The organism is Chloroflexota bacterium, from assembly GCA_020850535.1.
GTDB lineage: Bacteria > Chloroflexota > UBA6077 > UBA6077 > JACCZL01 > JADZEM01.
On record JADZEM010000029.1, the window covers coordinates 1 to 57671 of the forward strand.

Annotated in this window: 52 protein-coding genes and 1 tRNA gene; 27 read left to right on the forward strand and 26 right to left on the reverse strand. The window is 67.8% G+C overall.

What is annotated here, in order from left to right; translation table 11 throughout:
• Both IT306_05105 and IT306_05110 read right to left on the reverse strand, forming a co-directional pair.
• Positions 1 to 166: hypothetical protein (locus IT306_05105; GenBank protein ID MCC7367776.1), on the reverse strand; the 166-nt coding region annotated here is incomplete at its 3' end.
• A 114-nt stretch (positions 167 to 280) separates the two neighbouring features.
• A complete protein-coding gene (locus IT306_05110; GenBank protein MCC7367777.1) occupies positions 281 to 1174 on the reverse strand; it encodes a serine hydrolase in 894 nt (297 codons plus the stop codon).
• Positions 1175 to 1365: 191 nt separating this feature from the next.
• On the opposite strand from IT306_05110, the gene IT306_05115 reads away from it, so the two are divergent.
• Positions 1366 to 2313, forward strand: a complete 948-nt coding sequence (locus IT306_05115) for a phosphotriesterase-related protein (protein MCC7367778.1) — start codon at positions 1366 to 1368, stop codon at positions 2311 to 2313.
• A gap of 81 nt (positions 2314 to 2394) precedes the next feature.
• Here the strand turns inward: IT306_05115 and IT306_05120 are convergent, their stop codons facing one another.
• The 3 genes from IT306_05120 to IT306_05130 all read right to left on the reverse strand — a co-directional run bounded on the left by IT306_05120 (position 2395) and on the right by IT306_05130 (position 5025).
• Positions 2395 to 2793, reverse strand: coding sequence for a nucleotidyltransferase domain-containing protein (locus IT306_05120; protein MCC7367779.1), 399 nt, complete (start codon positions 2791 to 2793; stop codon positions 2395 to 2397).
• Positions 2772 to 3149 carry a HEPN domain-containing protein gene (locus tag IT306_05125; GenBank protein MCC7367780.1) on the reverse strand — a complete coding sequence of 126 codons (378 nt, stop codon included), beginning with the start codon at positions 3147 to 3149 and terminating at the stop codon, positions 2772 to 2774. Before IT306_05125 ends, IT306_05120 begins: the two co-directional genes overlap by 22 nt.
• Positions 3150 to 3312: 163 nt before the next feature.
• Positions 3313 to 5025: a ribonuclease J gene (locus IT306_05130; protein ID MCC7367781.1), complete on the reverse strand. Its 1713-nt coding sequence runs from the start codon at positions 5023 to 5025 to the stop codon at positions 3313 to 3315.
• Between the two features lie 71 nt (positions 5026 to 5096).
• Here IT306_05130 and nrdR point away from each other — a divergent pair, with 71 nt between their 5' ends.
• From nrdR to IT306_05145, 3 genes are read left to right on the forward strand one after another with little or no spacing between them, the layout of a single operon-like run.
• Positions 5097 to 5549, forward strand: a complete 453-nt coding sequence (gene nrdR / locus IT306_05135; protein ID MCC7367782.1) for a transcriptional repressor NrdR — start codon at positions 5097 to 5099, stop codon at positions 5547 to 5549.
• 18 nt (positions 5550 to 5567) lie between these two features.
• Positions 5568 to 6605 carry a CPBP family intramembrane metalloprotease gene (locus tag IT306_05140; protein MCC7367783.1) on the forward strand — a complete coding sequence of 346 codons (1038 nt, stop codon included), beginning with the start codon at positions 5568 to 5570 and terminating at the stop codon, positions 6603 to 6605.
• Between the two features lie 59 nt (positions 6606 to 6664).
• Positions 6665 to 7954, forward strand: a complete 1290-nt coding sequence (locus IT306_05145) for a DUF2088 domain-containing protein (protein ID MCC7367784.1) — start codon at positions 6665 to 6667, stop codon at positions 7952 to 7954.
• A 6-nt stretch (positions 7955 to 7960) separates the two neighbouring features.
• On the opposite strand, the gene IT306_05150 is transcribed toward IT306_05145, so the two are convergent.
• A complete protein-coding gene (locus tag IT306_05150) occupies positions 7961 to 9172 on the reverse strand; it encodes an SH3 domain-containing protein (protein ID MCC7367785.1) in 1212 nt (403 codons plus the stop codon).
• A gap of 276 nt (positions 9173 to 9448) precedes the next feature.
• Here IT306_05150 and IT306_05155 point away from each other — a divergent pair, with 276 nt between their 5' ends.
• Positions 9449 to 10822 carry a cellulase family glycosylhydrolase gene (locus tag IT306_05155; protein ID MCC7367786.1) on the forward strand — a complete coding sequence of 458 codons (1374 nt, stop codon included), beginning with the start codon at positions 9449 to 9451 and terminating at the stop codon, positions 10820 to 10822.
• On the opposite strand, the gene IT306_05160 is transcribed toward IT306_05155, so the two are convergent.
• From IT306_05160 to IT306_05205, 10 genes are all read right to left on the reverse strand, one after another.
• Positions 10784 to 11632, reverse strand: a complete 849-nt coding sequence (locus IT306_05160; GenBank protein MCC7367787.1) for an HAD family hydrolase — start codon at positions 11630 to 11632, stop codon at positions 10784 to 10786. The two genes, IT306_05155 and IT306_05160, sit on opposite strands and share 39 nt — an antisense overlap.
• Entirely contained in the window at positions 11629 to 12357 is a 729-nt protein-coding gene (locus IT306_05165) for a TIGR01906 family membrane protein (protein ID MCC7367788.1), read from the reverse strand. The genes IT306_05160 and IT306_05165 overlap by 4 nt, the downstream gene beginning before the upstream one ends.
• A complete protein-coding gene (locus IT306_05170) occupies positions 12354 to 12968 on the reverse strand; it encodes a DUF2085 domain-containing protein (GenBank protein MCC7367789.1) in 615 nt (204 codons plus the stop codon). Before IT306_05170 ends, IT306_05165 begins: the two co-directional genes overlap by 4 nt.
• Entirely contained in the window at positions 12965 to 13228 is a 264-nt protein-coding gene (locus IT306_05175) for a glutaredoxin family protein (GenBank protein ID MCC7367790.1), read from the reverse strand. Before IT306_05175 ends, IT306_05170 begins: the two co-directional genes overlap by 4 nt.
• A 19-nt stretch (positions 13229 to 13247) precedes the next feature.
• Positions 13248 to 13559 carry a zf-HC2 domain-containing protein gene (locus IT306_05180; GenBank protein MCC7367791.1) on the reverse strand — a complete coding sequence of 104 codons (312 nt, stop codon included), beginning with the start codon at positions 13557 to 13559 and terminating at the stop codon, positions 13248 to 13250.
• Positions 13560 to 13743: 184 nt separating this feature from the next.
• Positions 13744 to 15147, reverse strand: a complete 1404-nt coding sequence (locus IT306_05185) for a SpoVR family protein (protein ID MCC7367792.1) — start codon at positions 15145 to 15147, stop codon at positions 13744 to 13746.
• Positions 15144 to 16322: a sporulation protein YhbH gene (gene yhbH, locus IT306_05190; protein ID MCC7367793.1), complete on the reverse strand. Its 1179-nt coding sequence runs from the start codon at positions 16320 to 16322 to the stop codon at positions 15144 to 15146. The genes IT306_05185 and yhbH overlap by 4 nt, the downstream gene beginning before the upstream one ends.
• Positions 16323 to 16332: 10 nt before the next feature.
• Positions 16333 to 18228 carry a protein prkA gene (locus tag IT306_05195; protein ID MCC7367794.1) on the reverse strand — a complete coding sequence of 632 codons (1896 nt, stop codon included), beginning with the start codon at positions 18226 to 18228 and terminating at the stop codon, positions 16333 to 16335.
• Positions 18229 to 18346: 118 nt separating this feature from the next.
• Entirely contained in the window at positions 18347 to 18886 is a 540-nt protein-coding gene (locus IT306_05200) for a sigma-70 family RNA polymerase sigma factor (protein ID MCC7367795.1), read from the reverse strand.
• Positions 18887 to 18996: 110 nt separating this feature from the next.
• Positions 18997 to 19365 carry a DUF503 domain-containing protein gene (locus tag IT306_05205; protein MCC7367796.1) on the reverse strand — a complete coding sequence of 123 codons (369 nt, stop codon included), beginning with the start codon at positions 19363 to 19365 and terminating at the stop codon, positions 18997 to 18999.
• Positions 19366 to 19453: 88 nt separating this feature from the next.
• On the opposite strand from IT306_05205, the gene IT306_05210 reads away from it, so the two are divergent.
• Positions 19454 to 19551 (forward strand) — tRNA-Sec (locus IT306_05210).
• A gap of 8 nt (positions 19552 to 19559) precedes the next feature.
• Here the strand turns inward: IT306_05210 and IT306_05215 are convergent.
• Positions 19560 to 19928 (reverse strand): response regulator, encoded by a 369-nt coding sequence (locus tag IT306_05215; GenBank protein ID MCC7367797.1) that lies wholly within the window; start codon positions 19926 to 19928, stop codon positions 19560 to 19562.
• A 304-nt stretch (positions 19929 to 20232) separates the two neighbouring features.
• On the opposite strand from IT306_05215, the gene IT306_05220 reads away from it, so the two are divergent.
• The 6 genes from IT306_05220 to IT306_05245 all read left to right on the forward strand — a co-directional run bounded on the left by IT306_05220 (position 20233) and on the right by IT306_05245 (position 27076).
• Positions 20233 to 21273, forward strand: a complete 1041-nt coding sequence (locus IT306_05220; GenBank protein ID MCC7367798.1) for a general stress protein — start codon at positions 20233 to 20235, stop codon at positions 21271 to 21273.
• Between the two features lie 132 nt (positions 21274 to 21405).
• Positions 21406 to 22794 carry an insulinase family protein gene (locus tag IT306_05225; protein ID MCC7367799.1) on the forward strand — a complete coding sequence of 463 codons (1389 nt, stop codon included), beginning with the start codon at positions 21406 to 21408 and terminating at the stop codon, positions 22792 to 22794.
• Complete coding sequence (locus IT306_05230) at positions 22791 to 24137, forward strand: insulinase family protein (protein ID MCC7367800.1); 1347 nt, start codon at positions 22791 to 22793, stop codon at positions 24135 to 24137. The genes IT306_05225 and IT306_05230 overlap by 4 nt, the downstream gene beginning before the upstream one ends.
• A gap of 121 nt (positions 24138 to 24258) precedes the next feature.
• Positions 24259 to 24426, forward strand: a complete 168-nt coding sequence (locus IT306_05235; GenBank protein MCC7367801.1) for a hypothetical protein — start codon at positions 24259 to 24261, stop codon at positions 24424 to 24426.
• A gap of 95 nt (positions 24427 to 24521) precedes the next feature.
• A complete protein-coding gene (locus tag IT306_05240) occupies positions 24522 to 26318 on the forward strand; it encodes a carbamoyltransferase (GenBank protein MCC7367802.1) in 1797 nt (598 codons plus the stop codon).
• Positions 26318 to 27076, forward strand: a complete 759-nt coding sequence (locus IT306_05245) for an SDR family oxidoreductase (protein ID MCC7367803.1) — start codon at positions 26318 to 26320, stop codon at positions 27074 to 27076. Before IT306_05240 ends, IT306_05245 begins: the two co-directional genes overlap by 1 nt.
• A 43-nt stretch (positions 27077 to 27119) precedes the next feature.
• Here IT306_05245 and IT306_05250 read toward each other — a convergent pair whose 3' ends face one another.
• Complete coding sequence (locus IT306_05250; protein MCC7367804.1) at positions 27120 to 27413, reverse strand: Dabb family protein; 294 nt, start codon at positions 27411 to 27413, stop codon at positions 27120 to 27122.
• A gap of 65 nt (positions 27414 to 27478) precedes the next feature.
• Here IT306_05250 and mmsB point away from each other — a divergent pair, with 65 nt between their 5' ends.
• From mmsB to IT306_05265, 3 genes are all read left to right on the forward strand, one after another.
• Positions 27479 to 28450 carry a 3-hydroxyisobutyrate dehydrogenase gene (gene mmsB, locus IT306_05255; protein MCC7367805.1) on the forward strand — a complete coding sequence of 324 codons (972 nt, stop codon included), beginning with the start codon at positions 27479 to 27481 and terminating at the stop codon, positions 28448 to 28450.
• Between the two features lie 75 nt (positions 28451 to 28525).
• A complete protein-coding gene (locus tag IT306_05260) occupies positions 28526 to 29110 on the forward strand; it encodes a hypothetical protein (protein ID MCC7367806.1) in 585 nt (194 codons plus the stop codon).
• Complete coding sequence (locus tag IT306_05265) at positions 29107 to 30291, forward strand: phospholipase (GenBank protein ID MCC7367807.1); 1185 nt, start codon at positions 29107 to 29109, stop codon at positions 30289 to 30291. Before IT306_05260 ends, IT306_05265 begins: the two co-directional genes overlap by 4 nt.
• A gap of 48 nt (positions 30292 to 30339) precedes the next feature.
• On the opposite strand, the gene IT306_05270 is transcribed toward IT306_05265, so the two are convergent.
• The 3 genes from IT306_05270 to IT306_05280 all read right to left on the reverse strand — a co-directional run bounded on the left by IT306_05270 (position 30340) and on the right by IT306_05280 (position 36523).
• Complete coding sequence (locus IT306_05270; protein MCC7367808.1) at positions 30340 to 33162, reverse strand: PAS domain S-box protein; 2823 nt, start codon at positions 33160 to 33162, stop codon at positions 30340 to 30342.
• A 561-nt stretch (positions 33163 to 33723) separates the two neighbouring features.
• Positions 33724 to 35952, reverse strand: coding sequence for a catalase/peroxidase HPI (gene katG / locus IT306_05275; GenBank protein ID MCC7367809.1), 2229 nt, complete (start codon positions 35950 to 35952; stop codon positions 33724 to 33726).
• A gap of 115 nt (positions 35953 to 36067) precedes the next feature.
• Entirely contained in the window at positions 36068 to 36523 is a 456-nt protein-coding gene (locus tag IT306_05280; protein MCC7367810.1) for a transcriptional repressor, read from the reverse strand.
• Between the two features lie 376 nt (positions 36524 to 36899).
• Here IT306_05280 and IT306_05285 point away from each other — a divergent pair, with 376 nt between their 5' ends.
• From IT306_05285 to IT306_05310, 6 genes are all read left to right on the forward strand, one after another.
• Positions 36900 to 38348 (forward strand): extracellular solute-binding protein, encoded by a 1449-nt coding sequence (locus IT306_05285; protein ID MCC7367811.1) that lies wholly within the window; start codon positions 36900 to 36902, stop codon positions 38346 to 38348.
• 293 nt (positions 38349 to 38641) lie between these two features.
• Complete coding sequence (locus IT306_05290; GenBank protein MCC7367812.1) at positions 38642 to 39598, forward strand: sugar ABC transporter permease; 957 nt, start codon at positions 38642 to 38644, stop codon at positions 39596 to 39598.
• Positions 39588 to 40484, forward strand: coding sequence for a carbohydrate ABC transporter permease (locus tag IT306_05295; GenBank protein MCC7367813.1), 897 nt, complete (start codon positions 39588 to 39590; stop codon positions 40482 to 40484). Before IT306_05290 ends, IT306_05295 begins: the two co-directional genes overlap by 11 nt.
• 80 nt (positions 40485 to 40564) lie before the next feature.
• The gene (locus IT306_05300; GenBank protein ID MCC7367814.1) at positions 40565 to 41692 is read left to right on the forward strand and encodes a mandelate racemase/muconate lactonizing enzyme family protein; all 1128 of its coding nucleotides are present in this window, start codon (positions 40565 to 40567) and stop codon (positions 41690 to 41692) included.
• A gap of 760 nt (positions 41693 to 42452) precedes the next feature.
• The gene (locus IT306_05305; protein ID MCC7367815.1) at positions 42453 to 42722 is read left to right on the forward strand and encodes a hypothetical protein; all 270 of its coding nucleotides are present in this window, start codon (positions 42453 to 42455) and stop codon (positions 42720 to 42722) included.
• Between the two features lie 17 nt (positions 42723 to 42739).
• Positions 42740 to 43297 (forward strand): hypothetical protein, encoded by a 558-nt coding sequence (locus tag IT306_05310; protein MCC7367816.1) that lies wholly within the window; start codon positions 42740 to 42742, stop codon positions 43295 to 43297.
• A 179-nt stretch (positions 43298 to 43476) separates the two neighbouring features.
• Here the strand turns inward: IT306_05310 and IT306_05315 are convergent, their stop codons facing one another.
• Together IT306_05315 and IT306_05320 are read right to left on the reverse strand one after the other, a co-directional pair.
• Positions 43477 to 44436, reverse strand: a complete 960-nt coding sequence (locus IT306_05315; GenBank protein ID MCC7367817.1) for a hypothetical protein — start codon at positions 44434 to 44436, stop codon at positions 43477 to 43479.
• A gap of 425 nt (positions 44437 to 44861) precedes the next feature.
• Positions 44862 to 45935, reverse strand: a complete 1074-nt coding sequence (locus tag IT306_05320; GenBank protein MCC7367818.1) for an AsnC family transcriptional regulator — start codon at positions 45933 to 45935, stop codon at positions 44862 to 44864.
• A gap of 127 nt (positions 45936 to 46062) precedes the next feature.
• Here IT306_05320 and IT306_05325 point away from each other — a divergent pair, with 127 nt between their 5' ends.
• Positions 46063 to 48000 carry a protoheme IX farnesyltransferase gene (locus IT306_05325; GenBank protein MCC7367819.1) on the forward strand — a complete coding sequence of 646 codons (1938 nt, stop codon included), beginning with the start codon at positions 46063 to 46065 and terminating at the stop codon, positions 47998 to 48000.
• A gap of 40 nt (positions 48001 to 48040) precedes the next feature.
• A complete protein-coding gene (locus tag IT306_05330; GenBank protein MCC7367820.1) occupies positions 48041 to 48724 on the forward strand; it encodes an SCO family protein in 684 nt (227 codons plus the stop codon).
• A gap of 54 nt (positions 48725 to 48778) precedes the next feature.
• On the opposite strand, the gene IT306_05335 is transcribed toward IT306_05330, so the two are convergent.
• From IT306_05335 to IT306_05345, 3 genes are all read right to left on the reverse strand, one after another.
• The gene (locus IT306_05335) at positions 48779 to 49954 is read right to left on the reverse strand and encodes an acyl-CoA dehydrogenase family protein (protein MCC7367821.1); all 1176 of its coding nucleotides are present in this window, start codon (positions 49952 to 49954) and stop codon (positions 48779 to 48781) included.
• A 521-nt stretch (positions 49955 to 50475) separates the two neighbouring features.
• Complete coding sequence (locus IT306_05340; protein MCC7367822.1) at positions 50476 to 52383, reverse strand: hypothetical protein; 1908 nt, start codon at positions 52381 to 52383, stop codon at positions 50476 to 50478.
• Positions 52384 to 52650: 267 nt separating this feature from the next.
• Positions 52651 to 53094 carry a DUF420 domain-containing protein gene (locus IT306_05345; GenBank protein MCC7367823.1) on the reverse strand — a complete coding sequence of 148 codons (444 nt, stop codon included), beginning with the start codon at positions 53092 to 53094 and terminating at the stop codon, positions 52651 to 52653.
• A gap of 149 nt (positions 53095 to 53243) precedes the next feature.
• Between IT306_05345 and IT306_05350 the strand changes: the two genes are divergently transcribed.
• The 4 genes from IT306_05350 to IT306_05365 all read left to right on the forward strand — a co-directional run bounded on the left by IT306_05350 (position 53244) and on the right by IT306_05365 (position 57541).
• Positions 53244 to 54206, forward strand: a complete 963-nt coding sequence (locus IT306_05350) for an ABC transporter ATP-binding protein (GenBank protein MCC7367824.1) — start codon at positions 53244 to 53246, stop codon at positions 54204 to 54206.
• A gap of 79 nt (positions 54207 to 54285) precedes the next feature.
• A complete protein-coding gene (locus IT306_05355; protein MCC7367825.1) occupies positions 54286 to 55005 on the forward strand; it encodes an ABC transporter permease in 720 nt (239 codons plus the stop codon).
• Positions 55006 to 55102: 97 nt separating this feature from the next.
• Complete coding sequence (locus tag IT306_05360) at positions 55103 to 56179, forward strand: SH3 domain-containing protein (GenBank protein MCC7367826.1); 1077 nt, start codon at positions 55103 to 55105, stop codon at positions 56177 to 56179.
• 135 nt (positions 56180 to 56314) lie between these two features.
• On the forward strand, positions 56315 to 57541 hold the full coding sequence (locus tag IT306_05365) for an AAA family ATPase (GenBank protein MCC7367827.1): 1227 nt from the start codon (positions 56315 to 56317) through the stop codon (positions 57539 to 57541).
• The last annotated feature ends 130 nt before the right edge of the window (positions 57542 to 57671 follow it).

Genomic DNA, 57671 nt, shown 5'->3' on the forward strand with positions numbered 1-57671 from the left:
GAATCGCGAACAGCGACAGCAGCAGCGTCGGCCAGGCGTCGGCGAACAGCGGCTGCACGTCGCGCAGCGCGAAGTCGAAGCCGTTCTTGGGCGTGTTCAGGTGAGCGTAGACGGTGTTCAGCAGGTACGCGCCGCCGCTCGCCACCTCCAGCACGCCGACGAGCACGGCTCAGATCGCCCCGAACCGCAGCGCCGACCGCCAGCGGCCGGTCAACGCCAGCCAGATGGCGGCGGCGGCCGCCCAGGCGACCCGCTGCCGTCATCTGGCTGGCGTCGGCGATCAGGAGGTCGAGACAGCGGCTGGAATCGCCCGTCCCTCAGTCTTCGCGGGGTCGGAGAGGGCGTCGTAGCAGAGCTTCGCCATCCGCGCGATCTGGTGGCCGGCCCAGTGGTAGCCCGACGTGCCGTCCGGCATGTTGACGGGCAGGTGCTCGGTGTAGACCGTCAGGACGAACAGCGGCGTGTCGCCCTGGAAGATGATGCCGGCGTCGTTGTTGTTGCGCCCGAGCACGCCGGTCCCCGTCTTGTGGGCCACCTGGGCCTCGCTGGGCAGCAGGTTCGGCAGGCGGCTGCTCATCCGCTGCCAGAGCAGGATGTCGAGCGCCAGCCTGCAGAGGTCGGTCGTCACGCCGAGCTTCGCGGCCACGTCGGCGTCAGTCGTCCCCTGGAGGATCAGCTCCAGCAGCCGGCCCACGTCGGCGGGCGTCGTCGTGTTCGCCTCTTCGAGGGTGTGATCGCGGCCGGTCTTCGGCGGGATGTTGAAGCGGTGGGTGCTGTTGAGCATGCCCACGCGGCGGGTGTAGGCGTTGATGGCGTCCAGCCCGAGGATGTCCACCACCTTGCCGGTGGAGGTGTTATCAGAAACGATGATCATCATCGTGATCGCATCACGGAAGGTGATGGTGAAGCCGGGCGTCAGGAACTGGAACGTCCCCGAGTTGTTGTCTTGATACGCCTTGTCGATGCTGAACGGGTCGTCCAGGCGCAGCGTGCCGGCGTTGACGGCCGCCAGCGCCGCCATCATGATCGAGATCTTGCGGGTGCTGGCCGACGGGAAGACCACGTCGCCGTTGCGGTCGGCCACGTCGCCCGACTGCAGATCCTTCAGGTACCAGCCGGTCACGAACGGCTGCTCATCGCAGAGGGCGTTCAGCTCGTCGACGATCTGCTGCATGGCTGCAGGCCTCCTCAGACTGACGGGCACGACTCGGCGCAACTGATGCCCGAACGGGTCTGAGGATGATACCTGGGGTGCTCGCCCGAAGAGACGCTGCCGACGACAGCCTCGGTTGATCTCGCCCATTTGACCCGGGCTACACTGCCGTGCCCGGCCTCACGACCGGCCCGGGCTGCCTGGGAGGGCAGATGGCGACCATCAACTCGGTGCTCGGGCCGCTCGACACGGCGGACCTCGGGTTCACGCTCACCCACGAGCATGTCTTCACCGCCTCGGCGGGCATTCAGCAGACGTTCCCCGAGCTGTTCGGCGACTTCGACCGCCTGACTGCCCAGGCCGAGCTGACGCTCAACGAGGCCCGCGCTGGCGGCGTCAAGACCATCGTCGACCTCTCGACGCTCGACCTCGGCCGCGACATCCGCTTCCTGGCCGAGATGTCACGGCGCACGGGCGTCCAGATCATCGCGGCGACGGGCATCTGGCGCGACATCCCGCGCGCGCTCTGGTTCCGCACTCCCGACGAGATCGCCGCCCTGTTCGTCCGCGAGATCGAAGTCGGCATCGAGGGGACCGGCATCAAGGCCGGCATCATCAAGGTCGCCAACGACGCCGAGGGCGTCACCAAGGAAGGCGAGATCATCCTGCGGGCGGCCGTGCGCGCCGCGCAGCAGACCGGCGTCCGCATCTCGACCCACAGCTTTGCGCCGGGCCGCGTCGGCGAGCAGCAGGTGGCCGTCTTCGAGGACGAGGGCTTTGACCTGAACCGCGTCTACATCGGCCACAGCAACGACACCACGGATGTGGAGTACCTGCTCGGGCTGGTGAAGAAGGGCGTCTGGCTCGGGCTGGACCGTCACCAGACCAGCGCACCCATCGGTCCCGACTGGGAGGGCCGCACCCAGACGCTGGCCGCGCTGATCCAGGCCGGCGTGGGCGACCGCCTGATGGTCTCGCACGACTGGTCCGTGCTGGGCGTCAGCCGGACATCCGACCCGACCCTGAGCCGCACCTACAACCCGGACGGCTGGCTGTTCGCCAAACGGCGCGTCTTCCCACGGCTGCTGGAGCTGGGCATCACCCAGGCGCAGATCAACGCGCTGAACAATGAGAACCCGCGCCGGTTCCTGGGCGGCTGACGCATCCCCGGGGCCGGATTGTGGCTGACGCGGGCCTGGAGTCTGCGCCCGACTGTCCAGCGGCGCGGCGGCCGGCGCGGACTACGCGCCGGGCGTGCTCGCCGCGCCTGACGGCGCCGACTCCGCAGGCGTCTCTTCCTCCGCCAGCAGGTCGATGGCCTGTGGCAGCACCGACGACACCAGCGTGACGTGCGCCTTCGCCCACGCGAACTCGTCCGGTGTCAGCAGCACGAGGTCGAGCGGCGCGTTGCCGCCGACCTCGTAGAACTTACGTCGAAGCCCGTAGCCTCGGCGAGTTCGTGGTACATCAGCGAACGAATCGGCCACGACGACGAGGTCGTAGTCGCTGTCAGCGCGGGCATGGCCGGTTGCCTGAGAGCCGAACAGCAACACCTGCGTCGCCCCGACCTCGTCCTTCAGACGATGAGCGAATCGACGTATGGCATCGGGTCCGCGAGCTAGAGCAGCGGCAGAACCCACCCGAGTACCCTCCGACATGCTTCAATGTGCATGGTCGCTTCAGTTGACGAGACGGCGTCGACTGGCGGCACGCCGTAGTTGTCAGGATACCTCGACTCGTCGAATGTCGGATTGAGGATCTGGAGATCAGCATCGACCGATGCGGGCGCGCCGACCAGCGTCCCCAAGTACTCCAGATCGTGTGTGCGAGGAGCGAGGTCGGTGGTACGTTCGATGAACAGCGCCTTGAGCGCCTTCTCCGTGGCCTGCTGGGCGAACCAGGACGCGGCATACCACTGGCCGTTCGCCAGCATGATGTCGCCGCTGTGGAGGTCGGCTTCGGCCTGCCGCCACCATGCAAGAGTGTCCGGTCTCATGGCTCTCTAGACAGTATAGCGATGACCGGACACGGGATGGTCATTGGCCGCCACCGACACGCTGTCAGCACAGCATCCGCCGAGTGAAGCGCCCCGCGCCAGCACGGGGCGCTCGTCGGACTCGGGGGCTGGTGGCGGCGACGCACCGCCAGCCCTGCCCTGGTTAGACCTCCGTCACCACCGAGAGGATCATCGGGCGGCGGCGGATGCGCTCGTAGATGAACCCGCTGAGCACCTCGCGGATCTTGCCGACCAGGAAGCCGTAGCTCGGCAGGTTGCCGGACGACTCGTCGTCGCGGTCGTCTCCCGGGACGCGGCGTGGCCGCAGCACCTTGTGCAGCGCGTCCGTCAGGACGTCCCGCGCCTCGTCCAGGATCGCGTCCTGGCGCGGGTCCACGATGCCGCGCGAGATCAGATCCGGACCGCCGATCAACTCGCCGGTCTCACGGTCGATCACGATCGACGCGATCAGGACGCCATCGCCGGCCAGCCGCTTGCGGTCGCGCAGCACGACGCTGGTGACCTCGCCCACCGTCACGCCGTCAACCAGCACCGAGCCGGAGGGCACCGTCCCGTTCAGCTCGATGCGGTCCTCTTCGATGTCGATGACTTCGCCGATGTCGGCGATCAGGATGTTCCCGGAGGGCATGCCCGACCGGACGGCCAGCTCTTTGTAGAGCACCAGCATGCGGTACTCGCCGTGGATCGGCACGCAGTACTTCGGGCGCAACAGGCCGAGCATGTGGGTCAGCTCGTCCTGGCTGGAGTGCCCGGACACGTGTACGCCCTCGTTGATCGCCCGGTAGATCACCTTCGCGCCGCGCCGGTAGAGGTTGTCGATGGCCCGCGCCACCGTCTCCTCGTTGCCGGGGATCGGGCCGGCGCTGAAGATGACCGTGTCCTCCTCGATGATCTTGATGTTCGGGTGGTCGCCCATGGCCATGCGGCTCAGGACGGAGGTCGGCTCACCCTGGCTGCCCGTCGCCAGCACCACCAGCTTGTTCGGCGGGATGGTGTTGCTCTCGCGCAGGTCGATCAGCGTCCCTGGAGGCGCGCCCAGATAGCCGATCTCGCCGGCCACCTTCAGGTTCTGGTCCATGCTGCGCCCGGCCACCGCCACCCGCCGCCCGAGCTTGTGGGCGATGTGGACGACCTGCCGCAGGCGCGCCAGGTTCGAGGCGAACGTGGTCACGATGACACGCCCGTGCGCCTCGCCGATCAGCTTTTCAAGGTTCTCGCTGACCATCGACTCGGAGCCGGTCCAGCCCGGGTTCTCGACGCGCACGCAGTCCGAGAACAGGGCCAGCATGCCCTCGTCACCCAGGCGGCGCAGCGCGTCCTCGTCGGTGCTGCGCCCATCGACGGGGTTCTTGTCAAACTTGTAGTCGCCGGTGTGGAAGACCGTGCCGGCCGGCGTCTTGATGGCGAACCCGACAGAGCCCGGCACGCTGTGGTTGACGAAGACCGGCTCGATGGTGAACGGGTCGAGGTCGAGGATCTCGCCCGGCTCGAACTCGACCAGCTTGACCTTGTCGAGGACGCGGTGCTCCTTGAGCTTGGTCGCGATCAACCCGAGCGTCATCTTGGTGCCGTAGATCGGGACCGGCTCGGCGCGCTCAAGCTGCATCACCAGGAACGGCAGCGCGCCGATGTGATCCTCGTGGCCGTGGGTGATGATGATGGCGCGAAGGTCGTCCGCCGCCTCGGTCACGTACTCGAAGTTTGGAATGACGAGATCGACGCCGAGCAGCTCGGCCTCGGGGAACTTCACCCCGGCGTCGACCATCAACATCTGGTCGTCGTACTCAAAAACCGTCGAGTTCTTGCCGACCTCTCCGACGCCGCCGAGGAGGATCGCGCGTAGCGCTTGATCCACTGTGCCTCCTTGTCTTCTTGAGGGATTGAACCACGCCGCCAGAAGTCAGACAAGGCGTGGTAGACTGTCGTATGCGCTGTCCATTCTGCTCGTCGCGCGATACGCGCGTGCTCGATAAGCGAGACGCCGACGATGTCTCCATGACGAGGCGCCGGCGCGAGTGCCAGCAGTGCAACGGTCGATTCACGACCTACGAGCGGCCGGAGATCTCCACACTCATCATTGTGAAGAAAGACGGCCGCCGGCAGCCTTTCAATCGTGAGAAACTGCGGTCCAGTATTCAGACCGCGTGCACCAAGCGGCCCGTCAGCGCCGAGATCATCGAGCGCATGGTCGATCAGATTGAGAGCGCCCTCCGCAAGCGAGATGGCCTTGAGGTGCCGAGCAGCGTGGTCGGCGATCTGGTGATCGAGGGCTTGCGCGGCCTCGACCAGGTCGCCTACATCCGTTTTGCATCAGTGTACCGTGCCTTTGCCGACGTATCGTCATTTGAGGACGAGCTGCGGAAGCTCCTCAAGAACTAAGGCGGTCGTCAGAGGCGCATGCACGGTCACGACTCTGAGGATCGCACGCCGGCTGCCGGGACTGGCGGTGGCGTCGGCACGCCCGATCTGACCACGCCCTCATCAAGCGATGTGCGGCTCCCACGGGTGGGCCAGACCTGGGTTGGCGGCCGGATCGCGGTGATCGTCGCCGTACTGGGACTGGTCGGGGCGGCGCTCGGGGGCGGGGTCGTGGCCGTCGTGGCGCAGTCCGGGCCGTCGATGGATGCCATCCTGACGGCGGGCATCACCCTGGTGGCCATCGCCCTGCTGGTCGGCGGGCTGCTGCTCACGGCGGGCGGCCTGGGCTACTACGTCCTTGCCCCCGGCTTTATGGGCCGCGCGATGGCTGCGCGCGGCTTCGGATCGCACCGGCTGGTCATCGCCTGCACGCTGCTCATCGCGCTGCTCGCGAACGGCCCGCCGCTGCTCTGGGCGGCCTGGGCCGGGCGCGCCGGCATCTGCACGCCGGCCGGCCTCGTGACGGCGGCGCTCTCGGTGGACGCTGCGCTGCTCGGCGTGACGTACCTGCGGTTCATCCGCCCGGGCGTCCTGACGCTCGCCGACCTCGGGCTTGACCGCACGGCGACCGTCCGCCACGTCGGGCTGGGCCTGCTGGTCGGCGTCTCGGTGCTGGTCATCAGCGCGATGATCCAGGCGGCCATGTCGGCGTTGGGCATCCGCCAGACCCAGCTTGCGGATCTCTCGTGCATCCGGCAGTTTCCGCTGCTCGGCTTCTTCGGCGTGGTCTTCGCCGGGGCGATACTCGCGCCCATCGCCGAGGAGATCTACTTTCGCGGGTACGTGTTCGGCAGCTACCTACGGACGCAGCGGCCCGTGGTAGCTTATGCCGCGACGGGCCTCATCTTTGCCGCGCTGCACGGTAACCTGCCCGCGCTCCTGCCGATTCTCGCGCTCAGCGTCGTGTTCTGCTACGCCTACCAGCGGACGGGCAGTCTCGTGCCGAGCATGGTGGGGCATGCGCTGAACAACACGGCGGCGTTCTGTATCCTGTACTTCACCAACGCCCAGGTCTGAGCCTGTGCAACCTCGCCCGCCGGTCCTGGCCGACCGGTCCGGGCGCCAGGAGGACGACGATGGATCTGCCCCGCGCTCCACTGCCTCGGATGGTGCGTGTCCGCCAGGAGCTGCCGGACCAGCACCTGGCCGATGTGGCTCAGGCCGTTCGTGATGCCCTGGCCGCCGGCGGCCTGAAGGAGCGGGTGCGGCCAGGGCAGCGCATCGCCATCACGGCCGGCAGCCGGGGCATCTCGAACATCGCGCTGGTCATCAAGACCTGTGTCGAAGAGCTGCGGGCAGCCGGAGCCGAGCCGTTCGTGGTGCCGGCGATGGGCAGCCACGGCGGCGCGACCCCGGAGGGCCAGCGGGCCGTCCTGGCCGAGTACGGCATCACCGAGGCCGAGGTCGGCGCGCCGGTCCTGGCGACGATGGACACCCACATCGTCGGTCACCTGGACGATGGCTCATCCTGCTACATGGACTTGAACGCCTGGAACGGCGACGGCGTCCTGGTGGTCGGGCGGGTCAAGGCGCACACGGCCTTCCGCGCGGACATCGAGAGCGGCCTCTGCAAGATGCTGGCGATTGGCCTCGGCAAGCAGCGGGGCGCGGAGACCAATCACGCGCGCGGCCTCGCCCGGACCATCCCGGAAGTGGCCTCCGTGCTGCTGGCCAGCGGCAAGGTCACCATGGGCCTGGGCCTGGTGGAGAACGCCTACCACAAGCTGCACACGGTCCGCGCCACCGGCCCCGAGGGATTCCACGAGACGGACCGCTCGCTGCTGATGCTGGCCAACGAGCTGCTGCCGCGCGTGCCGTTCCAGGAGCTCGATCTGCTGATCGTGGATCAGATCGGCAAGAACGTCTCCGGCAGCGGCATGGACTACAACATCGTCGGGATGTGGCGGCGCATCGGCGGGCCGCGGACGCCGAACTACACCCGCATCGCCGTGCTCGGGATCACCCCGCAATCCGAGGGGAACGGCATGGGCATGGGCATCGCGAACTTCACGACCCAGCGCCTGTTCGATCAGCTCGACCTGCAGATGACCTACATGAACGGGCTGACGGCGAACGCCTACGACGCCATCAAGATCCCGATCATCCTGCCGAGCGACCGGGAAGCCTGCGAGGCCGCCCTCAAGGCGGCCCTGACCACCGCGCCGCCGCGCGTGGTGTGGATCAGGAACACGCTGGAGCTGGACGAGATGCTGGTCTCCGAGGCGCTGCTCCCCGAGGTGTCGGAGATCGCGGCGCTCCGGGCGCAGGGCAACCCGGCCGACTTCGCCGTGACTGCCGATGGCAGCTTCGTCCGCGACGGCGGCCGGGTGCTCCTGGCAACGGAGCGGGCGGCCGTCTCAGTCTGACCGGGTCTACGGGCGCGGCGTCGCCGTGGGGGCGGCTCCCCCGCCGGATGGGCGCGGCGTGGCCGGCTGGATGATGACCGGCAGGTTGGGGTTCGGCGTGGACGGGGCCGTCGTCGGCTTGGGAGCGGCTGGCGCGGACGTCGGCGGCGCGCCGCTGGTGCCGGTCGTCGGCTTCGGGGCGGCCGGGGCCTGCGTCGCGCCGGCCGGCTGCGGGGTGGTGGCGGCCCGTGTGGCGGCGGGTGCGACGGGCGTCGGCACACTGCCGGCCGGCGCGACCGCCCCGCGAATGATCCAGCCGGTGACGCCGGCGCTGTCGCGGACCTGCCGCCAGATCTGCCCGTCAACCTCGCGCTCCGGGCCGAGCACCTCGATGTTCGAGCCTTCGGTCAGGGTCTTGAGGATTCGGCCGCCACTGCCCGGCTCAGAGCGGATGTTGGCGCCCTGGCCGTTGGTGTTGCCGATCTGTCCCCGACCGGCCCCGGCCGCCGCCACGCCCGGCGACGTCGGCTTCGGGACTGGCGTCGCGGCGGGCGCGGCGGCGCTGGTGCTGCTGACGGACGGCTGCTGTTCGGAGCCAGGGACCGCCGCCACCGAGGAGACCGTGCCCTCGGCGGCCAGGAAGTTGGCAGCGATCCAACCCTGGTCGCCCTGGGTGTCGCGGACGTTCCGCCAGATGGTGCCGTCGATGGTCTGTTCCGGGCCGATCACGTCCACGACGGTGCCTTCACGAACGGTCTTGATCCGCTCGCCGTTCTGACCAGGGTCACGGCGGAGGTTGACGCCGTCATTGCCGGTATTGGCAACCTGGAGCCGCTGCCCGATGGCGGGCGCGCGTGGGACGGTCGGACTGACGACGGGCGTCGGCGTGAGCGTTGCGAAGATCTCGGCCAGCGACGAGTTGTTCGGCGTGGGGGAGACGATGGCCACCGGGAGCGCCGTCGGCGTGGGCGCCGGCCGGCTGGACGGCTGGATGACGGACATGATCACGAAGACCAGCCCGGCCGTCAGTGCGACGGCCAGCGCAGCGGCGAGGCCCAACCCGATCCACTGTGCGCGGGCCATCGGGCGGGCTGGCTCGGAGGCGTCGTAGCTGCGGACGCCTGGCGTCAGCGGCTGAGCCTGCGTGCGCCCGCGCCGCTTTGCAGCGCTGCCGGGGCCGGCCGCTCCGGCGTTTCCGCCGGAGCCGAACTGGTCGCGAAGCCGGTCGAGCAGACTCATCCCTCTCCCCTCGGCAGCAGCGTCGTCGCCAGGCCGCCGGCCGGGGACGGCTGCTCCCGGCGCAGCCAATCCGCGTTAGCATTCATTGTATCAGGGGGCGCTGACGGCTCGATCATGACTCTCCGAGAAAAGGAACGGTCGAAAGCGGTAACCGTCGCACATGCTCATCCGTTCTACAGAAGACGCGACGGATGTCACAGGAGGGTCACAGGCGAGGTCTTCTCGCCCCCTCCTCGGTGGACGCCGGCCGCGTGCTGGATGTTCCTTGGAGGCCCCGTGCGCCGACTCGCGACCCTGCTTCTGTCTGGCCTGCTCTCGTTGACCGTCGTGCTTCAACCCGGTGGCACATCTGCCGCCCGCGCCCAGTCCGACGAGATGGTGCACGGCGTCATCGTGGACACCACCGACCCCCGCAGCATGAAGGCGGCCCGTGAGGCCGGCTTCACCCACGCCAAGATGGTCCTGTACTGGCCGCGCATCGAGCCGAACCCGGGCCAGTTCCGCTGGCAGGAGTCGGACCAGAACGACCTCGACAACGTGATCCGCGCGGCCCAGGCCGAGGGCATCCCGCTGGTCCTGCGGGTAGACGAGGTGCCGGGCTGGGCGGGCGGCTCGCCGGGCAACGCTGACCTGGGCGCGGTCGAGGCGTTCTACGCAGCGATGGCCGCCCACGGGAAGGGGAAGGTCGTCGCCTACGAGATCCTGAACGAGCCGAACCTGCCGTTCGAGTGGGGTGGCCCGCCGGACCCGGCCGGCTACACGCGGTTCCTCCAGGCAGCCTATCGTGGGGTGAAGTCGCAGGATCCGGACGCGATGATTATCGGCGGCGGCCCCTCCCCGAACACCGGCGGCTACGGCGGGACCATTGAGGACTTCGACTTCTTGAACGGCATGTACAAGGCCGGCGCGAAGGGGTACATGGACGCGCTCGGGGTGCACAACTACGGCGGCAACACGGAACCAGAGCGCGACCCGGGCGATTGCGGCATCTGCTTCCGGCGCGCCGAGCTGTACCGGCAACTGATGGTTCGCAACGGCGACGCCAACACCCCGATCTGGGCCACCGAGTTCGGCTGGCTGATGGACCCCGGGCGCGGCCTGGGCCAGTACGACTGGATGAAGGTCAGCCCGGAGCAGCAGGCCGACTACGTCGTGCGCTCCTACCGCTACGCCCAGAAGAACTGGCCGTGGATGGGTGGGATGTTGCTCTCCAACCTGGACGCCAGCACGTCGCCGTACCACCAGGGGCCGGAGGACGGCCTGCCCTGGTTCGCGATCCTCAACGACGACTACTCGCCGCGCCCGGCCTGGACGGCGTTCCGCGACATGCGCTCCGAGGCGCGCAACCGGAGCGCGGCTGCCCCCGCACGCACGGCGGCGAAGCCATCGGCCAGCGAGGCGGCGGCCCAGGAGGCGGCAGCCGCGCAAGCGTCCGGCCCGACGGTCCGCGTGGCCGGCACGGACGGCCAGGGCGTGACCCTGCGGGAGAAGCCCGGCGTGGCCGGCCGGCGTCTGTCGGTGGTGCCCGAGGGCGCACGCCTCACGGTCATCGGCGAGGACGTTCAGGCGGACGGCCGCACCTGGCGAAACGTCAAGACGGCGTCCGGGGCGTCAGGCTGGGTCGCCGCGGAGTACGTCCGCACCGAGTGAGCGTTGACCGGCCGCGTCGATGGCCGTCTGGAGCGCCGGCAAGTCCTCAAAGATGCGCTCGGGCTGCACGTCCACGGCGGCGGCCTCCTCGCGGGTCGAGACGCCCGTCAGCACCAGGAACGTCTGCACGCCGGCGCGGTAGCCGCCCACGATGTCCGTGTCGAGGCGGTCTCCGATGATCGCCGTCTCGGCGGGCGTGGTCCCGAGCCGCTCGCAGCCGATCAGCAGCATCGTCGGCTCCGGCTTCCCGATGATCGTCGGGCGGATGCCGCCGCTGGCCGCGGCGATCAGTGCGTGAAACGAGCCTGCCCCCGGGATGATGCCGTCGTCCGTTGGCAGGGTCGTGTCGGGATTCGGGCCGACGAACCGCGCGCCGGCCCGCACCAGCCGGACGGCCGTTGTCAGCTTGGCGAACGTCAGCTCGCGGTCCAGGCCGACCACCACGAAGTCGGCATCCGAGTCGGCCAGCGTGAAGCCGGCCGCCTCAACCGCCCCCTTCAGCCCCGACTCGCCGATGACGTAGACGCGGCCGCCGTTCGGCGCTTCGTGCTGCAGGAAGCTGGCCGTGGCGTCGGCGCTCGCCAGCACCTCGTGCTCGCCAACCTGGATGTCCATCCGCGCCAGCTTCTCGACGTACTGCGGCGGCCCGAGCGTCGAGTTGTTGGTGGTCAGCAGGAACGGGATGCCGCGCGCCCGCAAGAACCGAAAGAACCCGGGCGCGGCCGGGATGACGCGGTCGCCGTGGTACACCACGCCGTCCAGGTCCACCAGGAAGCCACGCGGCGTCACGAACGGCCGCTCTCCACTCATCGTCGTGCTCCGAAGTACATGATCCCGACCCCGATGCCGCCCAGCACGACGGCTTCCAGTGCGCTCTGCATCGCGATCTTCATGACCGCGTCGAACCAGAAGCCTTCAGGGTAGAGCATGATCAGGTAGTCGGTGCGGGGGTCCAGCATCCAGTCGTCGTTGCTGAACGCGACATGGTGGAACTGCGTCCACGCCTCGGTGAAATCGACCAGCGAGAGCAGCCCCGCCAGCCCTAGCAACACGACCGTCGCCACGCCGCCCGCCACCAGCAGCATCCCGAGCCGCGGCAGGAACGCCGGTCCGCCCCCCAGCCCGATCCCCAGCAGGGGGATCAGCAGCAAGATCGCGCCCGCCACCAGCCGAGCCTGCCCGGCCAGGTGAAACAGCTTCTGGACGTCCACCATGTGGCTGATCTCTTTGGCGTTGAACAAGGGGCGCCGGGCGCCGTTCACGGTGATCTCGACGTCCAGCGTGGCGCTCGGCTCGCGCAGGTAGCGGATGAAACGGTCGGCGACGGCCATCAGTTGGGCGTCGTCCAGGCCCGTGACCTCGCGGATGCGGTACTTCTGAAACTCGGACTCGTAAAAGGCGCGGTCGCTCGCCACATCCAGGATGTTTCCGAGGATCAGGAACAGCGGCAGCGCGACGACGAACAGGATGGCCGCCAGCCAGCGCACGGCGACGGGCACGCTTGAGAGGCCCTCGGCGGCCACGGCGTCGCTCACGCGGGGCGCACGCCGGTGTCGAGCGTGCCGACCGCCGGCCGGGCCGGCCCGAGGTCGCGCTCGAGAATGGCGTCGATCCGTGGATAGATCAGCCAGACGCTGGCCGCCCCGAAGAGGCCGCCCGTGAGCGTCCGCAGGAGCACGTCGCTCTCGCGCCAACCGAACAGCTGGGAGAAGCCGTCGAGGGCCATCGGCAAGATCAGCAGCGCGTAGGCCCGCATGCTGAGACCCGCCACGTTGCCCGGCGAGGGGCCGCGCCGCACGGCGTAGGCCAGCCCGGTCAGGAGGACTGACAGGTAGATCGCGACGTCGCGCTCGCAGAAGGCGACCTTGTACCCGAGGTCCGCCGACCCCACGAACCGGTACGGGCCGCTCTCGCCGATCAGGCCCGCCAGCGTGCCCTGTGGATACGTCCACTCCGGCCCGAACAGGAAGTACGACCGGAACGCCCACTGGTGGCAGACGGCGCTGTAGGCCCAGTAGATCAGGTTGGCCGGTCGGTCCAATCCGGCTGCCAGCAGGAGCGGCGCCAGCAACGGCAGCGCGATGAAGACGGCGGCCGCCGCGTTTGCGAGGAGCAGCCAGCGCCGCAGCGCGCCCTCGATGGTCACGGCGCGCTCGACGCCGCGACGACGGCCTTGCGGAGCCGCTCGGCAGTCGTCGGCCAGTCCAGCGTCTGCCCGCCCGCCACCGCGATGACCGGGATACGGTAGCGGTACTCTGCGAACAGCTCCGGCGAGGACTCGATGTTCACGTGCTCAACGGTCAGCGGCTGGCTGCGGGCCACGGCAGCGATCAGCGCTTCAGCCAGTTCGCAGAGATGGCAGCCGGGCTTGCTGTAGAGTGTGACGCGCGGCCCGCTCGCTGCCACCAGACACGTCGCTCCGGGCTCAGGCCTGCTCGCGGCGGGCCTGTTCGAGGATGCGGGCGCGCGCTCCCGCCGGGGCCTTGGGGGCCGGCAGCTGGCTGACGGCTCTGACCGTCGCCCTGAACGACTCCAGGTAGGCGGCGCAGGGCTGGCACGTCGCAAGATGACGGTCGATCCTGTGGCGGACTGTCTCGCTCAGGCTGTCGTCCAGGTACTCTGACAGCTGACCTCTGACGAGATCGTGGGTGAGATCGGCGACCCCAACGCTGGCCTGGGTCGATGGCTGCGTGGCGCCTCGCGACACCGGCGCGACCCCCTCGTCGGCCCTGGTCACTACGCTCCTCCCGGACGCTCCGCTCATATCGGGGCTCAAAGATGACGATCCGCGCCCGCTCTCAGCGCACCCGGCGGCGGCATACGACGTGACGTGGCTGTCCATTATAGCCCCATCCTGTTGGGCGGCATTCGGCGCACCGCCCCGCATTGAATTCCAGGCGCAGCTCGGGCTGCTGGCGCACTCACTTGACGCCAGCGATTGCCCGTCCGTGCTGCCCCTCATACTTGAGAACGGTGTGTTTGCCCTCGACGAGCGTCTCAAGATGCACCGGCCGCGACCACAGCTGATGCACGTACTTCAACGTCTTGTCCGCGTACTCAAGGTCGAGATCGTCACCCTCGTGGCAGTGTTTCAGATACAGCTCGCGGCCGCGGCGATAGTCGCCGTCTTCAACCACTATGTAGGGTTGCCCGAAGTTGGTCATGCCGGCAAGGATTGTGTCGCGGACGGCCTCCCAGTCCTTCTCCGCGATGACCCACTGGTCCCCTTCCAGCTTGTACAGGTAGAGGTCAAGCTCCTCCACCAGATCCTTCGTCAGGTAGTTGCGGAGGAACGAGGCGTCGTTGTCCACCTCGCGCACCTCGAAGACCTTGGCCAGCCCCTGCCCGGCCGTACGCCCGAGCTTCTCCCGCTCCTCTGGGCTCGGCTCGTTCCAGCGTCGTTCGATGTCCTCGAAGATCTTCATGCCCAGGTAGTACGGGTTGACGCTCCGCTTGGAGGGTGAGAGCACGCTGCTGTGCAGCCGCGCGAACTCGACGTACTCCTCGCTGCTCAGGTCAAGCTCGCGCAGGATGCGGGCGTGCCAGAAGCTGGCCCAGCCCTCGTTCATGATCTTCGTCTGCATCTGGGGCAGGAAGTACAACTGCTCCGCGCGGACGATGTGGATCACGTCGCGCTGCCACGGCTCGAGGTCCGGGGCGTGGTCGGCCAGAAAGAGCAGCAGATCCTTCTCTGGCTGCGGCGGCAGCTTGCGCGGCATCGGCGGCGGTGGGTCTTCCTTCGCCTCGCCCAGCGCGAAGATGTCGTCGTAGGGGCGGGGCGTGGCTGACCGCCGCTTCGGCGGCTCGGGCGGCGTCACCCGCAGGCGGGGGTTGGCGTCGATGTGCTCCTGGATCGAGAGCACGGCGTCCAGCAGCTGCTCGACCGCCTTCTGCCCGTGCTCGAACTCGTAGCGGCGCAGGCGCTCGGCGTTGATGCTGACCGTCTCCAGCATCGAGCGGTTGGTGTGCGCGAAGTAGGCGTTATTCTTGAAGAAGTCGACGTGCGCCAGGACGTGCGCCGCCACCAGCTTGTTCTGAAGGACCGAGTTGTTCTCCAGCAGGAAGGCGTAGGCAGGGTTCGTGTTGATGACCAGCTCGTAGATCTTGCTCAGGCCGTAGTCGTACTGGGTCTTGATCTGCTGGTATGCTCGCCCGTGAGTCCAGTGCGAGAACCGTCCCGGCAGCCCGTAGGCCCCGAACTCGTACATGATCGAGGCCGGCACCAGCTCGAAGTGGACCGGGTACGGCTCCAGCCCGACCCGCCCGGCGATCTCCCAGATCTCCCCGATGGCGCGCTCCAGCTCGCGGATCTCTTCGGGGGTCATCGGGCCACCGCCGCGAGGCCGGACTCGTCACGCGTCGAGAAGAACTGTTTGAGGGCCGGGTAGACGTCTTCCTTCTTGGTGATGGTGACGCCGATGAATTGCGGATCGCGGATCTGGCCGAACGCCGACATCAGTGTGGAGGGGGAGCGCCGGCCGCCCTCCTGAATCTCACCGTAGCCGAACGCATTGGAGCGGGCCAGCAGGGCCTTCACCAGATCGAGGCAGCGCTGGTTGTCCACCTCGCCCCAGTTGTCGCCGTCCGAGAAGTGGAACGGGTAGGTGTTCCACTCCGAGGCGGGGTAGCGCTCGTTGGCGATCTCCAGCGCCAACTGGTACGCCGACGACACCTTGGTGCCGCCGCTCTCGCCCAGGTTGAAGAAGGTGTCCTCGTCCACCTCCTTTGCCTCGGTGTGGTGGGTGATGAAGACGATCTGCACCTGGGTGTAGCGCGTGCGGAGGAAGCGCACCATCCAGAAGTAGAAGCTGCGCGTGATGTACTTCTCGAACTCGCCCATCGAGCCCGACACGTCGCGCATGGCGATGACGACGGCGTTCGACTCCTCCTTGACGCGCCGCTCCCAGGTCTTGAAGCGGAGATCGTCGTTCTGGAGACCGCCGAAGCCGGAGCGCCCGGCCCGAGCGTTTCGCATCAGGTTCTGACGGATGGTGCGGCGCTTGTCGAGGTTACTGAGCGGGCCGGTCTTGCGGACCTCGTCGAAGCGGACCTCCTCCGACTCCACCAGGGCCCGACCCTTCGGCTTGAGGAACGGCAGCCCGAGATCCTCGAACATCAGGGCTGCCAGCTCGTCTACCGTGATCTCGGCCTCGTAGTAGTCGATGCCCGGCATCTCGCCGGCCTGCTTCCCCTTGCCCGGCCCCCGCGGTTGTCCTCCCGCCTCCTGCCCGATCACGTCGCCGACCTTCGAGCCGCCCTGGCCCTGGCCGGCGTGCTTCTTCCGGCCTCGGTCGAAGCGGAAACGCGGCAGCTCCAGCGACCGAATCGGGATCTTGACGATCTTCTTGCCGTCCGAGGTGATGATCGACTCCTGGCTGACGATATCCCCCAGGCTGTCCTTGATGGCCTCTTTCACACGCTCGTTGTGGCGCGCCTGGTCAATCGGCCCCTTGCGGTGCAGCGACCAGTCGCTCTTGGAGAGCGAGACGGTTGGCAGCATCGTGGGCCTCCTAGCGCGACAGCAGCGCGCCGACGTACTTGACCAGCTCGTTGGCACAGGTGGGGCAGTAGCCCTGCTCCGCGATCAGCCGGTCCGCCACCTCGTTGATGCGCCGCAGCTGCTCGGCATCCGGGGTCTTGGTGCTGGTCGTGATCTTGACCACGTCCTTGAGGTCGGCGAACAGCTTCTTCTCGATGGCCTCGCGCAGCCGCTCGTGCGACTGGTACGTGAACGACTGATTGCGCCGGGCCATCGCCGAGAGCCGAATCAGGATCTCCTCGCGGAACGCCTTCTTGGCGTTCTCGGAGATGCCGATCTGCTCCTCGACGGACCGCATCAGCTGCTCGTCCGGCTCGACCTCGTCCTCGGTGATCGGGTCGCGCAGCTTGGTCTTGTTGCAGAACGCCTCGACGTTGTCCAGGTAGTTGTCGAGCAGGGTCTTGGCGGATTGCTCGAAGGAGTAGACGAAGGCGCGCTGCACTTCCTTCTTCGCCAGCTCGTCGTACTCGCGGCGTGTCTCGGCGATCAGGTTCAGCAGCTCGTCCTTGCGCTCGCGGGTCAGGCCCGGGCTGTGCTCCATACCGTCGCGCAGGGCGCGCAGGGCGTCGATCGGGTTGATGCAGGTGGTGTCGCCGCGCACCAGGGCCGTCGAGAGGGCGTTGATGACGTAGCGGGGGGAGATGCCGTCCATCCCCTCACGGGTGGCCTCGTCCTGAAGCTCCCGCACGTCCTTCTGGCTGAAGTCGTCCACGTCCTCGCCGTCGTACAGCTTGAGCTTCTTCATCAGGCTCATGCCGGCCTTCTTGGACGCTTCGAGCCGGGAGAGGATCGCGAACATGCTGGCGACGCGCAAGGTGTTCGGCGCGACGTGCACGCCCTGCAGGTTGCTGTTTCCGATCAGCTTCTCGTAGATCTTGACCTCTTCGGTCACCTTCAGGTTGTACGGAACCTTGATCAGGATGATGCGGTCGTGGAGCGCCTCGGACTTCTTGTTGCCGATGAACGAGGTGTACTCGTGCTCGTTGGTGTGTGAGACGATCACTTCGTCGGCGTAGATCATCGCGAAGCGGCCGGTCTTGATGTTCTGCTCCTGCGACAACGTCAGCAGGTTGTAGAGGAACTTCTCGTCGCACTTGAGCATTTCTACGAATTCCATGAGGCCGCGATTCGCAACGTTGAGTTCGCCGTCGAATCGGTAGGCTCGTGGATCGCTCTCGACGCCGTAGTCGCCGATGGTGGCAAGGTCGATGGACCCGGTCAGCTCGCTGATATCCTGCGACTTCGGGTCGGACGGCGCGAACGTGCCGATGCCGACCCGCTTCTTCTCTGAGAAGGCGACTCGACAGACCTCGACATCCTCGATCCGGCCGCCGTACTGCTCGTCCACGGCCACCCGGCAGCGCGGGCAGAGATCGCCCTCGATGTAGATGCCGTACTCGTCCCAGATTTCCTTGCGGATGCTGTCCGGCAGCAGGTGCAACGGCTCCTCATGCATCGGGCAGCCGGCGATGGCGTAGACAGCGCCCTCCTGGCGGGTGTACTCCTCAAGCCCCCGCTTGAGCATCGTGACGATGGTGGACTTGCCACCGCCGACTGGTCCCATCAGGAGGAGGATGCGCTTGCGGACCTCCAGGCGGCGCGCCGCCGACGCGAAGTAGTCCACAAGGTGCTGCAACGGCCGCTCGATGCCGTACAGCTCGTCGGCGAAGAAGGCGTGCTGCTTCTCACCGTTTGGCAGCGTCGCGACGCCCCTGGACATGAGCATGTCGTAGAGGCGGGCGTGTGAGAGCCGGGCGATCTTCGGGTCGGCAACGACAAGGTCGAAGTACTCCTTGAAGCTGCCGCGCCAGGCAAGTTGCTGCTCTTCCGCTCTGAATGCTTCCAGCCGTGAAACGAGGTTGAGCATCTGAACCCTCTCCTGCCGCACTCGCGAGGTGCCCGCGTTTGGAGAGTTAGATGCAGGCTGGCCGAAAAGGATTCAGGCAGGCCGCGCCCGTTCGGCCGCCAGACGAGCGATTCTGCCGTCAGCGGTCGCTGGCGAGCAGTCCGCCGAGGTAGGCCCGGAGGATCGTGCGGGCGCGGTGGAGACGGGATTTGACGGCTGCTTCGGTGATGTCCAGCGTCGCGGCGGTCTCGGCCGTCGAAAGGCTCTCGATGTCGCGGAGGATCAGCACCACCCGCATCTCGTCGGGCAGCCGGGCGATGCCCGCGCCGATCTGCTCGTTCAACTCGCCGCGCAGAACCGCCTGCAGGGCATCCGCCGACCACTCAACGATCTCGTCGGTCTCGAGCACGTCGTCGAGCGGCTCAACAGGGCGGCGCGAGCGGACCCGCATCAGCGCGGCGTTCACGGCGATGCGGTAGAGCCATGTCGTCGGGGAAGACTCGCCTCGAAAGGAGGGCCAGCTTCGGAACGCCTGCAGGAAGGCGTCCTGCATGGCATCCTCGGCGTCGGCGGGCGAGCCGGTGATACGGAGCGCGATCCCGTAGACGCGGTCCCCGTACTCCTCGACCAGCTGCTCGAAGGCCGCCGAATCCGACGTCCCTTCCGAAGAGAGGCTCATGGCCGTGGTTCCCAGGCTGCGGGGGCGGACACCCCCATATGCCATTGTCACAGTCTTCTGTTCGGCGCAGCAATATCGCTCTGCTGCGCCGATATCACAGGCGTATCACGTCACAGCGACATCACGTCGATCTGCCGGTCGACCAGCTCGGCGTCGAGACGGGTCTCTTCGATGGCCTCCAGGATGCGCTCCACCTGTCGAGAGGCATGGCCAGCTTCGTTGCTGATGACGGCGAGGCCCAGTACGGCGGTCTGCCAGGCATCCTGCTCCTCGACCTCGGCGACGGCCACGTTGAACTGCCGACGCAGGCGGTCGGACAGCGAGCGCACCACCTGCCGCTTGTCCTTGAGTGAGTGGCTGGCGGGCAGGTGGAGGGTCAGGATACAGGCTCCGACGTAGACAGACAGGGCTGGTTCCTCCTCGGCGATGCACCGGGGTGCTTTGCAGAAGATACGTTCGGCACAGGCCGCCGGTTGCACAGTCCGGACCAGCGCGCCGGCGGCGGGGAGGCCGGCCGGTGTTTACGGTATGCTGTGCGCGGCGGCTGGCCGTCGGTCGGCTCGCTCTGGGGGTGGAAGGGTCCCGGTGGGTCTCGCCGTCTTCAAAACGGTTGCCTGGCCGCCAGCGCGGTCAGGGGTGGGTTCGACTCCCATGCACCTCCGCCAGCCTCTCGCTACCCTGGCAACGCCTGATAGGCGTCGGCGACAAGCGCCAGCAGCGTACCCAGGTCGTACGGCTTGATCAGGAACCGCTCGACGGCAAGCTCGGCGGCCCGCTCCGCAATCCGCGTCGCGCCGCTCAGGATCACCAGCGACGCTGACGAGTCGGGCAGCGCGCGGTACGCCTGCACGAACTCGCTGCCGCTCTCGCCGTTCAAGCCCAGGTCGAACACGACCACGCGGGGCGGGCGCTCGACCGCCAGCGTCAGCGCCTCATCCATCGTCGGAACCGCCTCGACAGCGTAGCCCGCACTCGTCAGCGTGATGGTGAGCAGGTCTCGAACGATCTCGTCGTCGTCAAGCACGAGGATGTACCCAGACATCGGCGCACGCATCTCCCAATGGGATGATGCACGGGCCGGCGCGCGGAGTCCAGCGTTCCCAGCCCCACGCCACCCCTGATCGATCCCTGAATCTCAAACTCGCCCGCCGTATCGGCGCCGCCGGACCCACCGGACGCTGTGTTACAGCGTCGATCAGTCTCCGAACAGCTTTGCGACAATTCGGCATCCTGGCTCGCATCGCGCGTTCGTTGGCCCTGTTCCTGCCTACCCGCTTCGACGGCGGACACGCGCCAGCGGTGCTGCTCGCCAGCTTCGGCTGAGGCAATCCGTGGGAGGAACGACAATGCAGACACGCGATACCGTCGTTGCGGTCTTCGACGAGCGGGACGACGCGCAGGACGCCATCAACGCCCTTCGCGACGCCGGCTTCCTGGCCGACGACATCAGCATCCTGGCTCGCGACCGGGATACCGCCGGCCGACTGGCCGACGACACCGGCACCGAGGCAGCCACCGGTGCAGCAACTGGCGCGCTTGCGGGCGGCCTGCTCGGCGGCGTGGCCGGCTGGCTGGTGGGAATCGGCGCGCTGGCGATCCCAGGCGTCGGCCCGATCATCGCGGCCGGGCCGATTGCGGCAGCGCTCGGCGGCGCGGCCATCGGCGCGACCACTGGCGGCATCATCGGTGCGCTGACCGGGGCCGGCATCCCCGAGGACGAGGCCCGCTACTACGACACCGAGTTCAGGCGGGGTGGCATCGTCGTGACGGTGCAGGCGCGCGGCCGGTTCGACGAGGCTCGCGACATCCTGCGCGAGAATGGCGGGCGTGATACCGAGAGCACGTCGACGGCCTACTCCTCGTGGAACGAGACCGCTCCGCGCTTCCGCACATCCTACGAGAACCGCTACGGCGCCAGCCGCAGGTGGGAGGACGTCGAGCCGGCCCACCGCTTCGGCTACGAGTCGTATGGCCGCATGCGGACCGGCGACATGCGTGCCGACTACCGTAACGCCGAGCCGACGCTCCGCCAGGAGTGGACGCGCAGCGGCATAACCGGCGACTACGACACCCATCGCAACGACGTGCGGCGCGGCTGGGACTACGGTCGCGGCCGGACCAACTTCAACGACTACGACCGTGACACCGGCACCGAAGGTGAGAACACGGCGGCCACGGCCGGCGGTGCGCTCGCCGGTGGCGCGGCCGGCGGCGTCGCTGGCGCAGCCATTGGCGGCCCGGTCGGGCTGGCCGCCGGTGCGGCGATTGGCGGCACGGCCGGCGCGATGGCTGGTGATGCTGCCGTCGAGACCCCGGACGAGCGGCGTCGGGACCGTGACGCCGATCGGCGCGACCGCCTGAACGACGACACCTCGCGCCGACGCTAGGTCTCGGTCTGGCCGGCGGCGGTCGTCCAGCCGCTCCCGCTCATCCCGGCGAGGCCGCCCACGAGTGACGTGGGCGGCCTCGCTATACTCCGTCCACAGTCATCATCAGTGCGATGTGAGAGGATGGAGCCGGTGCGGTCAATGCGTCTGATAGCCAGTTGCGCCCTGATTGCCGCTGTCGCGGCAGGGCCGTCGCCCCGAGAGGCCGGCGCGGCCACCGCCGCAGTCAGCTCGGTGCTCCCCAACGGGATCACCGTCGTGAGCCGCCAGCGGACCGGCAGTCAGGTGCTCGCCATCGACGTGGCCGTGCGGGCCGGCGCACGCTACGAGACGGCTCAGACCGCCAGCGCCACCAGGTTTCTCGAAAGCGCCCTGGTGCTCGGCACCGAGCGCTGGCCGACGCGTGACGCCCTCAGCCGGGCGCTGACCAGCCGTGGCGGCGACCTCGCGGTCTCGGCCGGCCGCGAGATCGTCGAGGTCGCCGTGACGGCCGGCCAGGACGATGCCGATCTGGCGCTCGACGTGCTGCACGAGGTGCTGCTCCGCTCCCGCTTCGACCCGGACGATCTCGAGCGTGAGCGCGCTGTCATCCTCCAGCAGGTGCAGGAGCACGAGGACGAGCCCGAGGACCGTGCGACCGACACCTTTTTCCAGACCATCTTCGGCGATCACCCGCTGAGCCACCTGCCGGCTGGCACGTCGGAGGCCGTCGAAGAGCTGACCGTCGAGCAACTGCAGGGCTACTGGCGCGAGCGGCTGGTCGGCCCGAACGTCCTGATCTCCGTCGTCAGCGGCATGAGCCCGGACGAGGTGACCGCCCGCCTCGCCGCGGCGCTGGCGGACCTGCCAGCCGGCCCGGTGCCGGCCGTCAATTACGGCGATGTCCAGGTCGTCCTCGCGCAGACGGTTGACCTGCCGCTCGGGACGGATCAGTCACACATCTTCGTCGGGGCGCAGATCCCCGGAGTCGCGACGGAGGATCGCGCGCCCCTGCGCGTGCTCAACGCCGTCCTCGGACGGTCCAGCGGCCGGCTCTTCACCGAGATTCGGGACCGGCGCGGGCTGGCGTACAGCACCTACTCAGCCGTCACCCAGTACGTTGACGGGGGCCTGTTCTACGTCTACGCCGGCACGCGGCCCGGCTCGGCGGATGCCGTGCTCGACCTCGTCAAGGCCGAGCTGAAGCGCGTGCGCGAGGAGCCGATCAGCCCGACCGAGCTGCAGAACGCCATCGGCGGCGAGATCGGCTCGCGGACCATCGCGATGGAGACGAGCGCCAACGAAGCGCTCTACACCGCGCGTGACACCATGTTCGGGATCCCCTCGCGTGAGCTGCAGGCCCAGGCGATTCGCGCCGTGACGGCGGCCGACGTGCAGCGTGTGGCCCGAACATATCTCGATCCCGAGCGGCTCGTCGTCGTCATGACGCGCCCGGCTGGTCCGACCGACGCCGGCGGCCCGCCCGACGCCGGCGGCCCGACCGATGCCGCCATGCTGGACAGCGGCGAGGTGCTCCCATGATTCGTATCCTCGGGGCCGCCCGCCTGACCACCATCCTGTGTACTGCTGTGCTGGCCGGCCTCGCGCTCGGCGTGGCGGTAGGAGGCACTGTGAACGCCGCTGTGCGCGCGGCCGACGAGCCAGACGTCTACCGAACCGTGCTGCCGAACGGCCTGCGTGCCGTCGTGCGCGAGCGTCCAGAGAGCGAGGTCACGGCGATCAGCGTCGGGATTCGTGGCGGCTCGCGCGACGAGCGCCGCGAGACGGTCGGCGCGGCCCACTTCATGGAGCACATGTTCTTCCAGGGCACGCCGCGCCGGCCGGACGCCGCCGACCTCGACCGCGAGCTGGAGGCGCGCGGCGGCTGGACCAACGCCTGGACCGGCTGGGAGTCGATCAACTTCCAGGTGGTGACCGCCACCGAGGACTTCGAGCTTGGCCTGGACGTGATAGCCGACCAGATGGCCCACTCGCTGTTCGCCGCCGAGAAGATCGACAAAGAGCGGCGCGTCGTCCTCGAAGAGCTGAACGGCCGGAACAACAGCCCCACCAGCAAGGCGTATGACATCTTCCTGGTGGAGGTCTTCGGCGATCACCCGGCCCGAAACCTCCCCATCGGCAACCGCCAGACGATCAACTCGTCCACCCGCGAGGTGCTGGTCGGCTTCCGCGACACCTATTTCGTGGCCGGCAACATGGTCGTGGCGGTCGTCGGCAACGTGAAGCATGACGAGGTGTTCGCGAAGCTGGCGACGGCGTTCGCCGATCTCCGCACCGGCGCCGTGCCGCCGAAGAACGTCGCAGCGGTGCCGCCCGCCGAGCCGAGGATGCTGGTCGACCAGGCGCCCGGCCAGCAGGCCCGCATCATCATGGGCGGGCCGACGGTCGGCTACGACAGCAAGGACCGGTACGTCTTCGACGTGCTCGACGCTATCCTCGGGGAGTCCGGCCGCCGCCTCGAACGCGAGCTGGTGGACACCCAGGCGATTGCCTCGTCGGCCTACCCGTTCTACCTGGCCCTGACGGATGTGGGCGTGTGGGGCGTCTCGGCCGGCGCGCGGCCATCGAACGTGGACCGCGTGATGGAGACGATCAAGGCCGAGCTGCGGGCGCTCCGCGAGCAGCCCGTGGAGGCCGACGAGCTGGCCGAGGCCAAGGCGTACATCCGTGGCCGCCTGCTCCTGAATCGAGAGCGGAGCGTCGATCTGGCCGAGGAGCTGAGCGATGGCGAGGCGCTCGGCACCTACGAACCGTTGTCGGCGTATCTCGCCGCCGTGGACGCCGTCACTAGCGGGGACATCCAGCGGGTGGCGCGGACCCACATGGACCCCGACCGGCTGACCGTGACGGTCCTCCGCCCCTGACGGGTGCGGGCCATTGTGTGAATCAGGTTAAGGTCGCTTGCGCGTGGGGCGGCTGTTTGTGCGCCCCTGCAAGGGCTTTTGTATACTTGGGCCGCGCCAAGTCACGCTTGGACGCGGGGGCATGACCTTGGGCATCTTTCGGACGATCGGCGAGCTGCTCCACTTCCTGGTTCAGGATCGACGTGGCTGGTTCCTGCTTCCGATCGTGGTCGGCCTGCTGGTCATCGGCGCGCTGATCGCGCTGGCCTCGGCCACGCCGCTCGGCCCGTTCATCTACACCATTTTCTGATCGGGCTCGGGAGTCCCGGGCGATCTCGTGGCCGGCAGGGCGACTCGGGCATAGAGCCCGCCCTGCTCCTGCCGTCGGCCGGAGGCAGTACGCGCGTGTACATCCTTGGAATCTCGTGCTTCTACCACGATTCCGCAGCCGCCCTCCTCAAGGACGGTGTCCTGATTGCCGCCGCTGAGGAGGAGCGCTTCTCCCGGAAGAAGCACGATTCGGGTTACCCGACTCTCGCCGTGGCCTACTGCCTGGAAGAAGCCGGCATCACTCCGGAAGACCTTGACTACGTGGTCTTCTACGAGAAGCCGCTCCCGAAGTTCGAGCGGCTCCTGACCACCGCCCTCGCGACGTGGCCGAAGTCCACCGTCGTCTTCCGCGAGGCGATGATCACCTGGCTCAACGAGAAGCTCTGGATCAAGGATCGCATCCGCAAGCAGCTGGCCGTGCCGATGGACAAGGTGTTGTTCGTGGAGCACCACCTGTCCCACGCCGCGAGCGCGTTCTTCTGCTCGCCCTACGAAGAGTCGGCTGTCCTGACCGTGGACGGCGTCGGCGAGTGGACCTCGGCCACGCTCGGCATGGGCAAAGCGACCTGGGACGGCAGCGGCACGAACAGCATCGAGCTGTTCCAGGAGTCGCGGTTCCCGCACTCGCTCGGCCTCTACTACTCGGCGTTCACCGCGTGGCTCGGCTTCGAGGTCAACGACGGCGAGTACAAGGTGATGGGTATGGCCCCCTACGGCCGCCCGAATCACCAGGACAAGGTTCGCAAGGTCATCGACTTCGCGAACGACGGCAGCTTCTGGCTGGACATGGACTACTTCAGCTTCCATCACTCGATGGAGAACACGTTCAGCCGGAAGTTCGAGACGCTGTTTGGAACGCCGCGCAAGCGCGAGTCCGAGTTCTACACGCTGGAGACCGGCGTCCCTGACGGGGCCTCGAAGGCGTCCATCGAGGAGAACCAGTACTACGCCGATATCGCCGCCAGCGTGCAGACGACCACCGAAGAGGCGATCATCAACATCGCCAATTACCTGCACAAACGAACCGGCTCCAAGCGGCTCTGCATGGCCGGTGGCGTGGCCTACAACAGCGTTGCCAACGGCCGGCTGCTGCGTGAGACGGGTTTCGAGGAGCTGTATATCCAGCCCTCCGCCGGCGACTCCGGTGGTGCGCTGGGCGCGGCCCTCTACGCCCATCACGTGCTGCTGGGCAAGCCCCGCACGTTCGTGATGGATCATGCGTACTGGGGCCGCGGGTACAACGACGGCGAGATCAAGTCGGCGCTCGAAGCGCGCGGCGTCAGCTACGAGTACATCGGCAACGAGGACAAGCTGGCCGAGGTCTGCGCCGGCGAGCTAGCCTCAGGTCGCGTGCTCGGCTGGTACCAGGGCCGCTTCGAGTGGGGGCCACGCGCCCTCGGCAACCGCAGCATCATCGCCGATCCGCGCCGCGAAGAGATGAAGGACGTGGTCAACGTCAAGATCAAGTTCCGCGAGCCGTTCCGCCCGTTCGCGCCGAGCATCCTCTCGGAGCGGGTGAACGGCTACTTCGACCACACTGACGACCCGACCTCCTGGCCGAAGGAGCTGGCGAAGTTCATGCTGGCGGTGATGCCGGTGGCCGAGGACAAGCAGTCGAAGATCCCGGCCGTCAGCCACCTGGGGACGGGCCGCCTGCAAACGGTCCTGGCCGAGACGAACCCCCGTTACCACGCCCTGATCTCCAACTTCGAGCAGGCGACCGGCGTGCCGGTCATCATGAACACCTCGTTCAACCTGCGCGGCGAGCCGATCGTCACCACGCCGGACAACGCGATGAACACCTTCTTCGCGAGCGGTCTCGATACGCTGGTGCTCGGCAACTTCGTGGTCCGCAAGGACGGGAACGGCTGATGCGCCTTGCGGGGAAGGTCGCCATCATCACCGGGGCCGGCTCGGGCATCGGGCGGGCCACTTCCGAGCTGTTCGCGAAGGAGGGCTCGAAGGTCGCCGTGGTCGATCTCTCGGAGCCGGCCGGCGAGCAGACCGTGGAAGCGATCCACGAGGCCGGCGGTGAGGCGATCTTCGTGCGGGCGGATGTCAGCAGCCCCGACGACGTGCAGCAGATGATCGCGCGGACCGTCGAGACCTGGGGCAAGGTGGACATCCTCTACAACAATGCCGGTATCCCGATGGGCGGCACCCCGATTGAGGAGGTTGACGACGCTTTCTTCGACCGGATGATGGCCGTCAACGTCCGCAGCGTGCATCTCGGCATCAAGTACGTCGTCCCGCAGATGAAGCGGCAGGGCGGCGGCGTGATCCTCAGCACAGCGTCCACCGCTGGCATCCGGCCACGCCCTGGGATGAGCTCCTACGCGGCGTCGAAGGCGGCGGTGATCGGGCTGACCAAGGCCGTGGCTATCGAGCTTGCGCCGTTCAAGATCCGGGTGGTCTCGATCAACCCGGTCGCCACGGACACGCCGATGCTGCCCGACTTCTTCGGCAAGGCCGACCCGGCCGAGGCCCGTGCCCGCTTCCTGGGCACCATCCCGATGGGGCGCTTCAACACCCCGACGGACATCGCCAACGCGGCGCTGTACCTGGCCTCGGACGAGGCGTACATGGTGACGGGCACCGCGTTCGAGATCGACGGCGGCCGGGACATCTAGCCGGCCGCGTCGCCCTCGATCGCGGTACGTCGCCGCCCTCGGCCTACAGGCGGATCTGGCAGCGGACTGCCTGCTCCACGCCGTTGGCCGGCAACTGCGCCCTGACCTCGTTGTGGTAGGCGTCCGCGTCGAAGGCCCGGAACGACGCCTCGTCCGCGAAGTCGAAGACGGCCAGGGTTGTCCAGTTGCCGTCGCGCAGGCCAGCGTCGGGACCGTACGTCAGCCCGAGCATCCCCCTGTAGCGTGTCCGGGACTCCTCCCAGAAGTTGTGGAGGAACCGGAGGCCGCCCGCGGGGGCATCCGGCTTGAACTTGACCATGATGACGTGGCGGATCATCGTGCGCCTCGGCGAGCAGAATGGAGGCAGTCTATCAGACTCCGGGCCAGACGCTGCCCTCGCCTATGCGCCACGCTGCTGCCAGGGGTACGATTCCCGCCACACTCGTCGAGGGTATCAAGATGGCGAAGCGCGTCGGGTTTGTCGGCGTCGGCACCATGGGCAAGCTCATGGCGATCAACCTGCTCAAGCGGCACATCCCCGTGACGGCGTACGATCTCAACCCCGCGCCGCTGGACGAGCTGCGCGAATACGGCGCGGAGATCGTGGACAGCGCAAAGGCGGCAGCGGCGGCCGGTGAGGTGATCGTCACGATGCTGCCGTCCTCGCCGCACGTCGAGGCCGCCGTGCTCGGGGCGGGCGGTGTGCTGGAGGGCATGCGTCCGGGATCGGTCCTGGTGGACATGAGCACCATCGATCCGCTGGTGAGCAAATCGGTGGCGGAGAAGGTCGCGGCGGCCGGCTTCACGATGCTGGATGCGCCCGTGAGCGGCGGCTCGGTCGGCGCGCGGGACGCCACCCTGACGATCATGGTCGGCGGTCCGGCAGGCGTGTTCGAGGAGGTCAGGCCGATCCTCGAAGCGATGGGGAAGAACGTCATTCACTGCGGCGAGAACGGCATGGGCGAAGTCGTCAAGGTGGTCAACAACCTGATCGCCGGCGTCAGCATGGCCGTGGTGGCCGAGGCGTACAACATCGGCATCCGCGCGGGGGCCGATCCAAAGGTGATGTACGACGTGATCAGCAAGTCGTCGGGGCGCTGCTGGTCGCACGACGTCAACCTGCCGATTGGCGACGTGATCCCGGTCACACCGGCGAACCAGGACTACGAGCCGGGCTTCATGGTTGACCTCATGCGGAAGGATCTCGGACTCGCGATCTCGGCGGCGAAGGGCGTGCAGGCGCCGGCGATCATGGCGGCGGCTGCCGAGCAGTTGTACGGATCGGCCTCGAACCTGGGCTTCGGCCGGCGCGACATGTCGGCGGTTGTCAAGGCGGTGACAGCCCTGAGCGGCCCCGACGAGCCAGACGCCTGAGACGTTCACCCGCGCTTCAACACGGAGGGCGCCCGGCAGATCGACGGAACGGCTACCATCAAGCATGTCGTCCGAATGCGTGGCCAGCCGATGGACTTCCTGAGAGCGCTGCAGGCTCGGCTGTTCGGCGACGACGAGCAGCCGGACGACCTCAGCCAGCCGTCGTCAGAGGACGACGTGCAGCCCGAGTACGAGGGCGAGGTCGCTTCCGAGCCGGCAGAGGAGGTCACTCGACAGTCATCAGACGAGGTGCAGCCGGAGCCAGCAGACGAGGTCACTCCACAGTCGGCGGACGAGGTGTACCCCGAGTCTGCGGGTGAGGCCGACTCGGCGCCTGAAGCTGAGGTTCCTGCAGAGGCCGAGGCCGATGTCTCTTCCGACCCCCCACCCTTTGCCGACGCCGTCCCTGGCCGGCAGGAGCGGGCGGCCGGCCGCATCCTCGACGATGAGGGCCTGCGCGGCGACCTGACCGACGACGAGTACCAGCCGCTGCTGGACTGGGCGCTCGCTCAGACCGACGCGCTGGCGGCTGCCACGGCCGCCCTTGACGACGAGCAGGCCGATACCACCATCGAAGCCGGCCTGGTCGCCATCCGCGACGCGCTTCAAGTTGCCCAGGAAGCCCACACCGCGCCGACGCTCGGTGAGGAGACCGCGTGAGCAGCCGCCGGCGCGCGCGGCGTGGCGTTCCCTGGTGGCTGATCTCCCTCATCCTCCTGCTGCTGCTGGTGCTCGTCATCGTGCTGTTGTGGGAGCGCATCCCCGGCTCGACCCCTTCTCAACAGGGCGGCCAATCGCCCGCGCCGTCGCCAGTGGCTGGCGGGCCGAATGGCCCGGTCGAGGTGTACTTCACCACGCCCATCTACCCGGACCGGCCAGCCACGCGCCACGGCGGCATCGACGAGAAGTTCGTGGCCTTTGTAGATGCGGCGACCACGTCGCTCGACATCGCGGCCTACGAGTTTGACCTGGAGAATGTGGCTCAGGCGATCCGCCGAGCGCGACAGCGTGGCGTCGCCGTGCGGATGGTGACCGACTCCGACACCGTCAACGACGTTCGCGATCCGGTGACCCAGAACGCGCTCAAGATCGTCCGCGACGCTGGCGTGACCATCGTGCCGGACGAGCGTAACGCCATCATGCACGACAAGTTTGCCGTGCGCGACGGCCAGGAGATCTGGACAGGCTCCTGGAATCTGACCGTGGGCGACACCTATCGTCTCAACAATAACGCGATCCGCATGGCGTCCCCCGAGCTTGCCCGCCTCTACACTCAAGAGTTCGAGTTCATGTTCGTGCAGCGCAAGTTCGGCGCTGCGCGACCCCGCAACAGCGTCCATCCGCCGGTCCAGGTGGGCGGTATGCGCGTCCAGGTGCTCTTCGCGCCGGAAGATGGCGTTGCCCAGCGGATCGCCGACCGCGTCAATCAGGCCAGCCAGTCCATCCAGTTTCTGGCCTTCTCGTTCACCCACGACGCCATCGGGCAGGCCGTCAAGGCCCGGGCGACGGCCGGCGTTTCCGTCGCCGGCGTCTTCGAGAAGACCGGCTCCGAGACCCGATTCAGCGAGTACGGCAGCATGAAGCAGGCTGGCCTCCAGGTGTATCAGGACGGCAACCCCTACGTGATGCACCACAAGGTCTTCGTGCTCGACGGCCGTACCACGATGATGGGGTCGTTCAACTTCAGCGACGGCGCAGACCGCGAGAACGACGAGAACCTGCTGATCGTGGACGACCCCGGCTTTGCGCGCCTGTACGCCCAGGAGTTCGAGCGGATGCTGACGCTGGCGCGGACGGCGTCTGGGGCAAAGGCGACGCCTGAGAAGGAGCGGCCCCGCTGACGGCTCGCCCGGCGGCGGGCAGCGCCCGAAGCCGACCGACGGCCGGGACTACGTCGGCCTGGCCCACTTCAGCAGGATAGACTGGAGCGTCAGGCGGTCCACCGGCTTGGCAACGAAGTCGTCCATGCCGACCTCGCTGCAGCGCTTGCGGTCGGTGTCGAGCACCGAGGCCGTGAGCGCGATGATCGGCAGATGGCGGGCAAGCCGCTGGCGCAGCAGGCGCGTGGCCTCGAAGCCGTCGATGCCGGGCATGTGACAGTCCATCAGGACGGCGGCGTACTCTTGCGCCAGGGCTGACTTGACCACCGCCTCACCATCGGCGACGAGGTCGAACTCGTAGCCGAGCTGCCGCAGCATGGCGCGGATCACCTTCTGCCCGATAGGGTTGTCCTCGGCGACCAGGATGCGTGCAGTGTGAGTGGTCTGCTCGACCGTCGGCGCGACACCCGTCGGCGTCTTCCGCAGCTCGCCCGTCCGCGCGCACGCGGCAGCGGCGCGCACGGCATCATACAGATGCCCCGGCTGGACCGGCAGCGTGAGGGGAATGCCGTCGCTGGCCGGACGGTTGCTGTGGGGCGTCTGGCCGAGCGGCGACAGCACGATGACCGGGCACGTCAGCGCTCCGCCTTCCCCGCCCTGCGTGACGAGCCGCGGCAGCCGGTCTGCATCGATGAGGATCATCGTTCGTGGATGGCTGCTGGTTGGGGCGAGGAGCGCACGCTCTGGAACGCCTGTCGGGCAGGTCTCCACGCCCATGCCCCACGCCTCAAGCTGTGCGGCCAGCGCGCTGGCTGTCTCGGCCTGCCGCGTCGAGATGACGGCCCGAACTCCGCGCAGCGGCGAGAATCTCGGCTGCTCGGATCGGTTCACGGGCAGCGTGACGACGATGGAGAAGGTACTGCCCCGGCCAACCTCGGTCTCGACCGAGACTTCGCCACCCATCAGGCTGACGAGCCGCCGGGTGATCGCCAGCCCCAGCCCGGTACCGCCGAAGCGCCGAGTCGTCGAGGCATCGGCCTGGACAAACGGCTCGAACAGCCGATGGAGCACGTCGGCGGCGATGCCCGGCCCGGTGTCCGAGACATCGATGCGGACCAGCTCACGATCTGTGTGCTGGGCGGACGGCTCGACGGACAGGGTGAGCGAGACCGCCCCCCGGTCGGTGAACTTCAGGGCATTGCCCATCAGGTTCAGGATCACCTGGCGCAATCGGCCGGGATCGCCGACCAGCTTCAGCCCGGGCTGGTGCGAGGCCAGCGTTGTGAGGGCCAGCCCCTTCGCCAGCGCCTGCGGTGAACCGGTCGCGACGATGTCGTCAAGCAGGTGCAGCGGGTCAAAGGGCGACTGTTCGAGGTTCAGGCGCCCGGCCTCGACTTTCGAGAAGTCCAGCAAGTCGTCGATGATCTGGAGCAGCGCGCCGCCGCTGACCTGGATGGTGCGCGCCAGCTCGCGCTGCCCGGGGTCGAGATCGGTGCCCAGCAGCAACTGGCTCATGCCGAGCACGCCGTTCATCGGGGTGCGGATCTCGTGCGACATCATGGCCAGGAAGTCGGTCTTGGCACGGTCTGCTGCCTCAGCGCGGATCACGGCCTCGCGCAGGGCGGCATTCGTCTCGGCGAGCTGTGCAGCGTCGCGTGCGCGATCTGTGATGTCGCGGCTGGTGGCGGCCAGGAGTCGCTGCCCGTTGGCGCCGACGAATGACGACTTCTTGGTCAGCAGGGTGCGGACCGTCCCATCCGAGCCGGTGAACTGCTCCTCGTTCTCGATCGGGACCGAGCTGGCGAGCGCGAGTTCATCCTGCTCCCAGGAGATATCGGCCTCCTCCTTCGGCACGATCTCGTAGTCGGTCTTGCCGAGGTGTGAGGACTCGTCGGCGTCGATGAACTGCCAGAACGCCCGGTTGCCGAGCACCCAGCGGTGGTGCTCATCCTTCACGAAGATCGGGTCGGCGACGGTGTCGATCACCGACCGGAGGAAGTCGCGGCTCGCGCGGGCCTCGTGCTCAGCTTGCTTGCGCTCGGTGATGTCGGTCTGCACGGAGGTGTACTGGACAAGCTGCCCGTCGTCGCCGTAGATGGGAAGCAAGTCGATATCTGCCCAGTAGCTCGTGCCGTCCTTGCGATAGTTCAGCAACTCGACACTCAGGCACGCGCCGCAGCGCATCGCGGTCGTCAACCGCCTGGCGACTTCGAGGTTTGTGTCCGGCCCGGAAAGCAGCTGACTGACCCGTTGTCCGACGGCCTCCTGCGAACGGTAGCCGGTCATCCGAACGAATCCCTCGTTGACCCACTCGATGGTGCCACGGGGATCCATGACGGCGACGCCATTGTTCGTTCGGGCCGTCACCACGGCCAGCTTGCGAGCCTCGGACACCGCCTCGCGCAGCTGGATCTCTGACATAACCGTTTCAGCAAGGTCGGTCAGCACCTCGAGGTCGTCATCGGACCACGCGCGCGGCTGACGATCGATGGCGCACATCGCCCCGATGGTGTCGCCGCTCGCCAGCGTCAGCGGGATGCCCGCGTAGGCGACGATGCCGAGGTCAGGGATCGCGCGGTTGGTGACCACGCGATAGTCGTGCCGCGCGTCCTCGACGACCATTGGCCGGCGTGTCCGCACCACGATCTGGCAGAAGGAGTGCGTGAGCGGGGTCTCGCGCCGGCTCGCCCAGGGCTCCGGCAGCCCGACCTCGCTCAGGAAGAACTGCCGCGTGTCGTCCACCAGCGTGATGAGCGCGACGGGCGCGCTCAGAAAGCGGGTGGTCAGCCTCGTCAGCCGGTCAAAGCGCTCGTCCGGCTGGGAGTCGAGGAGGTCGAGTGCACGAAGCCGAGCCAGCCTCGTCGGATCGTCAGTGTGCGAGAACGAGTGCATGCAGCGTAGCCCGCCACTTCAAGTGATCGAAAAGCGCCCGACAGCGCTGTCCACGAAAGCGTGCGGTGGTTTGACAGACTAGGGAACGTGCGGTGCACCGATCTTGGGACGGCGCTTTTGGTGGCAGTCCGCGACGAACGGCGCGGAGCGATGATGCCCGCGGACGCTGGCATTCTGCCAGCATCGTGTTGCCCACGGCAGCGGAGAAGTTCGGCAAGGACTGACGCCGCGGGCGCGTCGCCTGGAGCACGGCGAGCTGCTCCGTGCCCGCCAGCCCGAGGCCGTCCAGCGGCGCCGACATCCCGGCCAGTACCAGCCGACAACGGGCGGTCGGCAGGTCGTCTGCGATCTCTCCGACGGCCTCCCGGGCCAGCGCGCTGTCGGCCTGGAACAGGTGCTCGCACAGCAGGATGCCGTCGCTCGGTCCTGAGGCGGCACCGTCCGCTGGCGGCCTGCAACACGGCGCGCCGGCACGACAAAGGGGTCGCTGCCCCGTCCACGGCCATGATCCGTGGGCGGGGCAGCGACCCGTGCGATGCAGGCGCGCGCAACAGCCTGCCCCTACCTCAGGTCGTAGCGGTCCAGGTTCATGACCTTGTCCCAGGCGGCCACGAAGTCCCGAACGAGCTTCTCCTTGCCATCCGCGCTGGCGTAGACTTCGGCCAGCGCCCGTAGCTGCGAGTTCGCGCCGAACACCAGGTCGACGCCCGTCGCGGTCCACTTGACCGCGCCGGTTGCGCGATCGCGTCCTTCGTAGACGTGCTCAGCCGACGCCGATGGCCGCCACGCGGTGCCCATGTCGAGCAGGTTCACGAAGAAGTCGTTCGAGAGCGTCCCTGGACGGCTCGTGAAGACGCCGTGCTGAGACCGGCCGGCGTTGACGTCGAGCACCCGCAGGCCGCCCAGAAGCGCCGTCATCTGGGGAGCCGTCAGCGTCAGCATGTAGGCTCGCTCGACGAGCAGCGTCTCCGGCTGCAGCTTGAGGCCAGCGCGCAGGTAGTTGCGGAACCCGTCCGCCGCCAGCTCGAGGACGGCGAACGACTCCACGTCCGTCTGCTCCTGCGAGGCGTCCGTGCGGCCCGGTGCGAACGGCACGCTGACCGTGAAGCCGGCCGCCTGCGCCGCCTGCTCGACGGCCGCGCACCCGCCCAGCACGATCAGGTCGGCCAGCGAGACCCGCTTGCTGCCGGTCTGTGCGGCGTTGAACTCCTGCTGAATCCGCTCCAGGATGGGCAGAACCGTCGCCAACCGCGCCGGATCGTTGACCGCCCAGCTCCGCTGGGGGGCGAGCCGCAGCCGTGCGCCGTTCGCGCCGCCACGCTTGTCGCTGCCCCGGAAAGAGGAGGCCGCCGCCCAGGCCGTGGACACCAGCTGCGAGCCCGTCAGCCCCGAGCCGAGCAGCTTGCCCTTGAGCGTCGCGATGTCCTCGGCGTCGATCAGGTCGTGATCGACGGCCGGCACCGGATCCTGCCAGGGCTGCGGCTCGGCAACCCACGGCCCGAGGTAGCGGGAGAGCGGACCCATGTCGCGGTGCAGGAGCTTGTACCAGGCCTTGCCGAACGCATCCGCGAGCTGATCCGGATGCTCCAGGAACCGCCTGGTGATGGCGGCGTAGGCCGGGTCCAACCGCATCGACAGGTCGGTGGTCAGCATCATCGGCCGGTGGCGCCTGGACGAATCGTGCGCGTCGGGCACGGTGTCCTCGGCCTCGGGGTTCGTCGGCGTCCACTGCTTCGCGCCGGCCGGGCTGGTCGTCAGCTCCCAGTCGTACTTGTACAGGTTCTCCAGGAAGCCGTTGTCCCACTGAATCGGGTTGTTCGTCCAGGCGCCCTCGAGGCCGCTGGTGACGGTGTCGCCGCCCTTGCCGGTGCCGTGCCCGTTCCTCCAGCCGAGGCCCTGCTCCTCAAGTCCGGCGGCCTCGGGCTCCGGCCCGACCTTGTCGGCAGGGCCGGCCCCGTGCACCTTGCCGAAGGTGTGGCCGCCGACGATCAGCGCCGCCGTCTCCTCGTCGTTCATCGCCATGCGGCGGAACGTCTCGCGGATGTCGTGGGCGGCTGCGACCGGGTCGGGATTGCCGGCCGGGCCTTCGGGATTGACATAAATCAGCCCCATCTGGACCGCGCCGAGCGAGCCGTGCAGGTCCCGCTTGCCGGAGTAGCGCTCGTCGCCCAGCCAGGCGTCTTCTGGCCCCCAGAAGATCTCTTCTGGCTCCCAGACATCGGGCCGCCCGAACCCGAACCCGAACGTCTTGAAGCCCATCGACTCCATCGCGACGTTCCCGGCGTAGACCAGCAGGTCGGCCCAGGAGATCTTCTGGCCGTACTTCTGCTTGATCGGCCAGAGGAGACGGCGCGCCTTGTCGAGGTTGGCGTTGTCGGGCCAGCTGTTGAGCGGCGCGAAGCGCTGCATGCCGCTGCCGCCGCCGCCACGGCCATCGGCGATGCGGTAGGTGCCGGCCGCGTGCCAGGACATCCGGACGAAGAGGGGGCCGTAGTGGCCATAGTCGGCTGGCCACCAGTCCTGAGACGTCGTCATGACCTTGATGAGATCGCGCTTCAGGGCTTCGAGATCGAGGGTCTTGAACGCCTCGGCGTAGTCAAAGTCCGCGTCGAGGGGGTTGGACAACGACGAGTGGCCGTGCAGCACGGAGAGGTCGATCTGGTTCGGCCACCAGTCGCGATTCGTCCGGGGCCGCGTCCCCTTGGGCGTGGGCGCGGGGATGACGGGGTTCTCGCTCTCGCTGGCGCTGGTCGTCGATTCCTTGAGGCTGGTCAGGTCTGTCGCAGGCATGTCAGTCGTCTCCCATTCTGTCGGATGGGTGCTGGTGCAGCGGTGGTGTCGTCTTCGGTCGATCGTCGTGTCACGCTGTGTCGCTCCATTGCTGCGTGTGCCCAACGCCGGGCGCTTACGAAGGCTCGTCAGACGAGCGGGACTGTGCAGCCGCACAGTCGGGGCATCGGCCCCAGAAGATGACCTCGGCCTCGTCGATCTCGAAGCCGGAGGTATCGGACGCGATCAGGCAGGGCGCCTCGCCAACGGCACAGGCCACGTCGGCGACAGCGCCGCAGAACCGGCAGACGATGTGGTGGTGGTTGTCTCCCACCCGCAGCTCGTAGAGGCCGGGCCGGCCGGCCGGCTCGATGCGGCGGACCAGGCCGGCCTCTGCGAACGTGCGTAGCACGTTGTAGACCGTCTGGGCTGAGCTGTCGCCCAGGGTGTCCCGCACAGCAGTGACGACGTCGTCCGCGCTGACATGGGGAGCGCTGGCCGCGAGCACACGCATGACGGCCAGACGGGGGGCGGTGACGCGCAGGCCAGCACGGCGCAGCACCGCGGCCGGGTCGAGCGAGCGTTGTTCCATGCCCGTAGTGTACGCCATACTTTTGATGGAGTCAAGAATAAGAGTTCTACAGAAAGAAGAGAAGATCAAAAACGTTTCATCTTGAAGCGCGGGGCGGCGTTGCCGGCGCCGGCCTGTTCTGCGCCTGACGATTCCCTGACCCTCACCCTCGGCTCACGGACGTGAGAGCCGCCTGCTAGAATGTCGCCGCCCGGGTCCAGGCGCATTCGTGCCTTCGAGACGGGCCGGTGGCTGGACGCGCAGCCGAACCGAGCATCTGACATCGCCAGCGCTGGCGATGTCAGCAGGACGACGGTCAACAGGGGGGACGATGATGTCATTCGCCGATGGACAGCCCCGGCGTTTGAGCAGGCGCGCGGTGATGCGGAGCCTGAGCGTGGCATCGCTCGGGGTGGCGATTGCGCCGTTCCTGGCCGCATGTGGCGGCGCACCGGCTGCCGCTCCGACGGCGGCGCCGGCCAAGCCGGCCGAGGCGAGCAAGCCGGCCGAGGCCGCGAAACCGGCCGAGAGCAAGCCAGCCGCTCCGGCCGCCGCCGCCCAGCCGACAACGGCTGCTGCCGCGCCGGCACAGGCGGTCACCAAGTCGAGCGCCGAGATCCGGCTGCACGTCCGCACCGGAAACGAGGCCGACACGCTCTCGGACCGGCTGCCGGAACTGGAGCAGAAGACCGGCATCAAGACCAAGATCGAGAGCTTCCCAGCCGCCGAGTACTTCACGAAGCTCCAGACCCTGACGGCCGGCGGTCAGCTCGGCGATGTGTTCTGGTCGATCGCGCACCAGGGGTGGGGCGCGTACTTCATGTCCAACGGCGTGGCGCTGCCGCTGGACGACATCGTCAAGGCCGAGAACTTCGACCTGAACCAGTACTACCCCGTCTCGATCCAGGCGGCCAAAGTCTTCGAGAACAAGCTGGCTGGGATTCCGTTCAAGCTCCAGCCGTTCTCCATCGGGCTCTACTACAACGCGACCGCCTTCGCCGAGGAGAAGGTCACCCCGCCCACGCTGGAGACGAAGTACGAAGAGCTTGTCGAGATCGCCAAGAAGATGACCAGGGTCGAGGGCGGCAAGACGACCCGCTTCGGGCTGCTGCCGCTCCAGATCGGCACGGCCCAGGGCGGCTACGAGACGATGGTCGTCTCGACCCGCGCCTTCGGCGGCGACGTTACCGACAAGGAAGGCAAGAAGGCGACCGTCAACACGCCTGAGGCCATCGCCGGCATCAAGTGGATCTACGACCTTGTGTTCACCCACAAGGCCGCTCCGAGGGTTCAGGAGCTGGGCGGTGACCCGGCCAACCCGCAGGACGCGATGTTCGTGGCCGGCACCGGCGCGATGTACCAGGCCGGCTCGTCGGCCAAGAGCCTGCCCACCCGCGTCAAGGACAAGTTCGAGGTCAAGGACACGATGCTGCCCATCGGGCCAGGCAAGAGCCGCGGTTCGATGGCTGGCGTGGACTTCATCATGATGAACAAGGCGACCAAGTTCCAGAAGGAGAGTTGGGAGCTCACGAAGATCCTCTGCGACAAGGAGACGGGTATCCGGCTCGGGGAGGGGCGCGGCGGCGCGTCCGGCACCTGTGGGGCGCGCCCTGACTCCTTCAACGACCCACGGCTGCTGGCGAACCCGCTCCACCAGGTCTGGATCAAGCAGGCCGAGGAGGCCGGGCCGCTCTTCATCCCGGCCAACTTCCGGGGCGGCGAGATCGACACTCTGATCAAGCAGAAGCTGAGCGGCCTGTTCAACGGCGATGAGAAGTTCGAGCAGAAGTTCTTCGACGACCTGAACACGCAGATCCAGCAGGTTCTGGACAAGCCGAAGCCGTAGCGGCGCCCCCCTCGACGTCAACTATGGCCCCGCTCCCGCGCGGGAGCGGGGCCGCGCCCGTCGTATCCTGAGACCCACCACACAGCACGGGCTACCACACAGCACGGCCCACCACTCCTGATGCATGGCGGTCGAGCGGTCGACCTGTCAGTTCCTCCTCCCACCGCTTGAACCGAGGGACGGCTGCCCGGTGACTCCGGACCGCCTCGGCATCGGCTTTGAGTTGAACGAGGAGTTTCTGGCGCGCCAGCGGGCCTGATCGGCCAACCGGGCGCTCGCCGTTGGAGGCACGTATGGCGACTGTCGCGCGGTCCGCGCCGCGGCCTGGAACATCGAGGTTTGCCCGCCGCGAGGCGATGGAAGGCCTGCTCTACATCTCACCGTTCCTGCTGGGCTTCCTCGTCTTCACGGCCTACCCGATGATCGCGTCGTTCTACCTCAGCTTCACGAAGTACAACATCATCACCGCGCCGACCTGGATCGGACTGGAGAACTACCAGGAGGCGTTCTTCCAGGATGCCCAGTTCTGGACCTCGCTCCAGCGAACCCTGTTCTTCGCGCTGCTGAACGTCACGCTCGGCGTGGCTGGGTCGCTGGGCGCGGCGTTGCTGCTGAGCAAGAGCTACCCGGGCACCACCACCTTTCGGACGTTCTTCTTCCTGCCCTCCATCACGCCGATCATCGCGTCGGCGCTTCTGTGGGTCTGGATCTTCCAACCGACCATCGGCGTCCTCAACTACCTGCTCAGCCTGGTCGGAATCGAAGGGCCAGCCTGGCTCCAGTCCGGCAGCTGGGCCATCCCCTCGGTGACCATCATCAGCCTCTGGGGCGCCATCGGGGGCAGCCGGATGATTATCTTCCTGGCCGCGCTTCAGAGCGTGCCCCAGGAGATGTACGAAGCGGCGGAGATCGACGGGGCCGGCGCGCTCCGCAAGTTCTGGCACATCACCCTGCCGCTGATCTCCCCGACGATGTTCTTCAACGTGGTGCTGACGATCATCGGCTCGCTGTCCGTCTTCTCGCTGGCGTATATCGCCACGAACGGCGGCCCCAACTACGCGACGTACTTCTACGTCTACCACCTCTTCAAGAACGCCTTCGAGTTCTCGCGGATGGGGTACGCCGCCGCGATGGCCTGGGTCTTCTTTCTGATCGTGCTGGTGCTCACGGCGATCCAGTTCAAGCTCTCGAACCGCTGGGTCTTCTACGCCGGTGGCGAGGCCAACGAGGGGGCGAACGATGACCAGTAGTGCTGTCGCGCTGCCCACGGCCTCGGCCAACCGCCGTGCGCGGAGCCTCGGCAAGATCCGGAACGCCGTCATCTTCTACGTCAGCGTGGCGATTCTCTCGGTCTTCTTCATGGGGCCGTTTGTCTGGACCGTGATCTCCTCGTTGAAGGATGCCAGCGAGATCGCCACCTTTCCGCCGACCTTCCTCCCGAAGCAGTTGCACTGGGAGAACTACCCGAACGCCTGGAGCCGGGTGCCGTTCCTCAGCTTCTACATCAACTCGATTCTGGTGACCGGCCTCGCGACGCTCGGACAGACGGTCACGGCGACGCTGGTGGCGTACGGCTTCGCGCGCTTTCGCTTCCCCTGGAAGAACGCCCTGTTCATGCTGGTCATGTCCACCCTGATGGTGCCGTGGGAGGTGACCATCGTCCCGAGCTTCCTGCTGTTCAGGACGCTGGGCTGGCTCGACACGCTGACGCCGCTGATCGTGCCACACTGGCTGGGCGGCGGGCCGTTCTTCATCTTCCTGCTGCGCCAGTTCTTCATGACGATCCCGCGAGACTATGACGAGGCGGCCAAGATCGACGGGGCCAACTCCCTGCAAGTCCTCTGGGAGATTCTGGTGCCGCTCTGTCGCCCGGCGATCACGACGGTGGCGATCTTCGCGGCGCTGTTCCACTGGAACGCCTTCATCGAGCCGCTGATCTTCCTGAACTCGCCGGAGAAGTTCACCATCTCGCTCGGGCTTCGCTACTTCCAGACGGCCCCACTGGACGCCGGTGAGCCGAAGGAGCATCTGTTGATGGCGGGCACCATCATCATGATCGTGCCGTGCGTGATCCTGTTCTTCGCGGCGCAGCGGTACTTCGTGAAGGGCATCGTGCTGTCTGGCCTCAAGGGCTAGCCGTTGAACCCGAGCCTGGGAGCCGTTGCTGTCGGCCAGCCGCCGGCGCGCTCCGCTCTCGGCCCTCCACTGGAGGAGACATGAAAGTTACCGGTCTCGAGACCATCCTCATCGACAATGTACCGCCCTACCGGGGCGGCAGGAAGTGGCTGTTCATCAAGCTGAGCACGGACGAGGGCATCGTCGGGCTGGGTGAGCGGGTCACCGGCGGCGTCATCGATCTCGGGTCGCAGATCGCGCTGCTCAACGAGCTGTTCGAGCAGTACGTCAAGGGTGAGAACCCGTTCAACGTCGAGTTGATCTGGCAACGGATGTTCTCGACGCCCCACGACTACCGCCACCCTGGCATGAGCCGCACGCCCGCGATGTCGGCCATCGAGATCGCGCTCTGGGACATCATCGGGAAGGCGACCAATCAGCCGATCTACAACCTGCTCGGCGGCCGGTTCCACGAGAGGCTGCGCGCCTATGCCTACATGCCGGCCGAAGGGGTCTGGGAACAGCCTGAGAGGGCCGGCGAGATCGCCCAGCAGCTCGTTTCCGAGGGCTGGTCCGCATGCAAGACCGATCCGTTCCGCCCGACGTTCCCCTACCCGCGCGACTGGCCGCTGAAGGATCTGAAGCACGCCGCGAAGATCTTCCAGGCTGTCCGCGATGCCGTCGGCGACGACCTCGAGATCGGGATCGGGACACACAGCCAGTTCAGCACGGCCGGCGCGATCCGGGTCGCCAAGATCTTCGAGGAGTTCTACCCGATCTGGTTCGAGGAGCCGGTCCCTCCCGAGATGGTCGAGGAGATGGCGCGCGTGGCCGCCCAGACGAGTATCCCGATTGCCTCCGGCGAGCGCCTCGCCACCAAGTACGAGTTCGCCAACGCACTGGAGAAGAAGGCGTTCGGGATCGTCCAGGTGGACGTCGGCCAGTGCGGCGGCATCCTTGAGGCGAAGAAGATCGCCGCCATCGCCGAGTCACATCATGCGCTGATCGCGCCACACATGTACGTCGGGCCGATCGCGGCGGCGGCGGCGGTCCAACTGGACACCTGTTCCGCGAATTTCATGCTGCAGGAGTTCAACGACGGCCCGCTCCACCGGGAGATTTTCGAGGAGCCCATCGTCGTGAGGAACGGGTACATCACGCCGCCGTCGGGGCCGGGGCTGGGTCTGGTGCTGGATGAAGCGGTGGTGAAGCGGCACCGCGCCAACTAAGAGACGTTCTCCAGAAGTCCTGGTCCTGGCACGGGGCTTGTCCCCCGCCCGTTCGCTCTGGGCGCGGGTGGGAGACAGGCAGGGCGATTGCATGTTCATTGGTGTATCCGAAGCATCATGGAACGGGCGGTCGGGGACTGAAGTCCCCGCCTACAGTCATTCAGTCGCTGCGCGACGGCCGTCGGGCACGGGCAGGCACTGGTGCGACTGGAGCGTCGCGCAGCGACTGCAGGCGTGTAGGCGGGGCTTTCAAGCCCCGACGCGGCGGCACGACGACATCAACATGCAATCGCCCTGGGGAGACAGGCCCCAATGCCGTTCAGGTAGGACGCCATCCGGACCGCGAGCGTCAGCGAGTCGGACCTGCACTATGCGGGTCCACTCGCTGACGCTCGTCGTACGGCGGCGCGACGCGTGACAGACTGAACGGCATTGGGGGTACGCCCTGGGGGTACGCCCCGTACTTCGGTGCCCGTCAAGCTGAGGTGGGCGATACAGCTCCGTCTCCGGGCAGGCGACGGCGGGTGTCGAGCGTGTCGATGACGACGACGTCGTGCGCGCTCGCTCGCGTCCCTTGAACGCACCGGCGCACGTTGCAGTGGGTGGAAGCCACCGCTCCTGACGGTTGTCCATTCGGTGCCACTCCCCGGCCCTGGCCGGCTCTGCGGCGCCGTTCGGGCAGCGGCTCCGTCAGGCGGGTGCCGACGGGTCGGCAAGGCATCGGGCGCGGAGCACGACAGGCGATGCGCTCGGGCCATGCATGGCGGAACCCCGTCGCGGGCGTGCTCGCCGAGGCCGACAGCGCGCGACCTCTGGGATCGACGTCTACGCCAACGATAGCTGCGACCCCAGCGGCTACGGCGAGGGCCAGACCTACCTCGGCTCGACCAGCGTCACGACGAACGGCAGCGGCAACGCCACGTTCGCGCTGATCACCCTGCTGGCCGTCACGGCCGGGCAGGTGCTCACGGCCACCACCTCGGACACGACCTCGGTACGACCTCCGAGTTCTCGGCCTGCACCAGCCTGACCGCACCCGCCATCACGGTGTCGCCGACGTCGGGCCTGGTGACGACCGAGGGCGGCAGCACAGCCACGTTCACCGTGCGACTGGCCCTCGTGCCGTCCTCCGACGTGACGGTCGGCGTCTCCAGCAGCAACACCACCGAGGGGACCGTCAGCCCGTCGACGCTCACGTTGACACTCTCGGCCCCGACCAACGCCGTGATCTCGCAGGGATCCGCCACGGGCACGATCCAGAACCGCGCGGTGCCGTCCTGCTCGCCGCGGCCGGCCGTCACGGTCAGCCAGCGCGTGAGCGACGGCAAGCTGCTGGTCCACGTCGCCACCAGCGCGCTCAACTCGAACCAGGCGAATCCGCTCAACGAGCTTCGGTTTGGTGCGTTGCGGAACGTCAGGGTGGCGCTCAACGGTCAGCCGGTCGCCAGCGGCCAGAACGTGAGCCTGCCGCCCGGCGCTGCTGCTGTTGACTTCACCGTCGAGCGCGTGACGCCCGGCCAGGCCACCATCGTCCCGTTCACCGTGGTCGATGGCTGCGGCTCCTGGTCGACGTTCGTGGGCGGGGGCGCAAGCGCCGGCTTCTGAGGCCCGTCGCAAGCGATCGGGTGAGGAGTGCGTGACGCCCAGGGTGGAGACACCCCGGGCGTCGCATGAACGGTTGGCCAGCGTGACTGCAGGCCATGACGTAGCGGGCCTCGTCGTTGGATGAACGGGCCGCCAGGAGCAACTCCAACGCTGGACAGGACCGGATGGCTCTCACGGCATTACGGTGTTGGCTCCAGCGGCGGCATGTTCAAGCGCGAGACGACGACAACTGGGCAGGCGATCTGGAATTCACCGCTCTCGAAGTCGGCTTCGATGTTCCCGCTGTCGTTCTCGAAGTGCAGCAACAGCGCGACCTCGAACACCACGACGTTGCCGGGCGGCACGGCGAACATGGTGGCGTGCAGTTGCTCCCCGAACGAGATCGACGCACCCTCAGTGTCGCTGCCGAGGGTGAACGAAGCGAATGCCGCGGCCGTACCGAGGCCCTTGATGTCGGACTGGACGGAGGTCACGTCGTTGGGCCAGCCAAGCCACATGTTGAGCACCGCGCTCGCGCCGACAGAACTGATGTTCGTGGCGAATGCCCACGGGGCATGCGCCTTCAGGTGCCCGATGGCCGACATGAAGGTGGTCGCGTTGATGACCGCGTAGTCGCTGGAGGAGTTCACCCAGGAGAAGTAGAACCCGAACTTCTGCGGACCTCGGCGCTTGGATGTCGCAAACTTGAACTTTGCGAAACTCCCGAACGGCGCGGTGGTGGCCGTCGAGATCTCCTGGAGCGGGATGCTCCAGATCAGGAACGGCGTGTCGAGGCTGAAGCTCGGAAACGGGAAGAAACGGTCGCGGGACGCGAGATCCCGCAACGCCCTGGCTTGCGCCGCCACGCTTGCGTGCAACGTGTCCTTGTGCGTCGCGGCTCGTTGGACGGCCTCGATCTTCTGCTGCTCGACCATCCGCGCGAGGTCCGCGCTACGCGGCTCCTGCACGGCCTGGAGCTTCGTGACGTCCAGGCCAGCATCCTGCAGGAATGTGGAGACCATCGCCTCCGACCGTCGGCGGCTTTCCGCCAGAGCAGCAAGCTGCTGTTCGTCGGGCTGGAAGGTCGGCGGATGCTTGAGCCGCTCGGCTTCCACGGCCACGATTCCTTGCTTGAGCGCGGACTCGGAAATCCTCTTCATGCCGTCCTCCCAGTAACTGCGCCAGCATGCCGCCCGGGGATACCGCCACGATGAGTCACGTCGCGCTGGTGAGGTACGTCGTCACGTCGCGCTGGTGAGGTACGTCGTGACGCCGTGTCCCTCGTGGATCACATCGTGTTCTCTCGCACCGTACCATCCGACATGGGGAACTCCCGTCCCCCGTTCGACATCTCGGCTGTTATTCCCGGAACCCCTACGGGCTCTCGCCAGCAGCGGTCCCCACGGTCCGATGCGGAGAGCGTCGAACGGCGTCAGAAAGCCCGGGCCGTGGGCTTCCCCACGACTCGGGCTTTCTCGCAATCCGTATGGAGACCACCATGCCGGTCCCAGCCAGATGGGCTGGCGCGGCATGCCACACTCCCTCACCAACGGCAGCCGCGCCCCGATGAGGGATGTCGGGCCGATCAGGTCGCCGGGACCACCTCTGGCTGCGGCATGTGCTTCGCCTCCCACTCCTCGTAGGCCGGCGTGTAGAACCTCGTCCTGGTCTTCTTATACTCGCGAGTGGAATAGAGGCTGATGTAGTTGGTCATGCCGGTCGCGCGGGAGATCGCCGCCAGCACCTCTTCGCACTGCTCGTTCGACTGGCCGTGGACCATCGTGAAGACGTTGTACGGCCAGTCCGGATAGGTCGGGCGGCGGTAGCAGTGGCTGACGTTCGCAAACGCCGCCATCCGCTCGCCCAGCTCGATGACGTTCTCCTCGGGCACCGCCCAGACGCCCATGCCGTTCGCCTTGAAGCCGGCGCGGCGATGGTAGAGGATCGCCGCCATCCGCCGCATGAAGCCCCGCTCGACAAGGCTGGCCATCGCCACGAACAGCTCGTCCTCAGAGATGCCGACCCGCTCAGCCACGCCGTTGAACGGCTCGGCCTCGATAGGCAGATCCTCCTGCAGCTCGCGGATGACGGCCTTGTCCAGCTCCGTCACCTCGTAATTCTTCGCCCGCGCCCGGTCCTGCTCGCGGTACTCAGGGGTCGCCTGGGCATCCAGCGGACGCTCGCCGGTCATGTCCAGGTTGACGCCGATCTTGAACAGCCGCAGGGTGTACATCACCCGCGTGACCTCGGCGTTCGCCATCTCGTGGATGCGCTGCACCACCGCTTCCAGGTCCGACGTCGGCGGCACCGCGATCGTGAACCAGAGGTTGTAGTCGTGGTTGCGCTCGTAGTTGTGGGTGACGCCCGGGTGCTCGTTGATAGTACGGGCGGCCTCGGTGATCCGGGCCGGGTCCACGCGCATCGCGACCAGGCTCGACTTGTACCCAAGGCTCTTGGTATCGAAAATGGCGCTGATCTGACGGACGATCCGACCATCCTTGAGCGCGCGCATCCGTGTGATGATCTCGTCCTCGGAGACGCCGAGCGAGGCTCCAAGCTCGGCGTAGGGCCGCGCCACCAGGGGAAAATCGGACTGGATGCGGTTGAGAATCCGCCGATCCAGATCGTCCATACTCATCACCTCGACCCGTCGGACCATCAGAGTAGCATCGAGCCGCGGGCGTCCGTTACCAGTATACCGTCGCCGTCGAGACGCGATGTCCCGAAAAAACCTGACAGATGACACGGTATTCTCCTGGCAAGTGCCCCCGGTATAATGGCGCTCGATGAACGCACTACGTCGCCTCGCACTGCTCACCGGTATTGCAACCTACCTGCTGATCGTCGTTGGCGCCATCGTGCGATCGACCGGGTCAGGCCTGGGATGCCCTGACTGGCCGCTCTGCCACGGACAGCTGATCCCCCCGCCGAACGTCGCGGCCTGGATCGAGTACAGCCACCGGATCACCGCTGCTGGCGTCTCCGCGCTGATGCTGGCGATGGTCGCCGCGGCCTGGGTCTACGCCCGTGGCGTCAAGCACATCGTGATCCCGGCGACTGCTGTCCCCGTCATCCTGGCGGTCCAGGTGCTCCTCGGTGCGGTGGTCGTCTGGCTGGACACCCACACCCTCTCGGTGATGGTGCACCTCAGCTTCGCCTTCATTATTCTCGGCTTTGTGCTGTGGGTGAACATCGCCGCCCGCGTGGCGGCCAACGGCGGCCTGTCCGTCTCGGTTGACGGGCCGCGACGTGGTGTGACCGTCGATTCCTCGTCGCTTGCCGGCTACTGGAAACTGGTGGTGGCAACCACCGCCGCGACGTATCTGCTGCTGGTCGTCGGCGGCCTGACCCGCGCGATGGGCGCCGGCTGGGTCTGCGCTGGCTTCCCGCTCTGTAACGGTCAGGTGTTGCCGTTCGGCAGCAGTGGTCTGGTGGATCTGCACCTGATGCACCGGCTGCTGGCGTACACGGTCGCCGCACTGGTGGCGGTGATCACCTGGAAGACGGTCAAGATGCCGGGGCTGCCCCCGGCCATGAAGCGCGTCGTCTACAGCCTGGTTGTGGTGGTGGTCGCGCAGATCACCATCGGCGCGGTCGCCGTCATCATCGGCCCGACCCTGGTGCTCAACTCGATCATGGCGAATCAGGTGGCCGTGTCAGCTTCGGCGGCCGGCGAGCCGGTCGCCGCGCCGCTCTGGATCATCCAGACGCTGCACGTGGCCGGCGCGTCGGCGGTCTGGTCGATGGTCGTCGTGCTGCTGAGCATGACGTGGCAGCTGCGGCGGCTCCTGCTGATCGGGCCGGGCGCGAGCGTCGGCGTCTCCGGCGCGGCGACACCACCCCACGCTGACGCCCCGCCGCGCGAGGTCGTCCGAGCCTACTTCACGCTCACCAAGCCGCGCGTCGTGGTGCTGCTGCTGGTCACCACGCTGGCGGCGATGCTGATGGCCCACAAGGGGCTGCCGCCGCTGATGCTGATGGTGTTCACGCTGGTGGGTGGTGCGCTGGCCGCCGGCGGCGCTGGCGCCATCAACCACTACATCGACCGCGACATCGACGAGCTGATGGGCCGCACGTCCACTCGCCCGATTCCGGCCGGGATGGTCCCGCCGCTGAACGCCCTGTTCTTCGGGATCTGCCTCGGCATCATCTCGTTCACCTCGATGGTCGCCTTCGTCAATCTGCTGTCGGCGGCCCTGACCCTGTTCGCGCTGCTGTTCTACGTCTTCGTCTACACGCGCTGGCTTAAACGTTGGACCCCGCTCAACATCGTGATCGGCGGGGCGGCCGGGGCGATCCCGCCCGTGGTGGGCATCGCCGCCGTCACCAACGAGGTCAACTGGCTGGCCGTCTGGCTGTTCACCATCATCTTCGTGTGGACCCCGCCGCACTTCTGGGCGCTGTCGCTGCTGATGCAGCGCGAGTACGCCGCCGCTGGCGTCCCGATGCTCCCCATCGTGCGTGGCGAGGCCGAGACGCGCAAGCAGATCCTCTGGTACTCGCTGGCGATGGTCGCCCTGACCGTGGTGGTCTGGATGCTGGGCTTCCTCGGCGCGATCTACGTCGTCTCGGCCATCGTCCTCGGCGGCATGTTCATCTGGTACGCCGTCAAGCTGTTCCGCGAGGCGTCAGCGGTGGCTGCCCGGCGGCTCTTCTTCTACTCGATGCTGTACCTGGCGCTGCTGTTCGTCGCGATGGTCGTGGACCGGCAGGTGCTGCTCTAGTCCGCCGCATGCAGTTGTCCGTGGAGACCGTGGCCGCCTGATGCCCCTGCCGACGCCCGTACCTGTCCGCACCGAGACCGCGGCCTCGCAGGCGTCCACTCCGGCGCGCCTGGCGCGCACCGGCCGCAAGCTCAGGCTGCGCGGCCTGATCCTGCTCGCGGTGGCCGCGCTCGCGCTGCTGGTCGCCTGCCGCCCATCCTCGACGCTGCCGGTGCTCTTCCCCGCGCCGCGGTTCGACCTGCTCGATCAGACGGGCCGGCCGTTCAGCTCAAGCCACCTGAGCGGCAAGGTCGTCATCGCGAACTTCATCTTCACCACCTGCACCGACATCTGCCCGCTGCTGACCGCGACCATGTCCCAGGTCCGCGACCAGCTCCGGGCCGCGAACCTCCTCGGGGACAAGGTGGTCATCGTGTCGTTCACGGTGGACCCTGAGCACGACACGCCCGATGCGCTGCGCGTCTACGGCGAGCGCTTCGGCGCGGTGCCCAGCGAGTGGCGCTTCCTGACCGGCTCCCGCGCCGCCATCGACGAGATCCTGATCGGCGGCTTCAAGGTGGGCCGGCCGCCGTCGGCAGCGCGGACGGCCGGCGGCACGCCCGAGATCGTCCACTCCAACCGGGTCGCGCTGATCGACGCAGCCAGCAAGATCCGGGCGTTTCTCAACGGCGAGGAGCTGGACATCCCCGCCCTGGTCGAAGAGGCGCGCCGGCTCGCGCCGTAACCGGGCCGGCCGCAGGCCGGCCCGGTTACGGCGCGAGCCGGCGCTGCCGAACCGTCAGAGGAACGTCGAGGTCGGGTTCAGCCCCAGCACGACCTTCCCCACCAGCTCGTAGTGGGCCCGTCGCGACTGCATGTGCTGCGTGACGACGTGGACATCCTGAAAGTGCCGCTGGATCGGCTGGTCCTTCAAGACGGCCGTGGCGCCGGCCGCGTTGTACATGGCGTCCACGACGCTGGCCGACTGGCGGATCGCATGGACGGCCGCCAGCCGGAGATCCGCCTTCTGCCCCAGGGTGATCGCGTGGGTCCGCTCAACTTCGGTCCAGACCTCGCGGACCGTCTGGCGGAGGTACATCCTGCTGGAGCGCAGCTCGGCCTCGGCCAGACCCACGTCGTACTGGACCAGCGACTCGTCGCGCAGCAGGCCGGCCATGTTGGCTGCGCGCTTGGTCTGGGCCATCCGCACGAACGTGTCGACGCAGTCCCGAGCCACGCCGAGCGCCGTCATGGCGTCGCCACAGGCCGCCAGGATCTGGCGCGGGATCACGTAGATCGGGGCGCGCTCCTGCGCGGCGACGGCGTCCGGCGAGAATGTGCGCTCCTCGGGCACGAAGGCGTCGGCGACGCGCCAGTGGTGCGTGCCGGTGCCGCGCAGGCCGCGCACGTTCCAGGTGTCCAGGATCTCGGCTTCCTCGGCCGGGAGCATGAAGTAGCGGATCTCGGCGTCGCCTGACACCGTCCGGCGGACCACGCCATCGTCGAGGATCTGCGCGCGGGCGGCCACCCAGCTCGCATGGTGGCAGCCGGTCCCGTAGCTGAACGTGCCGGTCACCCGGTAGCCGCCAGCCTCGGCGATGGCCGTGCCGGTGGCGGCCGGGGTGTTCGCCACGACGCCGCGCGGGTTCTCCTCGAAGATCAGCCGTGCGACGTCGATGGGCATGACCGGCGAGTAGGTCTGGAAGCTCGACGCCTGATTGACGCACCACGCCGTGCTGGCGTCCGCCCGCGCCACCTCTTCGATGACGTCCAGGTAGGTTGGGAAGTCGATCTCCTGGCCGCCGGCGTCGGCGCACACCACCATCCGAAACAGGCCGGCATCGGCAAGGGCCTCGAACAGGGGGCGTGGCAGCACACAGGTGCGCTCGATCTCGTCCGCGTACTCACGGATCAGCGACCCAAGCGACCGAGTGGCGTCGACGGAGGCAAAGACCCGTTCAGTGGCGGCGTGCATCGTGTGCTGGCTCCCGGACGGACTGGATCGCCGGCATTCTACAGATCACAGGCCATCCGGTGCGGCGGCAGCAGGCACACACGGCGGCCGTCCAGCGCAGGGCAGCCGCGGACGGTGGTGGGGAACGGTGGCGGGGAACGGTGGCAGGGCCGGGTGAGACGGCCCGTCGGTGCGGGGAGCACGCCGAGCCGGCCGTCCGCGCCGGGCCGCGATCGCGAGCAAGGGGCGCTCGTTCGGCCTGGTGGTGACGATCCATCGCCCCCCGCTTCGGATCGCCAGGCTCGAACGATGCGCCCCTTGTGCCCGCTCCCCAGTGTCGCTCCCCCGAGCGTCACCGCGCATCCACTGTATGCGCCCCGACCACCGGAGCGCGCGCCTACCGTCCGGTAGGTTCTGGCTGACCAACCGGTAGGCTCGCGCAGCGAATCCGGTGGGTTGTCGGTCGGGCAGGCCGGTCCGCGATGCAGGACTCCCGCCACGTCGGCGCCTTTCGACTGTTGACGATCGGGCCGGGGGCCGACCTACCCAGTGGCGCGCTTCGCCGAGGCGATGCGGTCAGCGATCGCCGAGACATCCGCCAGGGCCATCTCGACGGCCTTGAGCGTGGCGGCGTCCAGGTTGCCGCTCCGCTTCAACGCCGTAATGGTGTCCGCGACGAAGGTGTACTGAACCTCGGGATTGTCCCACTCGAACCCTTCCTCCGGCGGGATCGGCACGGTGTCGAGAATCATCGTCGTCTGAATCGCGGGGTGTGCGTCTGGTGCGCCCTCGCTGCCGCCCCGTTCGTCCCCTTGACCGCCGTACGCGACGCCGGGATTGACCAGCGCATCGTAGGTCACGCCGGCGGCCATCCGCGTCGGGACCGTCCGATACTCGTCATGTTCTGGGTCGGCCAGCGGATCGTCGATGGTGATGGCCGATCCGAATGCGCGGCCAGCATGGCCTGGGAGGAGGCTCAGCGGCCCGTCGTTGCCCCAGCCGGAGCCGCTCGGGCCGCCTTCGTCACCGAGCGGCGAACCCTCCTCGCCGGAATCGGGATCAGGATCTCCAGCACCGTTGTTGGAGTTCCCGCCGTTGGAGTTCCCGCCCGCGTCAGAGTTGTCGCCGCCGGATTCGCCACCTGACCCAGAACCGCCACCGGTGCTGCTACCGCCCGAACCCTTGCCCACTGGCTCAGTGGTCGTAGGCCCTTGCGGGTTCCCATTCTTGTCCACTCTGGACGTTGTGCGCTGACCGTTCCCATTCTTGTCCGTGGTGGTCGTGACGATGAGCCAGCCGCCGTCCGACTGCTTCGTCGATGTGGAGATGCTCGTCCCGGCGCCTGAGTGCGTCTCGGCTCCGCGAGACTCCGTCACGTTGCCAGCCTGATCTACTCCCGAATGCTCCCAGGTCTTGGTGTACATGCCGGCTCCGCCCGGGTGGTCTGTCTCGCCGCCCGGGTCGATATCAGGCCGATGCTCACCGACATGTATCACCTCTCTGTCGTGCGAGACCTCCTTGGTCCCGTTCGGATACTGGACTTCGCGCGTCTTGTCGACGACCGTGGGGTGGATCAACGGGGTCCCACTGACCACATCAGTTCCCCACTCCTCGTACTGGGTTTCGACAACCTTGCGCCCGTTGTTGTAACTCGTGACGTCGACGGTGGTCTCACCCTTGCCTGGGCCATCGAAGGTCTGCTGCGTACGCGTCCAGTGCGGACCCTGCTCAGTGCTGGTCCGGATGAGCCTGCCGGGCGCCGGCGCCGCTGGGCCGCCCCCACCGTCGCCGTCGCTCGCGAAATACGCGACGACCGTGCTGGACCCTACGCTCGTGTCAGCATAGGTCGCCGTCCCGATCGTTCGGAGCATGGGGACGGAAGCACCCGACCATCCCAGGCCGGAGCGGTTTGGCCGGGCGAGTATCTGCTGTGTCTCGGACTCGGCCGTCCACAGCATCGTGCCCCCGGCGTCCAGTTTCCGTCGCTGTCTGGTGACGCGGCCAGTGGCGTTGGCGCCACGGGTTGCGGCGCCGAGAACGCGGCGCCCGTTGCCGTCGTCACGGTCGTAGTCGGTGTCCCAGGCGCCGTCGGGCTGAAGGCGCAGTGACCGGCGCACCTGCTGGCCGCGCAGTGATGTGGACAGCAGCGTGGCAAGGACGGAGCCGTCCGGTTGCGACGCTGCCGTGCGGATCGTCATGGCCGGCCCGCGGCCTCGGGGCGCTATGCCGAAGTCAATGCCGATCTCGCGCCAGACGGAGTCGTGGACCTGGAGCAGGGAGTACGAGCCGTCCGGCATGAACGTCACCTTGACGGCCTCGGATGTGCTTGGAATCACGTACTGGACGATCAGCGTGCCGTCGGCACCGACAACGACATGTACGATCGTCGGGAGTGTTGCGGAAGCGATGCGATCGCCCCGATCGGGAGAACTGAAGTGGTCGTCCTGCATCGTGCCTCCTTTCGGCCCCTCAGTTAGGCCACACTGCCCAGCCTCGCGGCATCCGTGCGATCCCGTAATGGGGCCGCAGCATCATCAGGGGATCCGGCTGACGGGAGACACTGCGCCAGCATGAATCGCCTGATGCCGAGCAATGCCCGACTGCGACCGGTGAGGGCGGGGGCGGCCAGGACGTGGGCGCAGTTCCGCGCTGAGCGGTTCGGGTACAGTTGTCCCCGTGCGAGGCGACGCTGCCCGACGCCGCGCCTGCTCCGCTAACTAATACGCTGTCGCCGGTTGGTTATGAAGCATCCAGAAAATGATCCAACCCGTTACCACGACGTACAGCCACATCGGGAACGTGATCCGCGCGATCTGCCGATGCTTCGGGAACTCGCCACGAAACGCCCGCCGCAATGTGACCAGCGCGAACGGCCCCACCAGGATCGCCAGGATCGTGTGGCTGATCAAGATCACCAGGTAGATGACACGTACCAGCCCTTCGCCGGCGAAGACCTTGGTTTCAAAGAGCAGGGCGCGGCTGACGTACACCACCAGAAAGAGTGCAGCGAACGTGGTCGCCGTGAGCATACTTTTCTTGTGAAGCTCGATCTTCTTCGACCGAATGAAGTAGTACCCCAGCAGCAAGAAGACGCCACTGATGACGATCAGCGAGGTGTTGAGCAGGGCAACCCATTCCGGAGCGGGACCACGAGGAGGCATCTGGCACCTGTTGTCGGAGCGATTGGGCCGGCCAGGGAGCCCGTGGCGCGGCTGGATGCGGCACGACGAGCGGGGCACACCGCGGGGCGAGGCCGCTATGCCGGACCGCCGGGCGGCGTTCCGCAGCCTCTCGCCGAGATTGTAGCCAGATGACCGTCAGCAGCCCGGCGATTTCGGTCCAGGGGCTCGTCCAGCGCTTCGGCGACCGCAACGTGGTGGACGGTCTCACCTTCGAGGTCCGGCGCGGCGAGGTCTTCGCGCTGCTCGGGCCGAACGGCGCCGGCAAGACCACGACCGTCGAGATCCTCGAAGGGTATCGCTCGCCAACGGCCGGGCTGGTGCGCGTCCTCGGCCTGGACCCGATGTCCGATGCCCATCGCTTGCAGCCGCGCATCGGCGTCATGCTCCAGGACGGCGGTATCGCCCCGGCCATGCGCCCGCTCGAAGCCCTGGAGCTGTTCGCGAGCTTCTTCGCCGCGCCGGCCGATCCCCGCGAGCTGCTGCGCCTCATCGGCCTCGAGGATGCCGCGCGAACGCGGTACCGGGCGCTCTCGGGCGGCCAGAAGCAGCGGCTGTCGCTCGGGCTGGCGCTGGTGGGCCGGCCGGAGCTGGTCTTCCTGGATGAGCCGACCGCCGGGATGGATCCACAGGCCCGCCGCGCCACCTGGGAGATCGTCCGCAGCCTGAAGCGCGGCGGCGTGACGGTGCTGCTCACGACCCACTTCATGGAAGAGGCCGAGGAGCTTGCCGACCGTGTCGCCATCGTCGACAGCGGCAGGCTGGTGGCGCTCGACGCGCCGTCCGCGCTCGGGCAGGCCGGCGGCCCGCCCGACGAGTTGCGATTCCGCGCCAGGGCGGGGCTGCCGCTCGCGCGGCTCGCGGAGCGGCTGCCAGCATTCCAGATCGACGAGGTGCGTCCTGGCGAGTACCGCGTGGACGGGCCGATCGCGCCCGACGTCGTCACCGCGGCGACCTCCTGGCTGGCCGAGCACGACGCGTTGCTGGTTGAGCTGCACGTCGGCCGGCAGTCGCTCGAAGACGTCTTCCTGCGCCTCACCGCGAACGGCGGCGGCGCGCCACTCTCGCCCGTGGAGGCCGCCCGCCGTGCCTGACCTGACCGCGACCCCGCAGGCGCTGCATGCACTCCGGCTCCCACCGGGCGCTGACCAGGCACCGTCTCCGCTCGCCCGGATGATCGTCGCACAGACCGCCGCCGAGCTGCGCCTCTCGTTGCGGCGGGGCGAGAGCGTCCTGATCACCCTGATCATCCCGCCGTTGCTGCTGGTCTTCTTCGGCCTGGTGGACCTGATGCCGATCCCGCCCGAGCGCCGCGCCGAGTATCTGGTGCCGGGCATTCTGGCGCTCGCCATCATGTCCACGGCGATGGTCAGCACCGGCATCGCGACGGCCTTCGAGCGGTACTACAAGGTGCTCAAGCGGCTGGGCGTGTCCCCGCTGCCGCGCGGCGGCCTGCTGACGGCGAAGATCGCGGCGATCCTGGTGATGGAGGGCATCCAGACGCTGCTGATCGTCGGGGTCGCGGCGCTGGTGCTCGGCTGGCGGCCGACGGGCACGCTGGTGCTGACGCCCGTCGCGCTGGTGCTGGGGACGGCGGCGTTCGGCGGTCTGGGCCTGCTGATGGCCGGCGCCTTGCGCGCCGAGGCGACGTTGGCTGTTGCGAACGGGCTGTACATCGCGTTTCTGCTGATGGGTGGCATCGTGTTTCCGACCACCCACCTCGGGCCGTGGCTGGCCGGGCCGGCGGCGCTGCTGCCGAGTACCGCCCTGGCGGAAGCCTTGCGGGGCGCGCTCGGGGCGACTGACGCCGTGCCGATCCTCAGCTGGCTGGTGCTGGCTGGCTGGGCGCTGCTGATGCCGCTGGCCGCGATGCTGACGTTCCGTTGGGAGTGACCCGACCGGGAGTGACCCGACCGGGAGTGACCCGACCGCCTCTGACCTGACCACAGGTGACCCGCCCGCGAGCGACCCGACGAAGAGGAGCCGCCGTTTGATTCAGAGACCGATGCTCGGCGTCGCGCGGGTGGCGCTGCTGTGCCTGCTGCCGCTGCTGCTCGGCGCGTGCGGGTTGCTCGGCGGCTCACCGACCGCCGAGAAGCCGGCCGCCGAGGCGTCTCCGACCCTGCTGCCGCCGCCGAAGCCGATCTCGTCGCCCGAGCCGGGCGTTGCACTGTCTCCCGGCCTGATCGCGCCCGGCAGCCCGTCGCCCGTCGCGCCGCCGACGCCCGTGCCGCCGCCCGACCTCAACGCGAAGCCGCAAGCCAGCGCCGCCGTTTCCGGCGGCCCCCGCGCAACCGTCGCCAACACCGAAGGCCAGGGGGCGAACATGCGGGCCGAGCCAGCGGCGACCGCCCGGCTGATCCGGACCGTCAAGGAGGGAACCGAGCTTGAGGTGATCGGCGACGAGCGCGAGGCCGGCGGCCGAACGTGGCGGAATGTCCGCGACTCCGCCGACGGATCGGTCGGGTGGATCGTCAGCGAGCTGCTCGCGATCTCCGAGCCGCCCGCCGCCGCGCCTCCGCAAGCTGCACCCTCGCCGGTTGCGAAGCCGGCTGGTGAGCCGAAGCCGGCCACGGAAGGCAGCCCGGCCCCCCAGCCGAAGCCGAGCGGCTCACCGGCCGCCGGAGCACCGGCGGCCTCGGGTCCACCGGGCGCGGCGAAGCCCGGCCAGCGTATCGGCGACGAAGACCGCGCCTATCTGGGCGCCCTCCAGGGGCCGGTCGACGCCCTGGGCACGGCCATCAGCTCCGCCAACGAGCAGATCGAGCGGGCCGGTGGCAAGCCGGACATCGCGTCCGATCCGGCCTGGCGGCGGGATACCGAGGCCGTGATCCAGTCGTTGCGCGACGCTTCCTCAAAGATCCGGGCTGCGAAGCCCGGGCCGAGCACCGCCCCGGTGCAGCGCTACGCCCTCAACGCCGCCGACCGCGCCGACGAGGCTGCTGACGGCCTGAGCGCCGCTCTCAACTCGGGCGACACGCGCGGGCTGACCAACGTGCGTACCACCCTCGTGCGGATGCTCGCCGAGATCAACAACATGAACCTGACGCTGCTCGATCTCCAGTAGTGCCTGTTCGACATGACCTGAGGTGCGCCACGGATACGTCGTACACTGTGTTGCAGCCCGTTGCAGTTCGCGGAACTTCGAGTGGGAGGATGGCGCAGGGCGCTCAGGTCGGTCCCAGTGCCGATGATTCGGCGCGTGCGGATCAACAACTTCCGCAGCATTGAGGACTGCGACATCGCGCTGGGGCCGCTAACCATCCTGATCGGGCCGAATGGCTCCGGCAAGAGCAATTTCCTGCATGCGCTGGATCTCGTGGCCGACGCGCTGAACGGTGGTCTGGAGGCCGCTGTTCTCAGGCGGGGCGGCATCGTCAGCCTCCTGTCGCGCTGGGCAAGCGACGACCCGAATGCTCGGCTCCGAATTGAGATCGAAGTATCGATCTCCGATCAGCAAGGTGCCACGTACAGTATCGAGCTTGCCAGATCTGCCGGCGCCGCACGCATAGTCGAGGAGCGCTGCACGGTGCGGCGTTCACCGACAGGGCCTGCAGCCAGCGATGTCGAGGTGGCGAACTATGTCATTCGCCAAGACGGGAGCGAATGGCATGATGCTCGTGGAGTGCAGTTTGTGCCGCGGATCGTTCCCGACGGAGGGACACAGACGCTCGTGCTCCCGCACCTTGCCGATCATGTGCCGTACGGAACGATTCTCCGTGCCCTGCGCGGGCTGGCCTTCTACAGCCTGCACGATGCACCGATGCGGAAGCCACAAGAAATCGATGGCAGCGAGCGTCTTCGCGCTGATGGGTCGAATGTCGCGGGCATCTACAGGCGGCTGCAGAGCACGAATCAGTTTGGCTGGCGACCGGCTGACGCGGTGACGGATGTACTCCGCGTGGTCACACCGGGAGTCAGCGGTATCTCAGTATCGACGATCGACAATTTCGAGGTGCTTCGGTTCGAGCAGGTGCTCGAGCGTGCAGAAGCGCCGGTCTCGTTCTCCGCGAGTGAAATGTCCTACGGCACGCTTCGGACCCTTGGCGTGCTCGTCGCACTGTACCAGGGCAGTATGGCGGGAGGATCGTCCGTCACGCTCGTGGAGTTGGAGGAGCCGGAAAGTGCTGTCCATCCGGGCGCCGCACCGCTCCTGCTGGAGGCGATGCAGGAGGCAGCGCTTTCAACCCAGGTGTTTGCGACCTCCCACAGCGCGGCGATGCTGGATCAGGACGACCTCGACGTGTCGATGCTTCGGGTGGTGTCGCGGCATGGTGGACGGACGACGATCGGTGCGGTCGATACTGTGAGTCAGAGCCTGATCGCGGCTGGGCTCTTTACCGCTGGCGAGTTGATGCGGTCACGGCAGTTCCGCCCCGAGCGGGACGTGCGTGCGTTTGAGTCCAGAACCGCGGTTTCGGCCTCGTGACCGAGCTTCCTCGTATCGTATCCGTCGTTGAAGGTGAGGCTGAAGACAGGGCGAACGCCGTTCCGGCACGGTCAACCACCGGGCTTGCTTGGTGACGAACTGGCCCGAGTTCTGGAGCCGCTGGCAGGCG

Excerpts from the sequence above, each read along its gene's own strand:
- IT306_05110 (MCC7367777.1), bottom strand. The coding sequence starts at position 1,174 with ATGCAGCAGATCGTCGACGAGCTGAACGCCCTCTGCGATGAGCAGCCG.
- IT306_05115 (MCC7367778.1), top strand. The coding sequence starts at position 1,366 with ATGGCGACCATCAACTCGGTGCTCGGGCCGCTCGACACGGCGGACCTC.
- IT306_05125 (MCC7367780.1), bottom strand. The coding sequence starts at position 3,149 with ATGAGACCGGACACTCTTGCATGGTGGCGGCAGGCCGAAGCCGACCTC.
- nrdR (MCC7367782.1), top strand. The coding sequence starts at position 5,097 with ATGCGCTGTCCATTCTGCTCGTCGCGCGATACGCGCGTGCTCGATAAG.
- IT306_05140 (MCC7367783.1), top strand. The coding sequence starts at position 5,568 with ATGCACGGTCACGACTCTGAGGATCGCACGCCGGCTGCCGGGACTGGC.
- IT306_05145 (MCC7367784.1), top strand. The coding sequence starts at position 6,665 with ATGGATCTGCCCCGCGCTCCACTGCCTCGGATGGTGCGTGTCCGCCAG.
- IT306_05150 (MCC7367785.1), bottom strand. The coding sequence starts at position 9,172 with ATGAGTCTGCTCGACCGGCTTCGCGACCAGTTCGGCTCCGGCGGAAAC.
- IT306_05160 (MCC7367787.1), bottom strand. The coding sequence starts at position 11,632 with ATGAGTGGAGAGCGGCCGTTCGTGACGCCGCGTGGCTTCCTGGTGGAC.
- IT306_05185 (MCC7367792.1), bottom strand. The coding sequence starts at position 15,147 with ATGACCCCCGAAGAGATCCGCGAGCTGGAGCGCGCCATCGGGGAGATC.
- yhbH (MCC7367793.1), bottom strand. The coding sequence starts at position 16,322 with ATGCTGCCAACCGTCTCGCTCTCCAAGAGCGACTGGTCGCTGCACCGC.
- IT306_05195 (MCC7367794.1), bottom strand. The coding sequence starts at position 18,228 with ATGCTCAACCTCGTTTCACGGCTGGAAGCATTCAGAGCGGAAGAGCAG.
- IT306_05200 (MCC7367795.1), bottom strand. The coding sequence starts at position 18,886 with ATGAGCCTCTCTTCGGAAGGGACGTCGGATTCGGCGGCCTTCGAGCAG.
- IT306_05215 (MCC7367797.1), bottom strand. The coding sequence starts at position 19,928 with ATGTCTGGGTACATCCTCGTGCTTGACGACGACGAGATCGTTCGAGAC.
- IT306_05220 (MCC7367798.1), top strand. The coding sequence starts at position 20,233 with ATGCAGACACGCGATACCGTCGTTGCGGTCTTCGACGAGCGGGACGAC.
- IT306_05230 (MCC7367800.1), top strand. The coding sequence starts at position 22,791 with ATGATTCGTATCCTCGGGGCCGCCCGCCTGACCACCATCCTGTGTACT.
- IT306_05235 (MCC7367801.1), top strand. The coding sequence starts at position 24,259 with ATGACCTTGGGCATCTTTCGGACGATCGGCGAGCTGCTCCACTTCCTG.
- IT306_05245 (MCC7367803.1), top strand. The coding sequence starts at position 26,318 with ATGCGCCTTGCGGGGAAGGTCGCCATCATCACCGGGGCCGGCTCGGGC.
- IT306_05250 (MCC7367804.1), bottom strand. The coding sequence starts at position 27,413 with ATGATCCGCCACGTCATCATGGTCAAGTTCAAGCCGGATGCCCCCGCG.
- mmsB (MCC7367805.1), top strand. The coding sequence starts at position 27,479 with ATGCGCCACGCTGCTGCCAGGGGTACGATTCCCGCCACACTCGTCGAG.
- IT306_05260 (MCC7367806.1), top strand. The coding sequence starts at position 28,526 with ATGCGTGGCCAGCCGATGGACTTCCTGAGAGCGCTGCAGGCTCGGCTG.
- IT306_05270 (MCC7367808.1), bottom strand. The coding sequence starts at position 33,162 with ATGCACTCGTTCTCGCACACTGACGATCCGACGAGGCTGGCTCGGCTT.
- katG (MCC7367809.1), bottom strand. The coding sequence starts at position 35,952 with ATGCCTGCGACAGACCTGACCAGCCTCAAGGAATCGACGACCAGCGCC.
- IT306_05280 (MCC7367810.1), bottom strand. The coding sequence starts at position 36,523 with ATGGAACAACGCTCGCTCGACCCGGCCGCGGTGCTGCGCCGTGCTGGC.
- IT306_05290 (MCC7367812.1), top strand. The coding sequence starts at position 38,642 with ATGGCGACTGTCGCGCGGTCCGCGCCGCGGCCTGGAACATCGAGGTTT.
- IT306_05295 (MCC7367813.1), top strand. The coding sequence starts at position 39,588 with ATGACCAGTAGTGCTGTCGCGCTGCCCACGGCCTCGGCCAACCGCCGT.
- IT306_05300 (MCC7367814.1), top strand. The coding sequence starts at position 40,565 with ATGAAAGTTACCGGTCTCGAGACCATCCTCATCGACAATGTACCGCCC.
- IT306_05305 (MCC7367815.1), top strand. The coding sequence starts at position 42,453 with ATGGCGGAACCCCGTCGCGGGCGTGCTCGCCGAGGCCGACAGCGCGCG.
- IT306_05315 (MCC7367817.1), bottom strand. The coding sequence starts at position 44,436 with ATGAAGAGGATTTCCGAGTCCGCGCTCAAGCAAGGAATCGTGGCCGTG.
- IT306_05320 (MCC7367818.1), bottom strand. The coding sequence starts at position 45,935 with ATGGTCCGACGGGTCGAGGTGATGAGTATGGACGATCTGGATCGGCGG.
- IT306_05325 (MCC7367819.1), top strand. The coding sequence starts at position 46,063 with ATGAACGCACTACGTCGCCTCGCACTGCTCACCGGTATTGCAACCTAC.
- IT306_05330 (MCC7367820.1), top strand. The coding sequence starts at position 48,041 with ATGCCCCTGCCGACGCCCGTACCTGTCCGCACCGAGACCGCGGCCTCG.
- IT306_05335 (MCC7367821.1), bottom strand. The coding sequence starts at position 49,954 with ATGCACGCCGCCACTGAACGGGTCTTTGCCTCCGTCGACGCCACTCGG.
- IT306_05340 (MCC7367822.1), bottom strand. The coding sequence starts at position 52,383 with ATGCAGGACGACCACTTCAGTTCTCCCGATCGGGGCGATCGCATCGCT.
- IT306_05345 (MCC7367823.1), bottom strand. The coding sequence starts at position 53,094 with ATGCCTCCTCGTGGTCCCGCTCCGGAATGGGTTGCCCTGCTCAACACC.
- IT306_05350 (MCC7367824.1), top strand. The coding sequence starts at position 53,244 with ATGACCGTCAGCAGCCCGGCGATTTCGGTCCAGGGGCTCGTCCAGCGC.
- IT306_05355 (MCC7367825.1), top strand. The coding sequence starts at position 54,286 with ATGATCGTCGCACAGACCGCCGCCGAGCTGCGCCTCTCGTTGCGGCGG.